Source organism: Burkholderia sp. Bp8994 (assembly GCF_003853805.1).
Classification (GTDB): domain Bacteria; phylum Pseudomonadota; class Gammaproteobacteria; order Burkholderiales; family Burkholderiaceae; genus Burkholderia.
On sequence record NZ_QTQH01000007.1, the window covers coordinates 1 to 55334 of the forward strand.

Here is a 55334-nt window from a genome sequence, read left to right on the forward strand (position 1 = left end):
GGAGGCCACGGCGACGGAGGTCACGGCGGTGGCGGCTCCGGCGGTGGCGGAGGCCACGGCGACGGGGGTCACGGTGGTGGCGGCTCCGGCGGTGGCGGAGGCCACGGCGACGGGGGTCATGGTGGTGGCGGCTCCGGCGGTGGCGGAGGCCACGGCGACGGGGGTCATGGTGGTGGCGGCTCCGGCGATGGCGGAGGCCACGGCGACGGAGGTCACGGTGGTGGCGGCTCCGGCGGTGGCGGAGGCCACGGCGACGGAGGTCACGGTGGCGGCGGCTCCGGCGGTAGCGGAGGCTCCGGTGGCGGAGGTCACGGTGGTGGCGACTCCGGCGGTGGCGGAGGCCACGGTGGCGGTGGTTCCGGCGGTGGTTCCGGCGGTGGTTCCGGCGGCGGTTCCGGCGGTGGTTCCGGCGGTGGTTCCGGCGGTGGTTCCGGTGGCGGTTCCGGCGGTGGTTCCGGCGGTGGTTCCGGCGGCGGCGGCCATGGCACCGGCGGTCACGGCAACGGCGGTGGCAACGGTAATGGCAACGGTAGCGGCGGCGCTGGCAACGGTGGCGCCAACGGCGTCGGCAATGGCAATGGAAGCGGCAGTGCCGGCGGCAATGGCGGCAACGGCGGATCGTCCAGTGGTCATGGCCACTGACCGACGCGTCGCCTGCCCCCGACGCGGTCAGAGCATTTCGAGCGCGCGCTTGCTGCGCGGCGGACGGAAGTACCCGTCGAGTTGCGCGCGCTCGTCATCGCTCAACACGAGATCGAGCGCGGCGCGATTGTCGCGCACGTGCTCGATCCGCGACGTCTTCGGAATCGCGAACACGCCCGGCTGCGCAAGCACCCAGGCGAGTGCGACGCGCGTGACCGACACACCGCGCTGCCGCGCGATTTCATCGAGCGGAGAACGCTTCGGCAGCCGTCCGTGATCGACCGGACTGTAGGCCATCGCCGGCATCCGATGATCGGCGAGCCACGGCAGCAGGTCGAATTCCGGGCCGCGCCGCGCGATGTTGTAGAGAATCTGGTTGGTCGCGCACGCGCCCCCGCCCGCCTCGTCGACGAGCTCGGCCATGTCGGCCGTATCGAAGTTGCTGACGCCCCAGTGGCGGATCTTGCCCGCGCGTCGCAGCGCCTCGAACCCCTCGACGGTCTCCTCGAGCGGCACCGAACCACGCCAGTGGAGCAGGTACAGGTCGAGACGATCGGTACGCAGACGCTTGAGGCTCGCGTCGCACGCGGCGACGACGCCGCGCCGGCTCGCATGATGCGGATACACCTTGCTGACCAGGAACACGTCGTCGCGCAGGCCGGCGAGCGCCTCGCCGACGAGTGCCTCGGTCGCACCGTCACCGTACATCTCGGCGGTATCGACCAGCGTCATCCCGAGATCGATCCCCTCGCGCAATGCGGCGATCTCGTCCGCCCGGCGCGCGGGCCGCTCGCCCATTTCCCAGGTGCCCAGGCCGAGTTTCGGAATCGTCTCACCGTCCGGCAGGACGACCGTGGCGATCGTGTCTGTCATGTGCTCCTCGCTGCGGATTCGTGGCCGCGCACCCGCGGCCGAAGCATCAAATACGACGCATCAGTGTAGTCAATCGGTGCGGCGTCCACCTGTTACACGGCAAAAACCGGCTATAACGGCACCGCATGATGACTTAGAATGGCCGGCACCCTGATCGATACCCATTCCATGAAGGCACCCACGGACGACCGCTGGCAGGACCTGCGCCCCGACCCCGACAACGACACGCCGCTCTACCTGCAGCTCGCCCGCAAGCTCGGCGACGCGATCCACGACAATCGCTGGGCGGCCGGCGAGGCGCTGCCGTCCGAACGCGTGCTGTCCGAAGCGCTCGGCGTGTCGCGCATTACCGCGCGCAAGGCGATCGCGCTGCTCGTCGAGCAGGGCCTGATCCGCCGCACGCAAGGGGCCGGCAACTTCATCCGGCCGCGCTACGAGGATCCGCTGTCGCGGCTGTCGAGCTTCAGCGAGATGCTCGAGCGCCGCGGCTTCAAGCCGAGTTCGCAATGGCTCGAGCGCGAAATCCAGCCCGCGAATCGCGACGAAGTGATCCAGCTCGGCCTGTCGCCGGCCGCCTCCGTTACACGGCTGAAACGCCTGCGCCTCGCCGACGGCATCGTGATGGCCGTCGAGAACTCGACGTTCCCCGCCACGCTGATTCCCGATCCGCAGGCGATCGGCGGTTCGCTGTACAGCTATCTCGAAGCGCGCGGCACGCCGATCGTGCGCGCACTGCAGCATTTCCGCGCGGTCAACGCGACCGACGAGATCGCGCAACAGATGGGCATCGCGCCGCACGACGCGCTGCTGCTGATCACGCGGATCGGTTATACGGCCGACCAGCGCGCGATCGAACTCACCGATACCTACTGCCGCAACGACTACTACGACTTCGTCGTCGAACTGCGCAAGTAACGCCGGCAATACTCACGGCGTACGGCGCCGCCGGCGCTCACAACCAGCATGCTTCGTCCGTGCCGAGCGGCACGGGCGGCCTCGAGAAGCGCGGCGGTGTCGCCGACAGGCGTTCGGCCGGACGCACGGCATCGATCGTGCCGAACGGCGACGCGCTCCGGTCGATCCGGTCGCGCACGTCGTCGAACGTGAAATCCGGCGCCCGCAGGCCGTCCGGCACCGTGCCGAACGATTGCAGCCAGCGCCCCGTCTGCGCGAGCGAGAGCCGCACGTGCCAGCTCCCCCCTTGGGTCGCACGGCGCGCGAGCGCGATCATCGCGCCGAACGCCGCGAGATAACCCGTCGCATGATCGAGCGCCTGGCATGGCAGATGGCGCGGGCCGTCCGCGTGCGCGGCGTGCTGCTCGTGCCACGCGATACCGCTCGCCGACTGCACGAGACTGTCGAAGCCACGCCGCATCGACCACGGCCCCGCGTGCCCGTATGCGGACACCGACACGCAGACGATGCCGGGCCGCAGCTCCGCCAGCGCCTGCGGCGAAAACCCGCGCGCCGCGAGCGCGCCGGGGCGATAGGCCTGCAGGAATACGTCGGCGTCGCGTGCGAGCGCGCGCAACGTGGCGACACCGCCCGCCTCGCGCAGGTCGATCCACGTCGAGCGCTTGCCGCGCCCGTTGTCGATCACGAGCGACGCGATGTTCGGCAGGTGCGGGCCGTTGACGAGCAGCGTCTGTGCCCCGTGCGATGCCAGCGTGCGGCCCGCGACCGGCCCCGCGATGATGCGCGTGAGATCGAGCACGCGCACGCCCGCGAGCGGCTGGTCGGGCGCGCCGTGGCCGATCGCCTCGACGGGCGCGTCACCGATCCGCTCGATCTCGAACAGCGGCAGCGACGCGAGTGCCCGTGCCTGGTCGTGCGCCGCCCATTCGTCAGGGATTCTGATCAATGCCGCGCACAGGCCGGCCTCGGCGAGCGCGGTATCGAGTGCCGCGCCGTCCCACGTGCGGATCGCCGCGGCCACGTCATCGCGCTGCGGGCCGCTGCCGAGCACGTCGAGAATCCCGTGCAGGTGATGCGGAAAGTTCGCATGCAGCTGGATCCAGCGCCCGTCGCGCGTTTCGTAGAAGCCCGTCACCGGATGGCGCGGCTCGGGCGGCAGGCCGTCGTCCACGCGCAGGTAGCGTTCGCTGCGAAACGCGACGAGCGCGTCGCGCATCGACACGTCGACGCGCTGCGCGACGCCCGTGCGCAGCCGGTGGCATTCGGCCGCCGCGAGCCCGGCCGCCGCGATCGTCGCCGCGGCGAGCGTGCCGACGTGGAATGCCGACGGCAGCGTCGGGTCCTGCCCCGCCACGGCCGCGCGGGCCAGTGCGCGCGGTTCGCCGTGCGCCAGTTGCCACAAGTGGGTCAATGCGAGTTCGGGGGTCATGGTGGAAGCGCGCCGTGGAGGAGACGCATTCGAGTCTAGAATTCGCGACAGGCGCGATCAATCTTGATTGCGCGAATCAACGCATAACGAATAGTTGTAGCCGGGCCGCGCTTCATGCGCCCCGACAGGAGCGATCGGCATGACGTCCCTCAGCGCGCCGGAAGCCGCCGGCATCCTCGGTGTCAGCGTGAGCACCCTTTACGCGTATGTGAGCCGCGGCCTGCTGCGCTCGCTGCCCGACGGCGCGAGCAAGCGCCGCCGCTACGACGCGGACGAGGTGCGCCTGCTCGCGCGCCGCCGCGCCGATGCAAAGCGCGCGGGCGGCGTCGCCGAACGCTCGCTCGACTGGGGCGTGCCCGTGCTCGAATCGCGGATCACGCAAATCGCCGACGGGCGCCTGCACTATCGCGGCGCCGATGCGATCGCGCTCGCGAACGACGCGACGCTCGAGGAAACGGCGGCCCGCCTGTGGGATTGTCCGCCCGCGCGGCTCGCTGCGGCAGCGCTTGCATCGACCGGTTTCGACGCCGCCCAGTGGGAAGACTGGGCCCGCCGCTGGGCCCATCTCGCGCCGCTCGAGCGCACGCTGGTGCTGCTCCCCGCCGCGGCCGCCTCGCTGCCGCGCCTGTGGGCGCAGGGGCGCGACGCGCAGTTCGACGCGGCCACGCTGCTGCTGCGCGTGACGACGGCCGCGCTGGCCGGCATCGCACCGGGCGACGCGCCCGTGCATCGACAGCTCGCCGCCGCGTGGCGGATCCGGCGGCGCGACGAAGCCGACCTGCTGCGCCGCGCACTCGTGCTGTGCGCCGATCACGAACTGAACCCGTCGACCTTTGCGGTGCGCTGCATCGCGTCGACCGGCACCCATCTGTTCGGTGCGATCGCGGGCGGGCTCGCGGCGCTGTCGGGCCCACGCCACGGCGGCGAGACGTTCCGCGCGGGCGCCCTGCTCGACGAAGCCGCGCGGGCCGCCGACCTCGACCGCTACCTCGCGCTGCGCGTCGCACACGACGAACGCGCGGACGGCGCACGCACGGCACTGTCCGGTTTCGCGCATCCGCTCTATCCCGACGGCGATCCGCGCGCACGCGCGTTGCTCGACGCACTACACGCGACGCTGCCCGCCCGGGCACCGCTGCGCATGGCCCGCGCGCTCGCCGCGCGCGTCGAGGCGGCGACCGGCCTGCATCCGTCGATCGATTTCGCGCTCGCGGTGCTGGAGCGCACGCTTGCGCTGCCCGACGGCGCCGCGTTCACGCTGTTCGCGGCCGGCCGCACCGCGGGCTGGATCGCGCACGCACTCGAGCAGTACGCTGACGGCAAGCTCATCCGGCCCCGCGCGCGCTACGTCGGCAGCGACGCGGCTGCCTGAGCGCGGCCGCCGCGCCATGCGGCGAGCCGCCGCCACGCGCTCGGCGCGGCCTGCACGGCCGGCGCCGCCTGCGGGCCGAACGCGAACACCGCGCCGCCCGCCGCCGCGCTGATCCACACGCGCATGCCGGGCAGCAGCGCCAAGGTCTCGCCGGCATGCAACCAGTGATCGTCGGGCCGGCCCTCGATCGTCAGCCACAGACCGCCGTCCGCGACCTGCAACGCGGTGCGATCGACGATCCGCCACCGCCCGGCCGGTTCGTTGCCGTCCATCTCGTAGAGTCGCAGTTCGCGCATGGCCGCCTCCGGGTCGCGTGGGTTCGATGACGCCAGTATTTCGGACCGTGGCGACACACGGACAGATACGCCTGCAGACACTTTCGACTGAACTGTATCGGTCCGCCGCCGGACAGGCGTCCGGACCGATCCTGCGTGGCACGGCGGCTTTGCCTACAATGGCGGCTGTCCCGCGCCACCGGTCCGTCCCCATGTTCCAACGTCCGCCCGCCGCCGCTCCCGGCGAAAAGAACCTCACCATAATGCTCTGGCTCGTTGCGACGGGCTTCTTCATGCAGACGCTCGATGCGACGATCGTCAACACGGCGCTGCCGTCGATGGCAGTGAGTCTCGGCGAATCGCCGCTGCGGATGCAGTCGGTCGTGATCGCCTACTCGCTGACGATGGCGGTGATGATTCCCGTCTCGGGCTGGCTCGCGGACACGTTCGGCACGCGGCGCGTGTTCTTCAGCGCGATCCTGGTGTTCTCGCTCGGTTCGCTGCTGTGCGCGAATGCGCATACGCTGTCACAGCTCGTCGTGTTCCGCGTCGTGCAGGGGGTGGGCGGCGCGATGCTGCTGCCGGTCGGGCGGCTGGCCGTGCTGCGCACCTTCCCGGCCGAACGCTACCTGCCCGCACTGTCGTTCGTCGCGGTTCCCGGGCTGATCGGGCCGCTGATCGGGCCGACGCTCGGCGGCTGGCTCGTGAAGATCGCGTCGTGGCACTGGATCTTCCTGATCAACGTGCCGGTGGGCGTCGCCGGCTGCGTCGCGACCTTCTACTCGATGCCCGACGCGCGCAACCCGGCCGTCGGCCGCTTCGACCTGAAGGGCTATCTGCTGCTGACGATCGGGATGGTCGCTATCTCGCTGTCGCTCGACGGGCTCGCCGATCTCGGGATGCAGCATGCAGCCGTGCTCGTGCTGCTGATCCTGAGCCTCGCGTGCTTCGTCGCGTACGGGCTGTACGCGGTGCGCGCGCCGCAGCCGATCTTCTCGCTCGAGCTGTTCAAGATCCATACGTTCAGCGTCGGCCTGCTCGGCAACCTGTTCGCACGGATCGGCAGCGGCGCGATGCCGTACCTGATCCCGCTGCTGCTGCAGGTGAGCCTGGGCTATTCGGCATTCGAGGCCGGGCTGATGATGCTGCCGGTCGCGGCGGCCGGGATGTTCTCGAAACGGATCATCACGCGCCTGATCACGCAGCACGGCTACCGCAAGGTGCTGCTCGCGAACACGATCATGGTCGGGGTGATGATGGCGAGCTTCGCGCTGATGCGCGACACGGTGCCGGTGTGGGTGAAGGTCGTCCATCTCGCGCTGTTCGGCGGCTTCAACTCGATGCAGTTCACCGCGATGAACACGCTGACGCTGAAGGATCTCGGCACCGGCGGCGCGAGCAGCGGCAACAGCCTGTTCTCGCTCGTGCAGATGCTGTCGATGAGCCTCGGCGTCACGGTCGCGGGCGCGCTGCTGGCCACCTTCACCGGGATGCTGCGCACGGTGACGCCGAGCAACACGCTGCCCGCGTTCCATGCGACCTTCATCTGTGTCGGGATCATCACGGCCGCGTCCGCGTGGATCTTCGCGCAACTCGCGCCCGACATCCGCGGCGGCACGCAGCACAAGACCGATCCGTCCGAACGCGCGTGACGCACGGCGCGCGCCGCCACAATCGCCACGGCGGCGCGCCGCGCACCATGTCGGTGCAGCACGGCTGCACCGCGCGCGCCCTGCCGGCCGCGACGGCCCGCCGCACGGGGCACGATGCCGTGCATGCTTCTTGCTCGCCTATTCTGTAGGTAAACTGGCAGTCTTCCTTCGGCCGACATCATGAGCATGATCGACATCGATCCACCCGGCTTCCAGCCGCCCCGCCCCGTCGCCGGCGACGACGGGAAGCGGCGCACCGTGCTGTACGGCGCATACACCGTGTTCAGCGTGTTCCAGCCCGTTTTCTCGGTGTCACACCGCCGCGCGATCGGCTATCACGCGTCGCTGCGCGCGCACGACGAGGACAGCCGCCAGGTCGCGTCGCACGAGGTGTTCACGCAGGCGGCGCGGCGCGGCGACCTGCTCGAGCTCGGCCGGCTCGCCGAATCGCTGCATCTCGGCAACTTCCACGCGTTCGACAGTCACGACGAATGGCTCTTCCTGAGCCTGCACCCGGCGGCGCTGATGGACACCGTCTACGGCGACGCCCTGCTCGCGAACCTGAAGGCGCTCGGCCTGCCGCCGCATCGCGTGGTGCTCGAGGTGCCCGAGCAGGCGGGCGGCGAGACGCCGCGCTATGCGGCGATCGTCGACGGGCTGCGCAAGGCCGGCTTCCTGATCGCGCTCGGCGGCTTCGGCGCGAAACATTCGAACATCGACCGCGTGTGGCACCTGCACCCCGACATCGTCACGCTCGACCGCGGGATCCTCGCGCAGGCGAGCGAACACTCGCATCTCGAGCGCGTACTGCCCGGGCTCGTGTCGCTGCTGCACGAATCCGGCCAGCTCGTGCTGATGGGCGGGCTCTCGACCGAGCGCGACGCGATGATCGCGCTCGAATGCGACGTCGATTTCGTGCAGGGACAGTACTTCGCGGGGCCGAGCGTCGACCCCGTGCAACCGCAGGCCGCCGCAGGCTGCATGGATACGCTGTCGGCCGCGTTGCGGCTGCGCGTCGCGCAACGCGAGCGCACGCAGGCCGAACGCCTCGCGCCGTATGTCGCCGCGCTGGAGGAAGCCAGCCGGAAGCTCGTCGCGGGCGAATCGCTGATCGACGCGGCCGGCGCCGTGCTCGGGTTGCCGGAAACCGCGCGCTGCTTCCTGCTCGATGCATCGGGCCGCCAGATCGGCGACAACGTGCTCGCGCGCGGCAGCGTCTCGCAGCGGGCGAAGCGCTTCCGGCCGCTGCTGCATTCGGAAGGCGCGAGCTGGGAGCGCCGCCCCTACTTCATCCACGCGATGCGCGCGCCCGGCCGCGTGCATCTGACGCCGCCGTACCTGTCGATCAACGAAGCGCACCTGTGCGTGACCGCATCGATCGCCGCGCCGGCCGCGACCGGCATGCAGGTGCTGTGCGTCGACATCAACTGGGAAGCGGCACTCAGCCGCGAATGAGTTCGCGCGGCCGCGCTCACGCGGCGCCGTCGAGGGCGTTGGCGCGGCGCGCGATCAGCCGGTGCACGCGCTTGCCGGACGACGCGCTGACCACCTCGTGCTCGTCGATCACGTGCATGCCGGCGCCGAGCGCCGCATGCATGCGCGCCGAATCGAGCGGCGTATACAAGCGGCCGCGCTCGTCGCGCAGCGCGCCGTTGCCGGCCACCCGCCAGCTCAGGTACAACGTGCCGCCGGGCATCAGCAACCCGGCCAGCCGCGCGGCCGCCGCTGCAGCATCCGCCTGTTCGAGGTGCATGACGACCGTCTCGCACAACACGTTTCGAAACGCGCCGGCCGGCACGCCGGCGAGCGCCGGCAGCGCAGCCAGCTCGAAGGTCAGCGACGGGTGGCGCAAGCGCGCCTCGGCGAGCAGCGCGGCGCTCGCATCGTAGCCGCGCACGTCGAATCCGCGCGAAGCGAGCCACGCGGCGTCGCGTCCCGCACCGCAGCCGACGTCGGCCGTCGGCCCGGGCGAGAAATACTGCTCGAGCAGTGCATACATGTCGTCGGGGGCGGCCTGGTCGAGCCAGTCCTGCGCGTATTGCGCGGCATGGGCTTCGTAGGCATCGAGAGTCGGGCGATCCACCATGGCGATTGCTCCGCGTACGCGTCCTGTCGTGCGACGCACCCCGCATCTTAGCCGTTGCGCGTCGCGCGTGGGATGGCGGGCGACGCGCGGCCCCGCGCCGCTCGCAGGTCGCCGGCGCGGTCAGTTCGGCCCACGGCGCATCGCCGCGCCAGGGCCGGCCGCGATGCCGCCGCGAACCGGCCGCCGAGGGCGCAGCCGACCGCGTCCGCGCCGAACCCGCAGGCCGGCGCGGCCGACGCGTCAGATATGCGAATGCGCGCCGCCGTGCACGGGCCCCGCGCGCCGCTCGACCTCGCGGCGCACGTCGCCGCGCAGGCCCGCGAAAAACGCGACTTCGGCGACGACGAACAGCGGCCCGACCATCAGCCCGACCAGATCGTCGACGAACGCGGGCTTGCGCCCCTCGAACCAGTGCCCGACGAACTGTACGATCCAGCCGACCACGAACGCGCCGATGCCGATCCCGAGCCATTGCGCGGTCGGCAGCAGCGCGAGCGTCTGCGCGGCCCACAGGCCGAGGGCGAACAGCGCGGTCATGACCGCCCCGAAGCGCAGGTCGAGGCGCAGGTAGAACACCGCGAACGCCACGGCGAGCAGCAGCGCCGGCGACAGCGCGACACCGGCCAGCGTGCCGAGCGCCGGCCGCGACAGCAGCACCTCGACCGCGAACACGATCATCGGAATGCCGACCAGATGCGTCGCGATGTTGCGCGCGTCGCGATGGTAGGCCGCATACTGGGAAAGGTGGTCTTCGAGCGTCTTCATGGCGTCTCCTGAACGATCATTGGGCGCTATGATGCGCGTCACGCCCAGGAACCTCTGTCAGCTACCCGACATCGCGTGCCCATGCCCTCGCCGCTCGCCCCGTACCTGCCGCAGATCGAAGCGCACCCGTGGTTCGCCGCGCTGCCGCGGGCGTTGCGCGACGACCTGCTCGCCCGCGCCGCGTTGCGGCACCTGCCGGCCGGCCACGCGCTGTTCCGCCGCGGCGACCCGCCATGCGGGCTGTATGCGGTGCTGGCCGGCGCCCTCACCATAGGCGCGGTCGATCCGCAGGGCAAGGAAGCGCTGCTGACGGTCGCCGAACCCGTCACGTGGTTCGGCGAGATCGCGCTGTTCGACGGCCAGCCGCGCACGCACGACGCGATCGCGCTCGACGACACGCTGCTGCTGCACGTCCCGCAGCGCGCGCTGCTCGCGATTCTCGACACGACGCCGCAATACTGGCGGCAGTTCGCGCTGCTGATGGCGCAAAAGCTCCGGCTGAGCTTCCTGACCGTCGAATCGATGAGCGTGATGCCGGCCGCGCAGCGGCTTGCCGCACGGCTGCTGATGATCGCCGACGGCTACGGCGGGATCAGCGCCGGCCGCACGCGCATCCGGCTGTCGCAGGAAAAGCTCGCGGCGATGCTGTCGCTCACACGGCAGACCACCAACCAGCTGCTGAAGGCGCTGCAGGCCGACGGCGTCGTGCGGCTGCATGTCGGCGAGATCGAACTCGTCGATGTCGATGCGCTGCGCCGGGCGAGCGGGCTGCCTGACGGCACTCACTGACGGCACGCACTGACGACGCGCCGCCTCCGTCCTGACGCGCCCGTCGTGACGCCATCGAGCGATCGCCGCAACGCCGCATTCCCGCCGTCATCGCTTCGCGCTATCGTGGCGGCTCGTTCGTCCTTCTCCCCGCATACGCGCTTGAACACGTCCACCCTTACCGCCCCTTCCCGCCACGCGTGGCCTGTCTTCGTCGCGTTCCTGCGGCTCGGCCTCACGTCGTTCGGCGGGCCCGTCGCGCATCTCGGCTACTTCCGCGACGCGTTCGTCACGCGGCGCGGCTGGCTGACCGAACGCGCGTATGCCGATCTCGTCGGCCTGTGCCAGTTCCTGCCGGGGCCGGCGAGCAGCCAGGTCGGGATGGCGATCGGCCTGTCGCGCGCGGGTTATGCGGGAATGTTCGCCGCATGGCTCGGCTTCACGCTGCCGTCGGCGCTGCTGATGATGCTGTTCGCACTCGGCATGCACGCTGCGGGGATGCCGGTCGCGGCCGGCGCGCTGCACGGGCTGCGGATCGTGTCGGTCGCGGTGATCGCGCAGGCGGTGTGGGGCATGGCGCGCACGCTGTGCCCGGATACGCGCCGCGCCACGCTGATGGCGGTCGCAGCCTGCCTCGCGCTGCTCGTGCCGGCCGCATGGCTGCAGGTGGCCGTGATCGTCGCGGCCGGCGCGGCCGGGCTCGTACTGTTGCCGCAGCCCGAGCGCGGCGCGCACGATCCGCTGCCGCTGCACGTGTCGCATCGCGCGGGTGCGCTGTGGCTCGTGCTGTTCGCCGCATTGCTCGTCGCGTTGCCGTTCGCGGCGGGCGCGCTGCATTCGCATACCCTCGCGGTGGCCGACGCATTCTTTCGCACCGGCGCGCTGGTGTTCGGCGGCGGGCACGTCGTGCTGCCGCTGCTGCAGGCGGCCGTCGTCGCGCCGGGCTGGGTCGGCGATTCTGCGTTCCTCGCCGGCTACGGTGTCGCGCAGGCCGTGCCGGGGCCGCTCTTCACGTTCTCGGCGTTCCTCGGTGCGTCGCTGCGCGACGCGCCGAACGGCTGGCTCGGCGGGACGATCGCGCTCGTGTCGATCTTCGCGCCGTCGTTCCTGCTCGTCGCGGGCACCGCGCCGTTCTGGGAACGCCTGCGCCGCAGCACACGCATGCAGGCCGCGCTCGCGGGCGTAAACGCGGCTGTGGTCGGGCTGCTGCTCGCCGCGCTGTATCACCCGGTGTGGAGCGAGACGATCGTGTCGCCGCGCGACTTCGCGGCGGCGCTCGTCGCGTTCGTCGCGCTCGTGTTCTGGCGGGTGCCGCCGTGGGCCGTCGTGATCGCGAGCGCGGCGCTCGGCTGGTTGGCGACGGCGCTCGCCTGATCCGGCAAGTGCCACGCATCGATTCCCGCCCGACAAAAACAAAAAAGCCCTCGTGACGAGGGCTTTTCTTCGGGTGCCGCGCGCCGCAACGGCGCGCAGTACGCATGGACTTACGCGAAGTTCTTCGCTGCGAAGTCCCAGTTCACGATGTTCCAGAACGCTTCGACGAACTTCGGACGTGCGTTGCGGTAGTCGATGTAATACGCGTGTTCCCACACGTCGATCGTCAGCAGCGGCTTGTCGGCCGTCGTCAGCGGCGTGGCGGCGTTGCTCGTCGACACGATGTCGAGCGAACCGTCGGCCTTCTTCACGAGCCATGCCCAGCCCGAACCGAACGTGCCGACCGCGGCCTTCGAGAACGCTTCCTTGAACGCGTCGTACGAACCCCACTTCGCGTTGATCGCGTCGCCCAGCGCGCCCGACGGTGCGCCGCCGCCGTTCGGCGACAGGCTGTTCCAGAAGAACGTGTGGTTCCAGATTTGCGCGGCGTTGTTGAAGATGCCGCCCGACGACTTCTTCACGATCTCTTCCAGCGACAGGTTTTCGAATTCCGTGCCCGGGATCAGATTGTTCAGGTTCGTCACATAAGCCTGATGATGCTTGCCGTAGTGGTACTCGATCGTCTCTTTCGAGATGGTCGGCGCGAGTGCGTCTTCAGCGTACGGGAGCGGCGGGAGCGTATGAGCCATGGCGATTCCTTCGTTGAGTATGTAGGGAGGCTGTGTTGAATGCTGCCGAGCGTCCGATTGTAGGCGAGTCCGAATATCCCCGCAAACTCACGGGCATTTATCCGCGGTATGCAGAAAATCGGCGTTCCCGCTTCATCCGGCAGGACCAGAAGACGGATGCGCAGCATCCGTTCCCGCGCCGGGCGCCGGACCATCCGGAGCGCAGGACGCGCGACCTTCGTTCCGCTTACGCCGCCGCCGTCAGATCGTGTCGGTCAGCCGCGGCTGCACGTCGGCGAGCGATACGTCGGCCGAGCCTTCGGCGAGATGCACGGTCAGGCGGCGCTGCGGTTTCAGCGCATTCGGCGCGCGCACCGCGCGGCCGGTCTGCGTGTCGATCAGCGCCGCGTAGCCGCGCTCGAGCGTGCGCTGCGGGCTCAGCACCTCGAGCCGCGCCGCGCAGGCCGACACGCGCGCCGTATCGCGCTCGTGACGGCGCTGCAGCGCCACCGCGAGACGTTGCGACAGCCCGGCGAGTGCCTGACGCGCCTGCGCCGGGTCGGGCCGCGCGCGCTGCCAGCGCAATTGCGCGAGCGCGAAACGCGCACGCGCGTCGCGCACCGGCCGCGACGCGGCCGAGGCGAGCCGCACCGCCAGTTGCTCGACGTGGGTGCGCTGCCGCTGCAGCCGCTCGGCCGGGCTGACGAGCCGGCGCGCGAGCCAGTCGAGCTGCTGCGCGCGCTGCTCGAGCCCGCGTTCCAGGCAGCGCGCAAGCGCGCGCTGCCGGTCGGCCACCTCGCGCAACAGCAACGCGCGCTGCGGACTCGCGAGCTCGGCCGCGCCGGTCGGCGTCGGCGCGCGCAGGTCGGCCGCGAAGTCCGCGATCGTGAAATCGGTTTCGTGGCCGACGCCGCTGACGACCGGCAGTTCGCTCGCCGCGATCGCACGCGCGAGCGCTTCGTCGTTGAACGACCACAGATCCTCGATCGACCCGCCGCCGCGACAGACCAGCAGCACGTCGACCTCGCGCCGCGCGTTCGCCGCCTGCACGGCCGCGACGAGCTTCTCGGCCGAGCCCGCACCCTGCACGGGCGCCGGATAGACGATCACCGGGATGTGCGGCGCGCGGCGCGCGAGCGTGGTCAGCACGTCGCGCAGCGCGGCGGCCTGCAGCGACGTGACGATGCCGATCGCGCGCGGGTGCGCCGGCAGCGGCCGCTTGCGCTCGGGCGCGAACAGGCCTTCGGCCTCGAGTTGCGCCTTCAGCCGCAGGAACGCCTCGTACAGGCGCCCCTGGCCGGTACGCCGCACGGCCTCGACGTTGAGCTGCACTTCGCCGCGCGGCTCGTACATCGTGACGACCGCGCGCACCTCGATCCGGTCGCCTTCGCGCGGCGTGAATTCCGCGTACTGCGCGCGACCGCGGAACATCACGCAGCGCATCTGCGCCTGCTGGTCCTTGATCGAGAAATACCAGTGGCCGCTCGCGGCGCGCGTGAAATTCGACACTTCGCCCGAAATCCACAGCAGCGGAAACGAGCGCTCGAGCATCGTCGAAATCGCGCGATTGAGCGCCGAAACGGGAATCACTTCGTCGCCGCCGCGGGTCGCGCCGGGAGCGGAAAAAGGAGAGTCGGAAAGCATGGGCGGTCGGATGAATGCTGGCGGCGACACGATAGTCCGACACGCGCGCGACGTCCAGCGCCGGCCGCCCGCGCTGCACCATTTGAAAGGTGTCCACACTCTGGCAATCGTCCATCAAAAACGCTTCAAAACCGCGGAAAAACCCAGACGATTCCTCACAACACATTGATTTTTATAGTTTTTTAAACCTTGCAGTTTGATTTGCCGCCGATTCGATGTCCGCCCGGCGGGCGTTTCACGCGGACAGGCCGGGAGTTTTTCACAGAGTTATCCACAGCCCGTTCCGTTCCGGCCCCATCGGGTGCGTCGCCCGGCCGCGCTTGCCGCGCCCGCGTGCGGCGCGCTAGAGTGCCGCCTTCCGAACCCCTTGCGGCATGCGCCGCCCCACGGAGAATCCGTCTTGACGAATCCGTACCACGCCGCGGCGCAAGACGCGCCGCGCCCGGCCCGATGAGCGCGCCCGGCGGCCCGCTCGCGCGGCTCGAAGCGCGCCTCACGCGCGAATGGCAGCGACGCGGCGCCCTCGCATGGGCGCTCACGCCGTTCGCGTGCGTGTTCGGCCTGTGCGCGGCGCTGCGCCGCACGGCCTACGCGCAGGGCTGGAAACAACCGGTCGACGTCGGCGTGCCCGTCGTCGTGGTCGGCAACGTGACCGTCGGCGGCACCGGCAAGACGCCGACCGTGATCGCGCTCGTCGACGCACTGCGCGCTGCCGGCTTCACGCCGGGCGTCGTGTCGCGCGGCTACGGCGCGAACGTGAAGGCGCCCACCGCGGTCACGCCCGCGTCGCGCGCGAGCGCGGCCGGCGACGAACCGCTGCTGATCGCGCGCCGCACCGGCGCGCCCGTGTGGGTGTGCCCCGACCGCGTCGCGGCCGCGCAGGCGTTGCGCGCCGCGCACCCGGACGTCGACGTGATCGTCAGCGACGACGGCCTCCAGCACTACCGCCTCGCGCGCACGGTCGAGCTCGTCGTGTTCGACCACCGGCTCGGCGGCAACGGCTTCCTGCTGCCGGCCGGGCCGCTGCGCGAGCCGCTGTCGCGCCACCGCGACGCAACGCTCGTCAACGATCCGTACAGCGGCGCGCTGCCGCCGTGGCCCGACACCTATGCGCTCGCGCTCACGCCGGGCGCCGCGTGGCACCTCGACCAGCCGGCGCTGCGCCGCCCGCTGTCGCAGTTCGCGCACGAGCGCGTGCTCGCCGCGGCCGGCATCGGCGCGCCGGAACGCTTCTTCGCGACGCTGCGTGCGGCCGGCCTCGCGCCGGCGACGCGCCCGCTGCCCGACCATTACGCGTTCGCCGACAATCCGTTCGTCGACGACGCGGTCGATGCGATCCTGATCACCGAGAAGGATGCAGTAAAATTGGGCGCTTCCTGGCGCGACGCTCGGCTGTGGGTCGTCCCCGTCGAAGCCGCGCTCGATCCTCGCCTCATTGCCCTCGTTGTGGAGAAACTCCGTGGACGCTCGCCTGCTTGAAATCCTTGTGTGCCCTATCTGCAAAGGCCCGCTCCACTATGACCGCGCCGCGCAGGAGCTGATCTGCAACGCGGACAAGCTCGCCTACCCGATCCGCGACGGCATCCCCGTGATGCTCGTCGACGAAGCACGCCAGACCGTCGAAGGCACGCCGGTCGACCCCGCCGGCCCGGCCGGCAGCTAAACGCCGCACCGCTGCACCGGCGCCCGGCCGCGCTTCTTCGCGGCCGCGTGCCGGCCCTGCCGGGCGGCCCGCCTTCGACGCGCCGCCCGCCCCGCTCTTCTCACCGCTCAGCCCCGATGACTCATCCGCAGCCCTTCATCGCCGTCATTCCTGCCCGGCTCGCGTCGACGCGCCTGCCGAACAAGCCGCTCGCCGATCTCGGCGGCAAGCCGATGGTCGTGCGCGTCGCCGAGCGCGCGCGCGAAGCGGGCGCGCAGCAGGTGCTCGTCGCGTCCGACGCGCAGAGCGTGCTCGATGCGGCCCGCGAGCACGGTTTCGAAGCGGTGCTGACGCGTGCCGACCATCCGTCCGGCACCGACCGGCTCGCGGAAGTCGCCGCGACGTTCGGGTGGAGCGACGACACCGTCGTCGTCAACGTGCAGGGCGACGAGCCGCTGATCGACCCGGCGCTCGTCCGCGACGTAGCGTCGCACCTCGCCGCGCACCCGGACTGCGCGATCGCGACCGCCGCGCACCCGATCCACGACGCGGCCGACGTGTTCAATCCGAACATCGTGAAGGTCGCGCTCGACGCGCGCAACGTCGCGATGTACTTCTCGCGCGCGCCGATTCCGTGGAGCCGCGATGCGTACCAACCGCACTGGCCCGACGTCGCGGCCATGCCCGCACCGGCCTTTCCGGTCTATCGCCACATCGGACTCTACGCCTATCGCGCGCGTTTCCTGCGCACCTATCCGTCGCTCGCGCAGGCGCCGATCGAGCAGGCCGAGCAGCTCGAACAGCTGCGCGCGATGTGGCACGGCGAGCGCATCGCGGTGCTGATCACCGAGCATGCACCCGAAGCCGGCATCGATACGCCGGCCGATCTCGCACGCGTGCAGGCCCTTTTTCGGCCGGGTTCAAAATAACCCGTGGCATAATCAGGCGATTGTGCGAGCCGTCCGCGACCCGCGCGTCCTAGCTTGACCCTGCCACGGCCCGTCCCGGCAGCCGCGCGTCGCCTTTCGCCGACGCGCCGCATCAGACCGGTCCGCCGCGCGCAAGACAAGCCCCGCGCACGCTGTCGCCGACGCTTTTGCGTCTCGCCACACGAATCTACATACCGGAGATATCACCATGCGTTTGATCCTGTTGGGTGCGCCCGGCGCGGGCAAGGGTACCCAGGCAAACTTCATCAAGGAAAAGTTCGGCATCCCGCAAATCTCGACGGGCGACATGCTGCGCGCGGCCGTCAAGGCCGGCTCGCCGCTCGGCGTCGAGGCGAAGGGCTACATGGACGCCGGCAAGCTCGTGCCGGACGCGCTGATCATCGGCCTCGTGAAGGAGCGCCTGAAGGAAGCCGACTGCGCGAACGGCTACCTGTTCGACGGCTTCCCGCGCACGATCGCGCAGGCTGACGCGATGAAGGAAGCCGGCGTCGCGATCGACTACGTGCTCGAAATCGACGTCCCGTTCTCGGAGATCGTCGAGCGCATGAGCGGCCGCCGCACGCACCCGGCATCGGGCCGCACGTACCACGTGAAGTTCAACCCGCCGAAGGTCGAGGGCAAGGACGACGTGACGGGCGAACCGCTGATCCAGCGCGACGACGACAAGGAAGAAACCGTCCTGAAGCGTCTCGAAGTGTACGAAGCGCAGACCAAGCCGCTGATCACGTACTACGGCGACTGGGCGCAGCGCGGCGAGGAAAACGGCCTGAAGGCCCCGCAGTATCGCAAGATCTCGGGCCTCGGCAGCGTGGACGAAATCCGCGAGCGTGCGTTCGACGCACTGAAGTAAGCACCGCGTCATGCACCGCAAGCCGCCCTTTCGGGGCGGCTTTTTTTTGGTTCATCGTGGAATTGCGTGAACCGGCGACGATGCATGTGCCTCTGGCCGCGCAAATCCCAACGCTGTCGCCGCGATGAACGTGGTCACCCGTTGTGCGCGAACGCCAGCACGATCGCGTTGCCCAGTTCATCGACAACCCTGGCCGACGCGCCCGGCACCGCGAACATCGTGAACTCGACATCGGGCAGGGCCGGCAGGCCGGCATCCGGCGGAATCGCACGCAAGCCGTGCGCAAGTTGTGTGTGCACGATTGGCGTCACCGCAAGGCCCGCGTGCGCGGCGGCGCACAGGCCGGCGCCGCTCGGGCACACGAGCACGATCCGGTAATCCACGCCCGCTCGGGCCAGTGCTGCCAGCGAGGCCTCGCGATACGGGCAGGGTTCCGGCAGCAGCGCAATCGGCACCGGTACGCCGGGCGTGAGCGACGCCCAATCCGCACCGGCCCACACGAGCGGCTCGCGCCAGAGCACGCGTCCGGCGGGCCCGCCGTGGCAGCGCCCGCCCATCACCACATCCAGTTCACCGTGATCCAGCGCCTGGAGCAGATCGCCCGGGATACCCACTCTGATGCTGAATGCGATGCGCGGGTACCGCCCGGCAAACGCCTTCATCACATGCATCAGCCTGACGTTGGCGAGGTCTTCCGACAGACCCACGCGGATCGTGCCCGCGCTCGGTTCGCGCAGCAGTTGCGCCCGCGCGTCCTGATTGAGCGCGAGGATGGCGCGCGCGTAACCCAGCAGCAGCTCGCCGTCCACCGTGAGCGCGACCGAGCGCGTGGTGCGCACGAGCAGGTCACGGCCGACCTGTTTTTCCAGGCGGCGCAGATGCGCGCTGACCGCGGACTGCGTCAGATTCAGACGGGCCGCGGCATGCGTGAACCCGCCTTCCTGGACGACGGCCACGAAGGAGCGCAGCAAAACGGTATCGAACATGAGATGTCCCGCAATACAGTGCGAATGCTACTGAGTAGCGTGATGATACTTCGTTTATATTTCGAATCGAACTATGTTCTGATGAGGGCCGTCAACCCGTCAGGAGTCGTTCCATGTCGACCTTGCTTCATATCGAATCGTCCCCGCGCAAGTCGCGGTCCGCATCACTCGACGTTGCGCACGCGTATCTGGAAGCCTGGCGCGACGCGCATCCGGAGCATCGGGTCGACGTGCTCGACCTGTGGGCGACGCAATTGCCGGAACTCGACGGCGATGCGCTCGATGCCAAATACGCGGACTTGAGCGGTACGCCGCTCAGCGAAGGCCAGCAGCAAGCGTGGGCGGATTTCCGCCAGCTGGCGCAGCGGATGCACGACGCGGATACGCTGCTGTTCTCCGTGCCGCTGTGGAATTTTTCCATCCCGTACAAACTCAAGCATTTCATCGACGCCGTGTCCCACCGCGGCCTCCTCTTCTCATTCGACGAGCGTGGGTTGGCGGGATTGCTGAACGGCAAGAAAGCCGTCGTGATCTATGCGAGAGGCCTCGACTATTCAAGGCAATCGAGCACGCCCGCCGAGTCGTTCGACTATCAGCGGCCGTTTCTTGAGGCGTGGCTGCGCTTCATCGGTATCACCGACATCGAATCGATCGTCGTCGAGAAAACGCTGTTTGGACCCGAAATCGATCACGCGGGCAGGGAGGCTGCGCGCGAACAGGCAGTGACGCTGGTACACGCGGCTTCAGCATCAGCTTCGGTTGACGGCTGAACTGGCCAACGGCTGGAGACCGCCGAGCGCCGACGGTCTTCCACGTGTTCGCCGGCAATCTTCGATGAACCTTTTTTTCGCCTGCGCCATCCGTTTCGTCCGACCTCGCACGACCTCGCACGACCGCGCCGGTCTCGCCGGCATCCGGCGGCGCCCCGTACAATCGATCGAATACGTGCGCCGCACGAACCGGCGCGGCGGCCGTGCCTCCGATCGACCGGCATCGGACCCAACCAAGGAGACAGTGATGGAGATTCGCGACAACGTCTTTCTGATCACGGGCGGCGCATCGGGCCTCGGCGCCGGAACGGCCCGCATGCTCGCTCAGGCCGGCGGCAAGGTCGTGCTCGCCGACCTCAACGAAGCAGCCGGCGCGGCGCTCGCGGGCGAACTCGGCGGCGTATTCGTGCGCTGCGACGTATCGAGCGAGGTCGATGCGCAGGCGGCCGTCGACGCCGCGACGCGCGCGGGCACGCTGCGCGGCCTCGTGAATTGCGCGGGCATCGCGCCCGCCGCGAAAACCGTCGGCAAGGACGGCGCGCATCCGCTCGACGTGTTCGCGAAGACGATCAACGTCAACTTGGTCGGCACCTTCAACATGATCCGGCTCGCGGCCGCCGCGATGGCCGCGACCGCGCCGAACGCCGGCGGCGAACGCGGCGTGATCGTCAGCACCGCGTCGGTCGCCGCCTACGACGGGCAGATCGGCCAGGCCGCGTATGCGGCGTCGAAGGCCGGTGTCGCTGGCATGACGCTGCCGATCGCGCGCGACCTGTCGCGCCACGGCATCCGCGTGATGACGATCGCGCCCGGGCTGTTCGAGACGCCGATGCTGCTCGGCATGCCGAAGGACGTGCAGGACGCGCTCGGCGCGATGGTGCCGTTCCCGCCGCGGCTCGGCAAACCGGACGAATACGCGATGCTGGTGCGCCAGATCGTCGAGAATCCGATGCTCAACGGCGAAGTGATCCGCCTCGACGGTGCGATCCGGATGCAGCCGAAGTAAGTGCAAGCAAGCAGCTGCAAAAAAACGCCCGCGATGCGGGCGTGTCGACGTTCGGGGCGCCGGTGAGACTGCGACGGCTCAGTCCTCGCCGTCGCGCTGCATCCGCTGCCGCAACTCGGTCACCTGCGACTCGACGACGGTCGCGTCCTCCGCATCGGGCCGCTCGCCGAGATACTGCTCGAGATCCTCGAGCGCGGGGCGCAGGTAGTCGAGCCGCGCATACGCGAAGCCGCGGTCGCGCACTTCGTCGAGCTGTTCCGGCAGCAGGATCACGAGCCGCTGCTGCACCGCGAGCAGCCGCTGCCAGCGTTCCGTCTGCAGATAGATCGTCTTCAGGTTGCGCAGCATCCGCGCGATGATCTCGCGGCTGGTGGCCGGCTGCAGCAGCGCGCGCAACGCGCTGTCGACCGCGCCCGCCGCACGCGCGACGTAGGGCTCGAGCATCTCGACCATCTCGGCCTCGGACAGCGAATGGCCGTTGGTCGGATCGATGATTAGGTCGCCGTCCGGCAGCGTCACGCGCAGCAGGAAGTGGCCGGGGAACGACACGCCGCGCGCCGGCACGCCGATCTGCTCGGCGAGCTCCAGGTACAACACCGACAGCGAGATCGGAATCCCGCGCCGCCGCTTCAGCACCGCGTTCAGGTGGCTGTTATCGGGGTCGTAGTAATCGTTGTGATTGCATGCGAAGCCGAGTTCGCGGAAGAAGAACGCGTTGAGCGCGGCGACGCGGTCCTTCAGGTCCGCATCGTCGCCGAGCCGGCGGCTCAGCCGCGCGGCCAGGATGTCGATTTCGGCCAGCGTACCCTGCAGGTCGAGGTCGGGATACGCGTCCTGCGCAAGCGACAGCGCGGTTTCCGTGACGGGCAGACTGTCGTCGTCCGCCACGAGCGTGCTGAAGTAGTCGAGGACGCGGGTCATTGCGGTCGTCACTTGGCGCGCCTTCTGAAGTAAGCGTATTTGAAGCCCATCACCCACAACATACCGAAATATAGTGCAGCGAACAGCACGAGGCACGCGGCCATCAGTGCAATGCGATCGAGCGGCTGCGCACGCATGCCGGCCCAGTCGAAGTTGATCGCGCACCAGTGCATCAGGCCGGCGAGCACGAGCGCCGCGCCGATCAGCTGCACGAAGAAGCGCAGCCAGCCGGGCGACGGCTGGTAGATGCCGCGCTTGCGCAGCCCGAGGAACAGCAGCAGCGAGTTCAGGCAGGCACCGACGCCGATGCTCAGCGTGAGGCCCGCATGGCCGATCAGCGGCACGAACACGTAGTTCGAGATCTGCGTGACGATCAGCACGCCGATCGCGATCTTCACCGGCGTCTTGATGTCCTGCTTCGCGTAGAAGCCCGGCGCGAGGATCTTGATCAGGATGATGCCGACGAGACCGATCCCGTAGGTCGCGAGCGCGCGCGCGACCATCGTGACCGTATGCGCGTCGAACTTGCCGTAGTTGAACAGCGTCGCGGTGAGCGGCGTCGCGAAGAAGAACAGCGCGAGCGCGCTCGGCGCCGCGAGCAGGAACGTGACGCGCAGCCCCCAGTCGAGCAGCGCCGAATATTCATGCGAATCGGCGTCGACGTGCGCCTTCGACAGGCTCGGCAACAGGATCGTGCCGAGCGCGACGCCGAGCAGCGCGGTCGGGAACTCCATCAGGCGGTCGGCGTAGTTGATCCACGAGACCGCGCCCTGCCCGAGCCGCGACGCGATGTTGGTGTTGATGATCAGCGACAGCTGCGCGACCGACACCGCGAACGTCGCGGGCACCATCTTGGCGAGCACCCGCTTCACGCCGGGATGACGCAGCGCGCGCACCGGGTTGAGGCCGATCAGCGGCACCATGTCGATCTTCTTCAGCCCCGGCAGCTGCACGATGAACTGCAGCACGCCGCCCACGATGACGGCCCACGCGAGCGCGTAGACCGGCACCTTCAGGTGCGGCGCGACGAACACGGCCGCGGCGATGAACGCGACGTTGAGCAGCACCGGCGCGAACGCCGGCAGCGAGAAGCTCTTGTAGGTATTGAGCACGCCTGACGCGAGCGTCGTCAGCGAGATGAACACGATGTACGGGAACATGATCCGCGTCATCGTGACCGCGAGCGGGAACGCCTGCCCGTCGGTATGCAGGCCGGACGCGACCGCGAACACGACCCACGACGCGCCGGCGATCCCGACGACCGACAACACGGCGAGCGCCCACGCGAGCACGGTCGACATCGCGTCGACGAGCGCCTTGGTCGCATCGTGCCCCTGCTGGTTCTTGAACTCGGCCAGGATCGGCACGAACGCCTGCGAGAACGCGCCTTCGGCAGACAGGCGGCGCAGCAGGTTCGGAATGCGGAAAGCGACGTAGAACGCGTCGGTGTATTGACTGGCGCCGAACGCACGGGCGATCAGCGTCTCGCGGGCCAGTCCGGTCACGCGCGACAGCAGCGTGAAGCCGCTGACCGTCAGCAGGGCTCGGAATAGATTCATGGGGCGCTTATTATACGGACGTTGCGTGGCCCGGCACGGACGGATGGCGAAAAGGGCGCGCGTCGCCGGCGGCCCCCGTCGGGCCGACGTCACGTTGACCTTGCCACGCGCTTGATTTTGTTGCTATAATCGCCGGTTTCTGAGCCTGTTACATGCACGGCGCCTGTCGTTTTCATGTCTCGGCCTCGGTTAAAATCACCGTTTTTTATGCGCCCCTGGGCAATCGCTCTCAGGGGACGGATCGAAAAGCAGCGCTTGGCCGTCAGGCTCCAAGCTCTGGAAACAGGACAGGATAAGGAACCGTCATGGCTAACTCCGCACAAGCACGCAAGCGCGCCCGCCAAGCCGCGAAGGCAAATTCGCACAACTCGGCGCTGCGCTCGAAATTCCGTACCGCGATCAAGTCGGTTCGCAAGGCTGTTGAAGCCGGCGACCAGGCAAAGGCTGCCGAGCTGTTCAAGGCTGCCGTGAAGACGATCGACACGATCGCCGACAAGAAGATCGTTCACAAGAACAAGGCCGCTCGCAGCAAGAGCCGCCTCGCCGCAGCCGTCAAGGGTCTGCAGGCAGCAGCGTAAATCCGGCGTGCCCGCTTCGGCGGGCGCTCCTGTTTCCTGCGATCGCAAAAAAGCCCGCCTAGGCGGGCTTTTTTGCTGTGCGTCGCCCGCGCATCGCGCCGGGCGACCGCCAGGCAGGGGCGCGGCACGCGCCCTCGCCCGTCGAACTCACTTCTTCTCGTGGTAGTCCGGCAGCTCGCACGCCTCGGTGACGACGAGGTTGTTGTCCTTCGCGAAATTCAGCACGAAATCGAACGCCATCGGCTCGACGTCGCGCAGCCGGGAATCGAGGATCACGCATTTGAGGTCGCCGAGCATCGTCGGGCGCACGTACAGCGAATATTTCAGGCGCGCGTTCGGCCCGCTCGCACCGGGCCCGAAGCAGGCCATCACGCCGGCCAGACGCTCCGACCAGTCGCTCGGGCGAAACTTTTTCCCGTCTTTCGTAATGCCCTGGATGAAGAATTCGGTCGGAGGGGTTTCAGCCATGTGGTTACCCAAGTGACGGCCCGGCGATGTCCAGGCGACAGCGCCCGGATACGCGAACACAAAGCTCGAGCGGACAGCGGCACTCGCGCTCCGATATCCCGAAAAAACAGGCTGTCGAGGCGTGCCGCCGACGCGCCGCACCGGATTTGTGCAGCGCATGGCTTGTGTCCGGCAGAGCGCGAAGAGGCTTGCCTGCCGGGCTGGAGAAAACTTTTGGATTATACCGCAGCGCGGCATCGCGCGTCGTCTCGCCGCCCCTCTTCCGGCGCCTTCCAGCGTGCGCCACGATCCCAACCCGGTTTTCGTCGCGGCTCGTCAAAGCACAGAAAATCCTTTATGCTGCTTTGAGTTATCCACACCCGACGGCGGCGCCGTCCGGCCGCGCGGCCGGTTCAGACCCGCCGTATTTCGTTTCATGACCGCCAAAACCATTCGTCACTACCTGCAGTTCAAGGATTTCTCGCTGGAAGACTACGAGTACGTGCTCGAACGCACGGGTATCCTGAAGCGCAAGTTCAAGAACTACGAGACCTATCACCCGCTGCACGACCGCACGCTCGCGATGATCTTCGAGAAGAGCTCGACGCGCACGCGCCTGTCGTTCGAAGCCGGCATCTTCCAGCTCGGCGGCCACGCGGTCTTCATGAGCACGCGCGACACGCAGCTCGGCCGCGGCGAGCCGGTCGAGGATTCCGCGCAGGTCATCTCGCGGATGGTCGACATCATCATGATCCGCACGTTCGAGCAGGACGTGATCACGCGCTTCGCGGAAAACTCCCGCGTGCCGGTGATCAACGGCCTGACCAACGAATACCACCCGTGCCAGGTGCTCGCCGACATCTTCACGTACTACGAGCACCGCGGCCCGATCGCCGGCAAGACGGTCGCGTGGGTCGGCGATGCGAACAACATGCTGTACACGTGGATCGAAGCCGCGCAGATCCTCGGCTTCAAGCTGCGCCTGTCGACGCCGCCGGGCTATGCGCTCGACATGAAGCTGGTGGCGCCGGACAGCGCGCCGTTCTACGAGGTGTTCGACGATCCGAACGAAGCGTGCAAGGGCGCCGATCTCGTGACGACCGACGTGTGGACGAGCATGGGCTTCGAAGCCGAGAACGAAGCGCGCAAGCAGGCGTTTGCCGACTGGTGCGTCGACGAGGAAATGATGGGGCACGCGAATCCCGACGCGCTCTTCATGCACTGCCTGCCCGCGCACCGCGGCGAGGAAGTGACAGCCGGCGTGATCGACGGCCCGCAGAGCGTCGTGTGGGACGAGGCGGAAAACCGCCTGCACGTGCAGAAGGCGCTGATGGAGTTCCTGCTGCTCGGCCGCCTCAAGCACTGACCGCCGCGCGCATTACGTGCGCATTACGCGCGCATGCCGCCATCCGCGCGACATGCGGAAAAAAGCGCCGATCGTCGTCGATCGGCGCTTTTTTGTTGGGTCGGACGAACGCGAATGAACCGCGCGGCGCAACACCGCGTTACAGGCACACGGGCTCGGGTTCGAGCTCGACGCCGAAGCGCTCGCGCACGTCGTCCTGGATCGCGCGCGCCAGCGCGAGCACGTCGGCGCCCGTCGCGCCGCCGCGATTGACCAGCACGAGCGCCTGCCGGTCGTGCACGGCCGCCGCGCCGAGCGCGCGCCCTTTCCAGCCGCAGCGGTCGATCAGCCAGCCGGCCGCGAGCTTCACCTGCCCGTCCGGCTGCGGATACGACACGACTTCGGGTGCGCGCGCGCGCAGCGCGTCGAACTGCGCGACGTCGATCACCGGATTCTTGAAGAAACTGCCCGCGTTGCCGAGCACGAGCGGATCGGGCAGCTTCGCGCGGCGAATCGCGACAACGGCGTCGAACACGTCGCGCGGGGTCGCGGCGTCCGGCGCGATGCCGCGTGCGTCGAGCTCGCGCGTGACGTCCGCGTAGCCGAGCCGCGGCGTCCAGCGCTTGGGCAGCCGGAACGTCACGGCGACGATTGCGAAGCGGCCGCGCCCTTCCCGCTTGAAGAAGCTGTCGCGATAGCCGAACCCGCAGCGCGCGGCGTCGAAGCGCTCGCTGCGCCCCGTCGCGAGCTCGACGGCGACCAGCGAGTCGAAATAGGTCTTCATCTCGAGGCCGTATGCGCCGATGTTCTGGATCGGCGCGGCGCCGACGGTGCCCGGAATCAGTGCAAGGTTCTCGAGGCCCGGCATCCCGTGCTCGAGCGTCCACGCGACGAACGCGTGCCAGGTCTCGCCGCCGCCGGCCTCGACGTACCATGCGTCGTCGTCCTCGCGCACGACGCGACGGCCGGCGATCTCGTCGAGCAGCACGACGCCGTCGAAATCGCGCGTGAACACGACGTTGCTGCCGCCGCCGAGCACGAGCTGCGGCAGCGATGCGACGCGCGGGTCGCGGTGCAGCGCCTCGAACTGCGCCGCATGCGTGACGCGCGCGGCAAAGCGCGCCTTCGCGGCAATGCCGAACGTGTTATGCGCGGCGAGCGGATGGTCGGGGAGCAGCGACAGGGCGGAATCGTCAGGAGGCATCGGCATTCGCGGTCACGTCCGCCGGGCGGGCATACGGCCGGCCTTGGGCAAACGGAGGGGCATCGGTAAAATGGCAAACAGTCCGCAATTATAGCGAGTGCCCGCGCGCGAGCCGGGCGCCCGCATCTCAAGGGAGAATGCCATGCCATCGTTCGACGTCGTTTCCGAAGCGAACATGATCGAAGTGAAGAACGCCATCGAGCAGTCGAACAAGGAAATCTCGACGCGCTTCGACTTCAAGGGCTCCGACGCGCGCGTCGAGCAGAAGGAGCGCGAGCTGACGCTGTTCGCCGACGACGATTTCAAGCTCGGCCAGGTCAAGGACGTGCTGATCAACAAGCTCGCGAAGCGCAACGTCGACGTGCGCTTCCTCGACTACGGCAAGGTCGAGAAGATCGGCGGCGACAAGGTCAAGCAGGTCGTCACCGTGAAGAAGGGCGTGACGGGCGACCTCGCGAAGAAGATCGTCAGGCTCGTGAAAGACAGCAAGATCAAGGTGCAGGCGAGCATCCAGGGCGACGCGGTGCGCGTGGCCGGCACGAAGCGCGACGACCTGCAGAGCGTGATCGCGATGCTGCGCAAGGACGTGACCGACACCCCGCTCGACTTCAACAACTTCCGCGACTGATCGACGCGGTCGGCCGCGCCGTCAAGCGCGCCGTCGACCACGCCGTCGAACAGTCACGCCGCGCCGCCGGGCCCCGCATGCGGGGCGCCCCGGCGGGCGGCGGCAATCCCCTTCATCAGGCCTTCCCGCCGTCCTGCGCGCCGCCGTCGGATGCCGCCTTCTTCTTGTCGCCGATCCGGCTTTCCTGCCCCGCCAGCAGCTTCGAGATATTGCCGCGGTGACGCCACACGAGCAGCACGCTCATCGCGAGCACGGCCCACGCGACCGGGTTGTGGCCGGTGCCGAACAGGAACACGTCGAACACCGGTGCGAACACGGCCGCCACCAGCGCCGCGAGCGACGAGTAACGGAAGAAGAACGCGACGATCAGCCAGGTCAGCGCGGTCGCGAGGCCGAGCACCGGGTGCACGGCGAGCAGCACGCCGGCCGCTGTCGCGACGCCCTTGCCGCCCTGGAAGCGGAAGAACACCGGATAGAGGTGGCCGAGGAACACGGCGATCGCGACCCACGCGACGGCGACGTCGGACAACCCGAAGTGCCGCGCGAGCCAGACGGCGAACCAACCCTTGAACGCGTCGCCGACGAGCGTCAGGATCGCGGCCTTCTTGTTGCCGCTGCGCAGCACGTTGGTCGCGCCGGGATTCTTCGACCCGTACGAACGGGGATCGGCCAGGCCCATCGCGGCGCTGACGACGACGGCAAACGACACCGAACCGATCAGGTAGGCAACAAGTGCGGCGAGCAGGATCTGCATGCGGAAAACTCTTCTTTCAACGTATCGGTAAAGGGACGGCCGGGCGCGGCGGGCCGGCCCGTCGGGGCAGGCGCCGCCGCGGCGAACCGCCGGCAGGCCGCGGCAGCCGGCCGTGCGGGCCGACCGGCCGAAACGGCGCCCATTCTACCGAACGAGCGCGGCCTGCCACGAAGGTGAAACCCTCAGTCGACGCTCGCGCACTGCACGGGCGTCGCGCCGAGCAGCGTCGTGAGTACCGCCGGCGCGAGGCTGACGAGGTAGCCGCGGCGGCCGCCGTTCAGGTAGATCGTCGGCAATTCGAGGATGGTCGACTCGACGTACACGGGCATCGTCTTGCGCGTGCCGAACGGCGACGTGCCGCCGACCAGATAGCCGGAATGGCGGTTCGCGACGTCGGGCTTGCACGGCTCGACGCGCTTCGCGCCGATCTGCCGCGCGAGGTTCTTGGTCGACACCGTGCGGTCGCCGTGCATCAGCACGATCAGCGGCTTCGCGTGCTCGTCCTCCATCACGAGCGTCTTCACGACGCTATGCTCGTCGACGCCGAGCTGGCGCGCCGACTCGCCGGTGCCGCCGTGCTCGACGTAATCGTACGGATGCTCGCCGAACGCGACGCCGTGGCGGCGCAGCAGCTGGGTCGCGGGTGTCTCGGACACGTGTCTGGATTTGCTCATGGCGGCATTTTAATGGCGAACGACCGGCGGGCGGGCGGCGTTGCGGCCATCGCATGCATCGCCCGCCATTGCGCACGAGCGCATCACGCCTTCGCCTTCGCCTTCGCCTTCGCCTTCGCCTTCGCCTTCGCCTTCGCCTTCGCCTTCGCCTTCGCCTTCGCCTTCGCGACAGCGTACCGGGCGCCGGCGGTATACTCGCGGCCCTTTTGTCCCGGGCGAGCGCAGCCGCAGCCGCGTCGAGCCGATCCGCGCCGCGCCGCACCGCACCGCACCGCACCACACCACACCACACCACACCACACCGGCATCATTGCGGACATCGCGAAGTGCTATTGCCCGATTGACCGATTGTGGCGCGCCCGCCGCCATGGCACGATCGCTCGCAAAACTCGCCGCGCCACTGCACGGCCTTCTTCTGGAGACGCCATGTCCTCGCCTGTCCGCTCATCCGCGCCGCTCGACGTCGCGGCACTGCTCGCCGCGCTGCCCGGCCGCATCGCCGACGTGCCCGCCCGCTGGGCCGCGCAAGCGCCCGCGCACCCGGCGCTGATCGAGGACGCGCGCCGCCTGTCGTACGGCGAGCTGTCGCGGGCCGTCGATGCGGCCGCCGAGCGGCTCGCGCGCCTCGGCGTGCGCGGCGGCGATCGCGTGATGATCGTCGCGGAAAACAGCGTCGCGCAGATCGTGCTGCTGTTCGCAGCCGCGCGCGTCGACGCTTGGGCGCTCGTGTCGAACGCGCGGCTGTCGGCCGGCGAGCTCGATGCGATCGCCGCGCACGCGCGGCCGAAGCTGATCGCGTTCGCGACGGAAGCATCGCCCGATGCGCGCACGCACGCGGCGCGCCACGGCGCGACGCCCGCCGACGCGCTGCCGGTCGACATCGGCACGTGGTCGTACCGCGTCGACGCGAGCGCGCCCGACGAGCCGGTGTCACCCGACGGCGCCGCGCAGTGCGCGGCGCTGATCTACACGACCGGCACGACGGGTACGCCGAAAGGCGTGATGCTGTCGCACCGCAACCTGCTGTTCATCGCGGCGACGTCGAGCGCGCTGCGCGGCGTGTCGCCCGACGACGTCGTCTATACGGTGCTGCCCGTGTCGCACGTGTACGGGCTCGCATCGGTCTGCCTCGGCAGCCTGTACGCGGGGGCGACGCTGCGGCTCGCGCCGCGCTTCGCGCCCGAGGCCGTGCGCGTCGCGCTCGCCGACGAAGGCGTGACGATCTTCCAGGGCGTGCCCGCGATGCACGCGAAACTGCTCGAGCACCTGCACACGCACGCGCACGCATGGCATGCGCCGCGGCTGCGCTTCGCGTATTCGGGCGGCTCGCCGCTCGACGCCGACCTGAAGGCGCGCGTCGAGCGCGTGTACGGCGTGCCGCTGCACAACGGCTACGGCATGACCGAGAGCAGCCCGACGATCACGCAGACGCCGCTCGACGCGCCGCGTACCGACTGCTCGGTCGGCGTGCCGATCCCGGGCGTCGAGATGCGGATCGTCGCACCGGACGGCACCGACGTGCCGCCGGGCGAAGTAGGCGAAATCCGCGTGCGCGGGCCGAACGTGATGCTCGGCTACTACCGCAACGCGGACGCGACGCGCGCGGCCGTGTCGCCGGACGGCTGGCTCAGCACCGGCGATCTCGCGCGCCAGGCAGCGGACGGCTCGGTGACGATCGCGGGCCGCAGCAAGGAGCTGATCATCCGCTCGGGCTTCAACGTGTATCCGGTCGAGGTCGAACAGGTGCTGAACGCGCACCCGGACGTCGTGCAGGCGGCCGTCGTCGGCCGTGCGGTCGAGGGCAACGAGGAAGTGCTCGCGTTCGTCGAGCTGGTGCCGGGCGCGGCCGCGACCGAGGCCGCGCTGCAGGCGTGGTGCGCGCAACGGCTCGCGCCGTACAAGCGCCCTGCGCACATCCGCGTGCTCGATGCGCTGCCCGCCGCATCGACGGGCAAGGTGCTGAAGCACAAGCTGCGCGAACTTGCGTGACGTGCGGCGCCGGCCGCATCCCGCGCGTGGGCCGGCGCGCGCCGCGCTAGCCGCGCGGGTGGTGTTGCGCGTGCAGCGTCTTCAGCCGCTCGCGCGCGACGTGCGTGTAGATCTGCGTGGTCGAGATGTCGCTGTGGCCGAGCAGCAGCTGCACGACCCGCAGGTCGGCGCCGTGGTTCAGCAGGTGCGTCGCGAACGCGTGGCGCAGCGTATGCGGCGACAGGTGCGCGCGCACGTCGGCCTGCTGCGCGTGGCGCTTGATGATGTTCCAGAACTGCTGGCGCGTCATCCCGTCGCCGCGCGCGGTCACGAACAGCGCGTCGGCCGCGCGCGCGCCGAGCAACGCGGGCCGCGCGTCGCGCAGATAGCGTTCGATCCAGCCGTGCGCGACTTCGCCGAACGGCACGAGCCGCTCCTTCGAACCCTTGCCCATCACACGCACGACACCCTCGTTGAGCCCGACCTCGACGGTCTTCAGCGTCACGAGCTCGCTCACGCGCAGCCCGCTCGCATACATCAGCTCGAGCATCGTGCGATCGCGCAGGCCGAGCGGCGTGCCGATGTCGGGCGCGCCGAGCAGCGCTTCGACCTGCGCCTCGGACAGCGTCGACGGAAACCGCGCGGCCTGCTTCGCCGACGTGATCCGCAGCGTCGGGTCCGCGCTCGCGTGACGCTCGCGCACGGCCCAGCCGTAATAGCGCCGGAACACCGACAGCCGCCGGTTCGACGACGTCGCCTTGCCGTCGCTGCGCGCGGCGATGTAGCCCGTCAACATCGCTTCGTCGGCCGAGTCGAGCGACGTGTCGTGCGTCGCGGCCAGCCATTGCGAAAACAGCGCCAGGTCGCGCCGGTACGCATCGAGCGTGTTTCGCGCGAGCCCATGCTCGAGCCACAGCGCATCGCAGAACACGTCGATCGACGCGCGGCTCGCGAGCAGCGCGGGCGATGCGGCGGCCGCGGCATCGCTGGCGTCGGATGCGGAATCGGAATCGGGGGAAAGCAACGGTTCGCTCATCAGTACGGCACGCCTTCATGCGCCAGCAGCCAGCGCTTCACTTTCTGGTAATAGCCATTGTCGTCGTGATTCGCGAAACCGCCGAGGCCGCCGGCCGCGACGACACGATGACACGGGATCACGAGCGGGAAATAGTTCGCGCCACACGCCTGGCCGACCGCGCGCGGCGCGCTGCCGATCCGCTTCGCGACCTGCCCGTAGGTCAGCACCGTGCCCGGCGGAATGTCGCTGATCACGTTCCACACGCGGTGCTGGAATGCACTGCCGACGTCGGCGAGCGGCAGGTCGAAGCGCGCCGACGCACGCTCGAAATAACGTTCGATCTGCTCGACCGCGCGCTTCGCGAGCGGCGAATCCGGATCGACCGACTTGACCGACTCGGGTAGATAGACGATCTCGCGCACCACCGCGGCATCGGTGCGGATGCCGACCTTGCCGAACGGCGCGTCGATGACTGCGTTGAACATGAACTTCTCCTGACCGGTGAAACACGCGGCGCCGCCGCGCGCCGACGACACTTTACGCCGCCTTCATGCGGCACGCAGCGCCCATTCGACATGCTCGCGCACGACCGGCGACGGATCGTCGGCCCGCGCGCGCAACGCGGCGACGATCGCGGTGCGCGCTTCGGGTGCGAGCCGATCGGCCGGCGCGCGCAACGCATTGCCGAGCCCGACCGCGAGATTGCGCAGCCAGCTTTCGTAACCGATGCGCCGGATCGCGCTGCCCTGCATCCGCGTGTCGAACGCGTCGGCGTCCCACGCGAACAGCTCGACGAGCGTCGCGCGGTCGAGCCCGTGCCGCACGTCGAAATCGGCGACGGGCGCGGCCTGCGCGAACTTGTTCCACGGACACACGAGCTGGCAGTCGTCGCAACCGTACACGCGGTTGCCGATCATCGGCCGCAGCGGCTCCGGAATGCTGCCTTTCAGTTCGATCGTCAGGTACGAGATGCAGCGGCGCGCGTCGACGCGATACGGTTCGACGATCGCGCCCGTCGGGCACGCGCCGATGCAGCGCGTGCAGCTGCCGCAGTGCGCGCCGGGCGTCTCGGGCGCGCGCTCGGGCGCCGTTTGCGCGTCGGTCGGCAGCGGCACGTCGACGTAGATTTCGCCGAGGAAGAACAGCGAACCCGCGTCGCGCTGCAGCAACAGCGTGTGCTTGCCGCGCCAGCCGACCCCGGCCTTCTGCGCGAGCTCGACCTCGAGCACCGGCGCCGAATCGGTGAACACGCGGTAGCCGAATGCGCCGATCTCGCGCTCGATGCGCTCCGCGAGCGTCTGCAGCCGGTTGCGCAGCACCTTGTGATAGTCGCGGCCGCGTGCGTAGATCGACACGACGGCCGCCTGCGGATCGTCGAGACGCGCGCGCTCGCGTGCGCGCCAGTCGTGCGGCGCGAGCGCGCCGGATGACGCATCGGGTGGGTCGGCGGCGAGCGTTTCGGCCGGCAGATAGGCGAGCCGCGCGGAAATCACGCGTCGCGTACCGGCCACAAGTTCGGCCGGCCGCGCGCGTTTCATCCCGTGTTTCGCCATATAATCCATTTCGCCGTGGTACCCGGCTTCCAGCCAGGCGGCGAGGCCTGCTTCGGCATCCGAGAGATCGGTATCGCTGATGCCTATCGCCCCGAAACCCAATTCGCGCCCCCACGCCCTGATGCGCGCGGCGAGCGCAGCCAACGTCGCATCATCGAGCGCGCACGGCGCCGCGCCTTCGGCACGAGTCGAAGGCCTGTCGGATGCGGCGAGTTCCGGTAATCGGTTCATCGCACTATTTTACGAGAATGCCAGCCACGTCCCATACGCCTCATGCCGACACGCTGCCCGCCCCGCTCGCGGAGCGCGTGATCGCACTCGCCGACGAAGCGGCGACCGAGGCCTTCGGCACCCGCTTCGCGCACGCGCTCGACGCGGCGCGCAGCGAACTCGCCCATGCACACGCGTTCAACGGGCTGCAGATCCAGCTGATCGGCGACCTCGGCGCGGGCAAGACGACCCTCGTGCGCGCGATCCTGCGCGGCCTCGGCCACCCGGGGCGCGTGCGCAGCCCGACCTACACGCTCGTCGAACCGTACGCGTTCGCGCGCGACGACGGGGAACTTGAGGTCTATCACTTCGATCTGTATCGATTCAACGATCCGGCCGAATGGTCCGATGCAGGCTTTCGCGAGTATTTCAATTCCAGCGCGATCTGCCTCGTCGAATGGCCGCAGCAGGCGGGCCCCCTGCTCGGCGTGCCCGATCTGGTTTTCTCGCTCGACGTGGATGGCGACGGCCGCGCCCTCACCGTCCGTGCGTACAGCGCTTCAGGAAAGGCATGTCTCGAAAGATGTTGATCAAACCGTTCCGCTCGATCGAATCGGCGGCCACCGCCACGCACAACTGGCGGCGGCGCCAGATCCTGTGCGCGGGCGCGTCGACGCTGGTGCTCGGCCTCGTCGCGCCGCGGCTCGCGCACGCGTCGTCGGTGCTCGGCGTGCGTGTATGGCCCGCGCGCGATTACACGCGCGTCACGATCGAATCCGACCAGCCGCTGCAGAATAGCCAACAGCTGCTGCAGGGTCCCGACCGGCTCGTCGTCGACCTGAACGGGCTCGACCTCGACCAGGCGCTGCGCGACCTCGTGTCGAAGATCGCGCCGAACGATCCGCAGATCCAGTCGGTGCGCGTCGGCCAGTATCAGCCGCACGTGGTGCGGATGGTGTTCGACCTGAAAGGCTCGGTGAAGCCGCAGGTGTTCACGCTGCCGCCGGTCGGCACCTACAAGTACCGGCTCGTGTTCGACCTGTATCCGGCCGTCGCGCCCGATCCGCTGACCGACCTGATCGCGCAGACGGAACGCAAGGAACAGGCGCTCAACGACACCGCGCGCGCGCAGCAGGTGCAGCCGCCGGGCGCGCTGAACGGGCCGGCGACGCCGCCCGTCGCGGGCAACGACAACAGCGACGCGTTCTTCCAGCGCTTCGCGCAGAACACGCCGGCCGCGCCGCGCACGCCGCCGGCCGCCGCGACGCCGTCTTCGCCTGCCACGCCCGCGAAGCCGGCCGTCAAGCCGCCGCCCGTCATCGCGCGCCGCGACGACAGCGAGGACGACGGCGACACCTACAAGTTCACCGCGCCGAAATCCGGCAAGGGCGGCACCGTGCGCCTGCTGACGGTCGCGATCGACCCGGGCCACGGCGGCGAGGATCCGGGCGCGATCGGCGGCGGCGGCACGTACGAGAAACACGTCGCGCTCGACATCGCGAAGAAGCTGCGCGCGAAGATCGACGGCGCGCCGAACATGCGCGCGATGATGACGCGCGACGCCGACTTCTTCGTGCCGCTGAACGTGCGCGTGCAGAAGGCGCGCCGCGTCGGCGCGGACCTGTTCGTGTCGATCCACGCCGATGCGTTCACGACGCCGTCCGCGCGCGGCTCGTCGGTGTTCGCGCTGTCCGACCACGGCGCGTCGAGCGCCGCGGCGCGCTGGCTCGCGAACAAGGAGAACTCGTCCGACCTGATCGGCGGCATCAACATCAAGACCCAGGACGCGGCAGTCAGCCGCGCGCTGTTCGACATGTCGACGACCGCGCAGATCCGCGATTCGCTGCGCTACGGCAACTACGTGCTGAAGGAAGTCGGCGGCATCAACAAGCTGCACAAGGGCTCGGTCGAGCAGGCCGGGTTCGCGGTGCTGAAGGCGCCCGACATTCCGTCGATCCTCGTCGAGACGGCGTTCATCAGCAATCCGGAAGAGGAAAGCCGGCTGAACGACGACAGCTACCGCGACCAGATGGCCGACGCGATCTTCCGCGGCATCAAGCGTTACTTCGCCGCGAATCCGCCGCTCGCGAAGAGCCGGATGGCCTGACCGGCCACCCTGCCCCGCCGCCGGCACGCGCTGCGTGCCGGCGCGTCACAACGCCGCGAAGCGGCGCGCGAGCTTCCCGCCGAACACGTTCACCGCGAGCCCGCCCATCACGAGCGCGGCGCCGATCAGCTGCGCGTCCGTCAGATGCTCGTCGAGCAGCAGCGCCGACGACGCGAGCCCGACGATCGGCACCAGCAGCGAGAACTGCGCGACCTGGGCGGCCGGATAACGCGACATCAGGCGGCTCCACAAGCCGTAGCCGAGCAGCGTCGCGACGAACGCGAGATAGACGACCGCGAAGATCGACGCGCCGTTCAGCCCGAGCAGCGCGGCCTCGATCCGCTGCGGCCCCTCGAACCACAGCGACAGCAGGAAGAACGGCACCGGCGGCACGAGGCTCGCCCACACGACGAGCGACACCAGGTTGGCCTTGCCCAGCTTCTTCGTGACGATATTGCCGAACGCCCACATCGCGGCCGAGCAGAGGGTCAGCAGGAAGCCCGCGAGCGTCATCGCGCGGCCGCCCTGCGCAGCGATCACGACGAGTCCGGCCGCGGCGACCGCGAGCCCGACCAGGCTCTGCACGCGCAGCCGCTCGCCGAGGAACAGCATCGCGAACACCAGCGTGAAGAATGCCTGCGACTGCAACACGAGCGACGCGAGGCCGGCCGGCATGCCGACGTACATGCCGGTAAACAGGAGCACGAACTGGCCGAGCTGGATCGTCGCGCCATACAGGATCAGCATGCGCCACGGAATCTGCGGCCGGCGCACGAAGAACACCGCGGGCACCGCGGCGAGCGTGAAGCGCAGCGCGCCGAGCAGCATCGGCGGCATGCCGTGCAGGCCGACCTTGATCACGACGAAGTTCACGCCCCACGCCAGGATCACGACCAGCGCGAGCAGCAAGTCCTTCGGGGCCATCATCGGCGTCTCCTCGATTTTGTCGGATGGTTTCCTGAACGCCGCTCAGTCTACCGAATTTCGCCGCGCGACCCGATACCCGCGCGGTGCACATGGAATCGGCGCCAGGCACGGCGCCGTGGCCGCGCCGCACGACGCGTGCCTGCCCCGCGGCCGCATCGCGCGGCGGACATCCGGCTGCCCGTTGCACGCGTGGCCGCCGTGCCGCCAGTACAATGACCGGCATTCCTGCCGTTCCCCACGAGGCCCGCCATGACCGATCCGATCAAAGCCCTGCTGAAGCCGCACATCCGCGACATCGGCAACCTGCAGGTGCGCCGCACGCTGCCCGCGCTCGCCGCACGCCTCGTCGGCCCGTTCATCTTCTTCGATCACATGGGGCCCGCGACGCTGCCGGCCGGCACCGGGCTCGACGTGCGCCCGCATCCGCATATCGGGCTCGCCACCGTCACCTACCTGTTCGACGGCGCGATCCTGCACCGCGACAGCCTCGGCTCGCTGCAGGAGATCGTGCCGGGCGACGTGAACTGGATGACGGCCGGCCGCGGCATCGTCCACTCGGAGCGCACGCCCGACGCGCAGCGCGCGAGCGGCCACACGGTGCACGGGATCCAGACCTGGGTCGCGCTGCCGGTTGCCCACGAGACCACCGAGCCGTCGTTCGAGCACCATGCGGCCGACACGCTGCCCAAGCGCGACGAGAACGGCGTGTCGCTGACGGTGATCGCCGGCGACGCGTTCGGCCTGCGCTCGCCCGTCACGACGTTCTCGCGCACGCTGTACGTCGCCGCCGAATTCGCGGCCGGCGGCCGCCTCGAACTCGACGCGTCGCACGAGGAACGCGCGGTCTACGTGGTCGACGGTGACCTGTCGATCGACGGCACGCCGGTGCCGGCCGAGCAGATGGCCGTGCTCGCACCGGGCGCCACCGTCACGCTCGCGAGCGGCAACGGCGCGCGCGCGATGCTGCTGGGCGGCGACAAGATCGACGGCGAGCGCTTCATCGAATGGAACTTCGTCGCCAGCAGCCGCGACGCGATCGAGCGCGCGAAACGGGCGTGGACGAACCAGGAAATGGGCAAGGTGCCCGGCGAAACCGAGTGGATTCCGCTGCCCGAGTCGAAGCCGCGTTGAAAAAGGGGCGCGCCGCCCCCATCCTGACGACATTCGAACCGAAGAGAACGACATGGACACCACGCTTGCCACTTTCGAGAAAGACGTCATCGAGGCGTCGCTGGACACGCCCGTGCTGGTCGACTTCTGGGCGCCGTGGTGCGGCCCCTGCAAGACGCTCGGTCCGCTGCTCGAAAAGCTCGAAGCCGACTACGAAGGCCGCTGGAAGCTCGTGAAGGTGAACGTGGACGAGAACCAGGAGCTCGCCGCGCACTTCCAGACGCGCAGCATCCCGCACGTGATCGCGTTCGCCGACGGGCGCCCGGTCGACCAGTTCATCGGCGTGCTGCCGGAAGGCCAGTTGCGTGCGTTCCTCGACCGGCTGCTGCCCGCGCCCGACGAAGCCGAGCGCCGCGCCGCACAATACGCGATCGCCGAATCGCGCTACGACGATGCGATCACCCACCTCGAAGCGGCGCTCGCGCTGAACCCCGGCTTCGACGACGCGCGGCTCGACCTGATCGAACTGCTGCTCGCGAACAACCAGGTGGACGCCGCACGCGCCGAGGCCGAACGCCTGTCGCCGCAGACCGTGCAGGGCACCGATCCGCGCTACCAGGCGATCAAGACCCGTTTCGATGCGCTCGACGCGACGGCCGACCTGCCGCCGACCGACGCGCTCGAGGCGCGCATCGCGGCGAACCCCGCCGATCTCGACGCACGCTTCGACCTCGCGCAGAGCCTGATCGCGCGCCGCGCGTACGAAGGCGCGCTCGAGCAGTTGCTCGAAATCGTGCTGCGCGACCGCGCGTATGGCGACGACCTCGGCCGCCGTACGATGATCTCGGTGTTCGAGCTAGCGGGCGATCGCCCGGAACTCGTCGCCGCGTGGCGGCGCAAGCTGAGCATGGCGCTCAACTGACGAACGAACGGCCGGGCCGCGATGGCCTGGCCGACTCGCCTCGTCGCGCGCGGCGGGTCCGCCGCGCCGCAACATTCCCTGGCGCGTCGCTCGACGCCCCGATCAACCCGCGGCCCGCGCCGCGATCGCCCGCAACGCATGCGCGGCGGCCGCGAAACCGAAGCTCGCGGTCACGCACACGCTCGAACCGAACCCCGCGCAGTTGAGCCCCGCGACATGCGCGGCGGTGGACGGTTCCGCGCCATCCTCGATGTCGCACGCGGCCGCTTCCGGATAGATCAGCGGCTCGTCCGAATACACGGCGCTGACCTTGAAGCGCGCCTTCGGCCCGCGCGGAAAGCCGTGCTGCTTGCGCAGCTGCGCACGCACCTTCGAGAGCAGCGGATCCTGGATCGTCAGCGCGAGATCGTCGATGCGGATGCGCGTCGGGTCGAGCTGCCCGCCTGCGCCGCCGACCGTGACGAGCGGCTGCCCTTTCGCGACGCACCACGCGATCAGCGCGACCTTCGTGCGCACGCTGTCGATCGCGTCGATCACGTAGTCGAAGCCGCCGCCGAGCAGCGCGTCGAAGTTGTCGGGTTCCGCGAAATCCTCGATCCGGTTCACGCGGCACGCGGGATCGATCAGCGCGATCCGCTCGGCCATCGCGTCGACCTTCGGCTTGCCGTAATTGCCGTCGAGCGCGTGGATCTGCCGGTTCGTATTGCTTTCGGCGACGTTGTCGAGATCGATCAGCGTCAGCGTGCCGATCGCGCTGCGCGCGAGCGCCTCGGCCGTCCACGACCCGACGCCGCCGATGCCGATCACGGCCACGTGCGCGCCCTCGAACGCGGCGAGCGCCGGGGCGCCGTACAGCCGCGCGATGCCGCCGAAGCGGCGCTCGCGATCCACGTCAAGCTGGATTGTCGGGGTCGGGGTAAGATCAGAGGAACTGAGCGGGGCGGTGTCGGCAGCGGACATGGCAGCAAGGAAAACGTAAGTCGAGCAGCCCTCTATTTTGCCTGAACTCCCCGCCGGCACGCGCCACTGTGCACGCACGATTCTCGCGCGTTAGCTATACTGGCCCCAGATTGAAGCGTTCGCATAACATGACGACTCTCGCCGATCTCCGCATCAACTATTCGCGTGCTTCGCTCGACGAAGCCGATGCCGCCCCCGACCCCTTCGCCCAGTTCGATCGCTGGTTCAAGGAGGCGCTCGCCGCCAAGCTCCCCGAGCCCAACACGATGACGCTCGCCACCGTCGGCGACGACGGCCGGCCGTCGGCACGCATCGTGCTCATCAAGGCTGTCGACGAACGCGGGTTCGTCTTCTTTACCAATTACGGAAGCCGCAAGGGGCGCGACCTCGCCGCCCATCCGTACGCGGCACTGCTGTTCTACTGGATCGAACTCGAGCGCCAGGTGCGCATCGAGGGCCGGATCGAAAAGACCAGCGCCGACGAAAGCGACCGCTATTTCGCGTCGCGCCCGCTCGGCTCGCGCATCGGTGCGTGGGCGTCCGAGCAGAGCGCCGTGATCGACAGCCGCGCGACGCTCGAAGCGCGCGAGAAGGACGTGGCCGAACGCTACGGCGAGAACCCGCCGCGCCCGCCGCACTGGGGCGGCTATCGCGTCGTGCCCGACGCGATCGAGTTCTGGCAGGGCCGCCCGTCGCGGCTGCACGACCGCCTGCTCTATACGCGCGACGCCGCTGCGGCGTCGGGCTGGACGATCTCGCGCCTGTCGCCGTAAGCCGAACCGCGGCCGCGGTGCCGCTTGCCGGTCGTGTCTCGTGTTGCATCCGGGCGCCCGCCTCGCAGGAGGCGGGCGCCGGTCAAGATACTTGGCTGTATTCGATCCAACGAACAAACGGAGAATCCAAATGTTCTGGGAAAAGAAGCTGGCACAGTGGGCGGACGAAGTACGGGCGAAAGCGAACATACCGGCGCGCCTCGTGCTGTGGAACGGCGATCAACTCGATTTCGGCACCTTCAGCGCACCGCAGGTCACGCTGAAGGTCAACAGCGCGTCGGCGCTGCCGCTCTTGCTCGAACCGAGCCTCGACAATCTCGGCGAGGCGTACGTGAAGGGCAAGATCGACATCGAAGGCCGGCTGTCGGACATCATCAACATCAGCTATTCGCTCGCGCGCAGCACGGTCACCAGCGCGAGCAAGCTCGCGCGCGTGAAGCGCTACTTCAATCACACGAAGAACACCGACCGGAAGGCGATCCAGTATCACTACGACGTCTCGAACGAGTTCTACCAGCTGTGGCTCGACGAGAACATGGTGTACTCGTGCGCGTACTTCGAGAACGGCGACGAGGATCTCGCGACCGCGCAGATCAAGAAGATCGACCACATCCTGACCAAGATCCAGCTGGAGCCCGGCCAGCGCCTGCTCGACATCGGCTGCGGCTGGGGCGCGCTCGTGCTGCGCGCCGCGCAGAAGTTCGGCGCGACGTGCCTGGGCGTGACGCTGTCGCAGAACCAGTTCGATCTCGCGACCGCGCGCGTGAAGGCCGCCGGGCTCGAGGACAAGATCGAGATCCGCCTGCAGGACTACCGCGAGATCGACGGGCAGTTCGACCGCATCACGAGCGTCGGGATGTTCGAGCACGTCGGCCGCAAGAACCTGCCGCTCTATTTCTCACGCGTGCACGACCTGCTGACCGACGACGGCATCGCGATGAACCACGGGATCACGTCGACCGACGCGGAAAGCGGCGAAACGGCGCTCGGCGGCGGCGAATTCATCGACCGCTACGTGTTCCCGGACGGCGAGCTGCCGCACATCAGCCTCGCGCTCGAAGCGGCGCAGCGCGGCGGGCTCGAGGCGATTGACGTCGAAAGCCTGCGGCGGCACTATGCGCGCACGCTCGACATCTGGACCGAGAACTTCGAGGCGAAGGCGGACCAGGCGCGCGCGCTCGTCGACGACGAGAAATTCCGCATCTGGCGCGTGTACCTCGCCGGTTGCGCGTATGCGTTCGAACACGACGACGTGTCGATCTTCCAGATCGTGTGCCGCAAGGCCGGACGCAGCGCGAAAACGCTGCCGTGGTCGCGGCGCTACATGTACGAACACTCGCTGCCGCGCTAGGCGGCACTTCACGCTGGGCATGCATGGGTGACGGCAGGACGCGGCGCAACACGCCGCCGCAACGACAGCAGCGCGACGAACCGGACGGATCGCACGCCGACGGGCAGTTCGACCTGTTCGGCGGCGCGGCGCCCGACGACGCGCGCGCGGCCGCGCCCGCGGATGGCGACAGCGCTGCAGGTGCCGGCGCACGCGTGACGCCGGACGAACACGACACTGCGCGGCCGGCAAAGTCGCCTGCGCGCGCCGGCCGTGCATCGCCCCGTCCTTCCGCCGACCAGGAACCGGCGGAACCGCCCCCTGCCTCCGGCCTGCTGTGGGACGAACCGTCTCCACCGGCCGCGCCGCCGAAGAAAAGCCGGCGCCGGCGCGGCGTGCCGCCCGCCCCGGTTTCCGCGGAAGTCGCCGCCGCCGCGGCCGCGCTGCCGCCCAATGTGCGGCTCGGCACGTCGTCGTGGTATTTCCCCGGCTGGGACGGCATCGTCTACGACGGCGATTTCGCGCAGACGAAGCTGTCGCGCGAAGGGCTCGAGGCGTACGGCGCGCATCCGCTGCTGAAGAGCGTGAGCCTCGACCGCTCGTTCTACGGGCCGCTGTCGGTGGCCGATTATCTGCGCTACGCGCAACAGGTGCCGGACGACTTCCGCTTCGTCGTGAAGGCGCCGGCGTCCGTCACCGATGCGGTCGTGCGCGGCAGGCGCGGCGAGCCGTCGGGCCCGAACCCGACCTTCCTCGACGCGCAGCTCGCGACCCGGGAATTCGTGCAGCCGTGCCTCGAAGGGCTCGGCCGGAAGGCCGGCGTGCTGGTGTTCCAGTTCTCGCCGATGCCCGATCAACTGCTCGCCGAGCCGGCCGCGCTGATCGACCGGCTGTCGGCATTCTTCGCGGCATTGCCGCCGCTGCCGCCGGACGCCGACGGCACGCGCTACGCGATCGAGATCCGCGACGCGAGCCTGCTCACGCCGCGCTTCATCCGCGCGCTCGCGGCGCTCGGCGTGCGCTACTGCGTCGGCCTGCACGCGCGGATGCCCGACCCGCTGCGCCAGGCGGCCGCGCTCGCGCTGCTCGACGGCGATGCGCCGGGCCCGCTGATCGTGCGCTGGAGCCTGCACGGCGGCTTCAAGTACGAACAGGCGAAAGCGAAGTACGAGCCGTTCGACAAGCTCGTCGACGAGGACCCGGCCACGCGCGCGGCGCTCGCCGAGCTGGCCGCGCGCTACGCGCTGGCCGGACAGCCGGTGATCATCACGATCAACAACAAGGCGGAAGGCTCCGCGCCGCTGTCGTGCCTCGCGCTCGCGCGCGAGATCGCCGCCGCGTGCGCGCACTGGCGCAGCGAGGCGGCGTAGGGGTCGCGGCGCGGGTGCCCGCGCCGCTTGCGGCTGACGCGCCGATTACGCGCCGCGCTGCGACTTCAGCCGGTGCGAGAACTTCTGGCGGAATTTCGCGAGCTTCGGCCCGATCACGACCGAGCAGTAGCCCTGCCCCGGATTGCGTGCGTAATAGTTCTGATGATAGTCCTCGGCCGGCCAGTAGTTGCCGTCGAGCGGCACGACCTGCGTGACGATCGGCTGCCCGAACACCTGCTCGCGCTCCAGTTCGCGGATCACGTCGAGCGCGACGTCGCGCTGCGCGTCGGAATGCGTGAACACGACCGACCGGTATTGCGTGCCGACGTCGTTGCCCTGCCGGTTCAGCTGGGTCGGATCGTGCGTCGCGAAGAAGATCTCGAGGATCTCGCGATAACCGATGCGCGCCGGATCGAACGTCACGTTCACGACCTCGGCGTGACCGGTGTCGCCGTCGCAGACGTCGCGATAGCCGGGATTGCGCGTATGGCCGCCCGCATAGCCCGACTGGACGGCCGTCACGCCGTCGACGTCGAGAAACACGGCCTCCGTGCACCAGAAGCACCCGCCGCCCACAGTCGCGGTTTCAAGCATCTCGTTCACCATGAAATCAGTACCTCGTTGAAGACGGCGGCCGGCACGCAGGCACGCGCCGGCGCCGCCGGTCCTTATCGTCGCTGCCCGGTTGCCCGGCGCGCAGCGGCAGCGTTCAAGTATCTCACTCGCGCGCGAATCCGGCAGAACCGCATGCGCGCCGCGCGCCACCGGCTGCGCGTTTCTCGACTACACTTAGGCACGCTTCGCCGCGACGGCACACCGTCCGGCTGCACGCAGCGTCCGATGCATGCCCGCCCTGATGCCAACAACATCTGCCGGAACATCGATATGCACGCCTCAGCAGAAATCGCCCGCATGACGGGCCCGGCCGCCGGTGCCCCGCGCGCCGTCGCCTTCACCGCACCCTCGCGTCACCGTACGCCCGTTGCGCCGCCTGCGCGACGATCCGGCGCGCCGCGTTTCCCCGCTTTCCCGACCTGATGCACCGCACCGCGCGTCCTGCAATCGCGCGCCACCGCCTGTGCATTCCCGTCACGCAACCTGTTCGACCCGCACGCCCGCAGTGAACGGCCGTGCGCCCGTGATCCGATACAACCGAGAGAGGCACCACGATGAGCATGCGGCCTGACCCGACCTTTCACGCTTCGCCGGAACTTGCGATGCAGGCGCCGGCGGAGGAATTTGCCTATACGTTGTTGCTGAGCCCCGATTTTTCCAGGCCCGACGCGCTCGCCGTGATCGACGTGAAACCCGGCTCGGCGACCTACGGCAAGATCGTGCACACGGTGACGATGCCGAACACCGGCGACGAATTCCACCACTTCGGCTGGAATGCGTGCTCGTCGTCGCTGTCGCCGCTGACCGGTCACGCGTTTCTCGAGCGCCGCTTCCTGATCATCCCGGGCCTGCGCTCGTCGCGGATCTACGTGATCGACACGAAGCCGCACCCGACGCAGGCGCGTATCCACAAGATCATCGAGCCCGGCGAGGTGTTCGCGAAGACCGGCTATTCGCGGCCGCATACGGTTCATTGCGGCCCCGAGGGCATCTACGTGAGCACGCTCGGCGGCGCGGGCCCGGACGGCACCGACGGCGCGCCCGGCATCTTCATCATGGACTGCGAGACCTTCGACGTGCTCGGCCGCTGGGAAATCGACCGCGGCCCGCAGGACAAGCATTACGACTTCTGGTGGAACCTGCCGCGCGACTACATGGTGTCGAGCGAATGGGCGCTGCCGCCGCAATTCGAGAACGGCATCGTGCCGGAAGACCTGCTCGCGAACCGCTACGGCCACCGGCTGCATTTCTGGGACCTGCGCGCGCGGCGCAACGTGCAGACGATCGATCTCGGCGCGCAGCACCAGATGGCGCTCGAAGTGCGGCCCGCGCACGATCCGGTGCGCGAATACGGGTTCGTCGGCGTCGTGGTCGACACGACCAATCTCGAAGGATCGATCTGGACCTGGTGGCGCGAGGACGGCCAGTTCCATGTGGAGAAGACCGCGACGATTCCGCCCGAGCCGGCCGCCGCCGACGAACTGCCGCCGCTGCTCCAGGGATTCGGCGCGGTGCCGCCGCTCGTGACCGACATCGACCTGTCGCTCGACGACCGTTTCCTGTACGTATCGTGCTGGGGCACGGGCGAGATGCGTCAGTACGACGTGTCGGATCCGCGTCACCCGGTGCTCGCCGGGTCGGTGCGCATCGGCGGGATCGTGCGCCGCGCGCCGCACTCGAACGGCCGCGCGTTCGCCGGCGGCCCGCAGATGGTGGAAATCAGCCGCGACGGCCGGCGCGTGTACTGGACCAACTCGCTCTACTCGACGTGGGACGACCAGTTCTATCCGGACGGCGTGCCGGCCGCGCAGGTGCTCGCGCATGCGGGGCCGGACGGCGGGCTGACGCTCGCCGACGACTACTGGGTCGAGTTCCCCGACGGCTATCGCGCGCACCAGATCCGGCTGGAAGGCGGCGACTGCTCGACCGACTCGTTCTGCTATCCGTCGGTCAAGCGTTGAGCGCCGGCCTCTCCGCGCCGCTCGCGCTGTGGGCGGCCGTGCTCGCGAGCGGCGTCTATCACGGGCTCAATCCGGCGATGGGCTGGCCGCTCGCGGTGTCGAACGCGTTGATGACGCGCCGCGACGGCGCGCTCGTCGCGGCGCTCGGCTATCTCGCGCTCGGCCATGCGCTCGCGGTATTCATGGTGATGCTGCCGTTCGGGCTGCTCGCCGCGCTGCTTGCATGGCAGTCGGCGATCCGGATCGGCGCGAGCGCGCTCGTGATCGGCTTCGGCGCGGTGCTGCTGATCCGGCGGCGTCACCCGCGTGCGCTCGCGCGGATTCCGCCCGCGCGGCTCGGGCTGTGGTCGTTCGCGGTCGCGCTCGCGCACGGCGCCGGGCTGATGCTGGTGCCGATCTATCTGGGGCTTTGCGGGCTCGACACGGACGCCGGCGATCGCGCGGCGGCCACGCTCGTCGACGCGCATCTCGGGATGGCGCTCGTCGTCGCGGCCGTGCACGCGGCCGCGATGATCGGCACGGGCGGCGTGCTCGCGTGGCTCGTGTACCGCTATCTCGGGCTGAAGTTCGTCGCGCGGAGCTGGTTCAACCTCGATGCGGTGTGGGCGTCGAGCCTGATCCTGACGGGTGCGCTGTCGCTCGGGCTGGCGGCGGCGCGGTAGCGCACGCGCGATGGCTGCCGCGGCGGTCGCGCGTGATGCAGGGCGTGGCGGATGGCCTGCCGCATGGGCGGGCCACCGACCGCGCGCGATAAAACACGCCAGAAACGCCTCGGCGGGCCCGATCGCGGCGCCGCGCGACTGTGTTCGCTACCTCACGCTGGCCCCGCAATGCACCGTCCGCACGGGCCCGGCGGTCGCGATTCCGCTAAAATCGCGCCATGCGCACCACTTCCCGACCGACCGCCCTGGCCTTGCCGCCTTTCGTCCGCCGCGCCTCCCGCACCCGCCGCGCGCCGCGCCTGTCCGTTTCGATCCGGATGGCCGCCCGATGAAGCATGCCACCCCGCCCGATTTCGACTCGGCCGCCTTTCGCCAGGCGCTCGGCCAGTTCGCGACCGGCGTCACGGTCATCACGACGCGTGCGCCGTCCGGGCAGTTGATCGGCATCACCGCGAGTTCGTTCAACTCGGTGTCGCTCGATCCGCCGCTCGTGCTGTGGAGCCTCGCGCACAAATCGGCGTCGACGCCGGTGTTCCGCAGCAACAGCCATTACGTGGTGAACGTGCTCGCGGCGTCGCAGCTCGACCTGTGCAAGCGCTTCTCGACCTACAAGGGCGACCGCTTCGAAGGGATCGCGCACGCGGCCGGCAACTCGGGCATGCCGGTGCTCGACGGTGCGCTCGCGTGGTTCGAATGCCACAACCGCAGCCGCTACGACGAAGGCGACCATGTGATCTTCGTCGGCGAAGTGGAACGCTGCGGCGTGCGTGCCGTGTCGGATGCCGCTCCGCCGCTCGTGTTCCACGGCGGCGGCTTCCACGGCCTCACACCGCTTTGATCGCCCCCATGCGCGCCAGCCCGACCGGCGCGCCCGCTTCGTCCTTCAGCGTCTGCAGCACGATGTTCGAACGGATGTCCATCACGCCCGGCGCCTTGTAGAGCCGGTTCAGCACGAAATCCGAATAGTGCTTGAGGTTGTGCGCGAGCACGCGCAGCAGGTAGTGGCTCTCGCCCGTCACGACGAACGCGCCGACCACCTCCGGCCATTCGCGCAGCGCCTCCGCGAAGCGCTCGTGCCATTGATTCTCTTCGTTGCGCATCGACACCTGCACGAACGCCTCGAGCTCGAAGCCGAGCTTCTCGCGGCTCAGGCACGCGCGATAGTGCTCGATCACGCCCTGCTCCTCGAGCAGGCGCATCCGGCGCAGACAGGCGGATGGCGAAAGCGAGATGCGTTCCGCCAGATCGAGATTGCTGATTCTGCCCTCTTCCTGCAGGACCGCCAGAATCCGGCAGTCGGTGGCATCGAGCGTGATCGCGTGCATTTTTGGTCCCCGTTTTCCCTCTGAGTCGAATTATCTGCCAATCGGGCGGATTGTCCATGTTTATTTCGCAAGCACTTTCTGCGAGTGTCCACCTATCATTCGAAGCATCGATTCACCGACTCGTCATGCCATGGACACACTCTGGGACATCTCGCCGCCCGTCAGCCCCGCCACCCCCGTGTGGCCGGGCGACACGCCGGTTTCCGTCGAACGCGTATGGCGGATGGAGGCCGGCTCGCCGGTCAACGTCGCGCGCCTGACGCTGTCGCCGCATACCGGCGCGCACTGCGACGCGCCGCTTCACTACGACGCCGACGGCGCGCCGATCGGCGCGGTGCCGCTCGACACCTATCTCGGCCCGTGCCGCGTGATCCACTGCATCGGCGCATCGCCGGTCGTGCGTCCGGCCGACCTCGAGGCCGCGCTCGCCGGCGTGCCGCCGCGCGTGCTGCTGCGCACCTATGCGCGCGCCAGCGTCGCGCAATGGGACAGCAGCTTCTGCGCGGTCGCGCCCGAGACCGTCGACCTGCTCGCCGCGCACGGCGTCAAGCTGATCGGCATCGATACGCCGTCGCTCGACCCGCAGGACTCGAAGACCATGGATGCGCATCACCGCGTGCGCGCGCACCGGATGGCGATCCTCGAAGGGATCGTGCTCGACGACGTGCCGCCCGGCGACTACGAGCTGATCGCGCTGCCGCTGAAATTCGCGACGCTCGACGCGAGCCCCGTGCGTGCGGTGCTGCGCGCGCTGCCCGGCCGGTCCTCCTGATTCATCCAACCATCGACCCGCGAACCACTCGTCCGCGAACTACTGACCCGACATCATGATCATCAAGACCCGTGAAGACGCGCTCGCCCTCGACCGCGACGACCCGCTCGCCGCGCTGCGCGACCAGTTCGCGCTGCCCGACGGCGTGATCTATCTCGACGGCAACTCGCTCGGCGCGCAGCCGCGCGCATCGGCCGCCCGCGCGCAACAGGTGATCGGCGCCGAATGGGGCGAAGGCCTGATCCGCAGCTGGAACACCGCCGGCTGGTTCGCGCTGCCGCGCCGCCTCGGCGACAAGCTCGCGACGCTGATCGGCGGCGCGCCCGGCGAAACCGTCGTGACCGACACCATCTCGATCAACCTGTTCAAGCTGCTGTCGGCGATGCTGCGCCACCAGGCCGAACGCGCGCCGGAGCGCCGCGTGATCGTGTCGGAGCGCTCGAACTTCCCGACCGACCTGTACATCGCGCAAGGGCTGATCGAACAGCTCGGCGGCGACTACGAGCTGCGCCTGATCGACGATCCGGCGGACCTGCCCGACGCGCTCGGCGCGGACACGGCCGTCGCGATGATCACGCACGTGAACTACCGCACCGGCTACATGCACGACATGCCGGCCGTCACGCAGCTCGTGCACGATGCGGGCGCGCTGATGCTGTGGGATCTCGCGCATTCGGCCGGCGCGGTGCCGGTCGACCTGAACGGCGCGCACGCGGACGGCGCGGTCGGCTGCACGTACAAGTACCTGAACGGCGGCCCCGGTTCGCCGGCCTTCGTGTGGGTGCCGCGGCGTCATCTCGCTCACTTCTCGCAGCCGCTGTCGGGCTGGTGGGGCCACCGCGCACCGTTCGCGATGCAGCCGGGCTTCGCGCCCGATCCGGGCATCGCGCGCTTCCTGTGCGGCACGCAGCCGATCGTGTCGATGTCGATGGTCGAATGCGGGCTCGACGTGTTCCTGCAGACCGACATGCACGCGATCCGCCGCAAGTCGCTCGCGCTGACCGACGCGTTCATCGCGCTCGTCGAAACGCGCTGCGCGGGCCTGTCGCTGAAGCTCGTCACGCCGCGCGCGCATCACCAGCGCGGCTCGCAGGCGAGCTTCGAGCATCCGCACGGCTACGAGGTGATGCAGGCGCTGATCGCGCGCGGCGTGATCGGCGACTACCGCGAGCCTTACGTGCTGCGCTTCGGTTTCACGCCGCTCTATACGCGCTTCGTCGACGTGTGGGATGCCGTCGAGACGCTGCGCGACATCCTCGCCACCGACGCGTGGAAGGCGCCCGAGTTCGCCGAGCGCGGCGCGGTGACCTGACCGCTTCCAGCCCGGCGCGCGCCGCCGCGACGTGCGGATTGCGCGCCGCGCCCCGTCATTCAAATCTGGAGAAAGTCGTGAATTCTGGTCATATTCAGCCACCCGGCGACGACGCGCCGGCGGGCTGCCCGTTCTCGGGCGCACGCGCGGCCCAACCGGCTCATGAAGCGCCGCACGTGCCTGGCGAAGCCACCGCTCAAGCCGGCTGGCACGATGCGCAGCTCGATTTCTCGAAGTCGATGAGCTACGGCGACTACCTGTCGCTGAACGCGATCCTCGACGCGCAGCATCCGCTGTCGCCCGATCACAACGAGATGCTGTTCATCATCCAGCATCAGACGAGCGAGCTGTGGATGAAGCTCGCGCTGTTCGAGCTGCGCGGCGCGCTCGACGCGGTGCGCGGCGACGCGCTGCCGCCCGCGTTCAAGATGCTCGCGCGCGTGTCGCGGATCCTCGAGCAACTCGTGCAGGCGTGGAACGTGCTGTCGACGATGACGCCGTCCGAGTATTCGGCGATGCGGCCGTATCTCGGCCAGTCGTCGGGCTTCCAGTCGTACCAGTACCGGCAGCTCGAATTCCTGCTCGGCAACAAGAACGTGCAGATGCTGCAGCCGCATGCGCACCGGCCCGACATCCTCGAACAGGTGCGCGCGACGCTCGAGGCGCCGTCGTTCTACGACGAAGTCGTGCGCCTGCTCGCGCGGCGCGGTTTCCCGATCGCGCCCGAACGGCTCGAGCGCGACTGGACGCAGCCGATGCGTCACGACGAAACGGTCGAGGCCGCGTGGCTCGAGGTCTATCGTCACCCGCAGCAGCACTGGGAGCTCTACGAGATGGCCGAGGAACTCGTCGATCTCGAGGATGCGTTCCGCCAGTGGCGCTTCCGTCACGTGACGACCGTCGAGCGCATCATCGGCTTCAAGCAGGGCACCGGCGGCACGAGCGGCGCGCCGTATCTGCGCAAGATGCTCGACGTCGTGCTGTTCCCCGAGCTCTGGCACGTGCGCACCACGCTGTAACGCACGCCTCGCGCCCGCGCGTCACGACGACGTGCGGGCCGGCGCCTCCCCTTCGCGCGGCAACGCGCGTTCGTGTGCACGCCGCGGAATGTGCCGCCGCAGCCGGCGCCGCCGGCTCGCGCAAGGGCCGGGCACGCACGGGATCGGCCTCGCGCCGTCCGCGTGCGGGATCCGATGCCGACGCGGTCGCCGCGTTTCCGACGGGCCGACGGGCCGACATATCGACGTGCCGACGAGCCGACGAGCCGACGAGCCACCGGGACGATCGCCGGCATATCGCCATATCGTTGCGGCGCCGCACCATCCGCTACTCACGCTCACCGTGTTCCGACGCGTCACGGCACCCTGCCGGGGCGGCCAGCACGCTCGCTGCCCGACGAACTCGTCGCATCGATGCGCGACGGACGCTGACGCCTTCCGCCTTCCGCCTTCCGCCTTCCGCCTTCCGCCCCCGCTTCCGCCCCGCCCACGCGCCGCCGCAGCGCACCATCGAAATGCCGCGCCCGCGCCTTGACTTTCGCTCGCCCGAATACGATCATTCGCTCACATAAAGAGCAAATGATCGTATTCGACAGGAAAGACTGGCACGAACAGGAGACACCGGATGAGCGAATCGCCCTCCGCCCACGCGCCCGTGCTGCTGCACATCGGCGCAGGCTCGTTCCACCGCGCGCACCAGGCGTGGTATCTGCACCGCGTGAACGCGGCCGTGCCGGCCGACGAACGCTGGTCGCTGACCGTCGGCAACATCCGCGACGACATGCGCGCGACGATGGACGCGCTCGCCGCGCAGCACGGCGCCTACACGCTCGAAACCGTCACGCCGCAGGGCGAGCGCGCGTACGAGACGGTCCGCGCGATCTCGCGCGTGCTGCCGTGGTCGATCGATCTCGCCGCGCTGATCGACGCCGGCGCCGACCCGGCGTGCCGGATCGTGTCGTTCACCGTCACCGAAGGCGGCTACTACCTCAACGAACACAACCGGCTCGACCTCGCGAACGCCGATCTCGCGGCCGACCTGCAGGGCGCGCGCACGACGCTGTACGGCGCGCTCGCGGCGCTGCTCGCCGAACGCGCGAAACGCGGCGCGGGCCCGCTCACACTGCAGAGCTGCGACAACCTGCGCAACAACGGCGCGCGCTTTCGCGCGGGCATGCGTGAATTCCTCGAGCGGCGCGGCGAGACCGATCTGCTCGCGTGGTTCGATGCGAACGTCGCGACACCGAGCGCGATGGTCGACCGCATCACGCCGCGCCCGACCGCCGACGTGCGCGAACGGGTGCGCGCGGCAACCGGCGTCGACGACGCGTGTCCGGTGATGGGCGAGTCGTTCATCCAGTGGGTGATCGAGGACCGCTTCGCGGCGGGCCGGCCGCGCTGGGAGCTGGCCGGCGCGGAACTGGTCGACGACGTGCATCCGTACGAGGAAGCGAAGATCCGCATCCTCAACGCGACGCACAGCTGCATCGCGTGGGCCGGCACGCTCGCGGGCCACACGTACATCCACGAAGGCACGCACGACGCGGCGATCCGCCGCTTCGCGCACGACTACGTGACGCAGGACGTGATCCCGTGTCTCAGCCCGAGCCCGCTCGACCTCGAACGCTACCGCGACGTCGTGCTCGAACGGTTCGGCAATCCGTACGTGCTGGACACGAACCAGCGCGTCGCGGCCGACGGCTTCTCGAAGATTCCCGGCTTCATCGCGCCGACGCTCGCCGAATCGCTCGCTCGCGGCGCGGCGCCGGTCGCCACCGCGGTGCTGCCGGCGCTGTTCCTGCGCTTTCTCGAACGCTGGGCGCGCGGCTTGCTGCCGTATGCGTACCAGGACGGCGTGATGGACGACGGCGCCGCGCGGGCGATCGTCGAGGCCGACGACCCGGTCGTCGCGTTGTGCGCGAGCCGCGCGCTGTGGGGCTCGCTCGCCGGCAACGCGGCGTTGTTCGACGCGCTGCGCGCCGGGCTCGCACGCGTCGACGCATGGCTCGCGCAGCGCTGACGCATGGCGGCCCGCGGCCTCGCAGCCGGCCGCCCGCGAGCGGCCGCGCATCCGGGCGAACCTGCGTTGGCAGGCGCGCGCGCGTGCGGCTAAAGTAGCGGCTCCTCACTGACGGAACGGATCGCTCATGTATCTCGGCATCGACCTCGGCACCTCGGAAGTGAAGGTGCTGCTGCTTGCTCCGGACGGCACCGTGGTCGGCACCGCCGGCACGCCGTTCAGCGTGTCGCGGCCGCACCCGCGCTGGGCGGAACAGCATCCGGACGACTGGTGGCAAGGCACGCTCGCCGCGCTCGCGGCGCTGCGCGAACGGCATCCGCAGGCCTTCGCGCAGGTGCGCGGGATCGGCCTGTCGGGCCAGATGCACGGCGCGGTGCTGCTCGGCCGCGACGACCGCGTGCTGCGCCCCGCGATCCTGTGGAACGACATGCGCAGCGCCGACGAATGCGCGCTGCTCACCGAACGCGCGCCCGATCTCCACGCGCTGGCCGGCAACCTCGCGATGCCCGGCTTCACCGCGCCGAAACTGCTGTGGGTCGCGAAGCACGAACCCGACGTGTTTGCCGCAACGGCCTGCGTGCTGATGCCGAAGGACTACCTGCGCTTCCGGCTCACCGGCGCGAAGGTGTCCGATCCGTCCGACGCGGCCGGCACGTTGTGGCTCGACGTCGCGCGCCGCGACTGGTCCGACGCGCTGCTCGCCGCGTGCGACATGACGCGCGACCAGATGCCGCGCATCGTCGAAGGCAACGCGCCGTCCGGCACGCTGCGCGCCGACGTCGCGCGCGAACTCGGGCTGTCGGAGGCCGTCGTGGTGGCGGGCGGCGGCGGCGACAACGCGACGAGCGCGCTCGGCATCGGCGCGATCCACGCGGGCGACGGCTTCGTGTCGCTCGGCACGTCGGGCGTGCTGAGCGTGGTCGGCGACCGCTTCATGCCGAATCCGGCGTCGGCCGTGCATGCGTTCTGCCACGCGATTCCCGATCGCTGGCAACTGATGAGCGTCGTGCTGTCGGCCGCGAGTTGCCTGCGCTGGGTCTGCAAGCTGACGGGCACCGACGAGCCGGCGCTGCTCGCCGAAATCGCGGCGCTCGACGCGGACGCACTCGCGACGGCGCCGCTGTTCCTGCCCTACCTGTCCGGCGAACGCACGCCGCACAACGATCCGTATGCGCAGGGCGTGTTCTTCGGGATGACGCATGCGACCGAGCGCGCGCATCTCGGCTACGCGGTGCTCGAAGGCGTGACGCTCGGCCTCGCGGACGGCCTCGACGCGCTGCACGCGGCCGGCGTCGAAACCGACCGGCTGTCGCTGATCGGCGGCGGCGCGCGCAGCGCGTTCTGGGCGCAGCTGATCGCCGACGCGCTGGACGTGCGCACCTGCCAGCACGGCGGCGGCGAAACGGGTGCGGCACTCGGCGCCGCGCGGCTGGGCTGGCTCGCCGTCGGCGGCGATCCGCAAGTCGTGCTGACCAAGCCGCCGGTGCGCGCCGAATACGTGCCCGACGCCGCGCGTCATGCGCTGCTGCGCGAGCGCCTCGACGCGTTCCGCGCGCTGTATCGCCACGTGCGCCCGCTTTACGAACCGTCGCGCGCGCGGCTCGCGTAGGCGGCGACGCAGGGCGGCCGTCGGCCGCACGCCGCGCATGCGTTACAGTGGATGCCATTGCGCCGCCCGACGGCCGGTCCGCGGGCGGCCCCCCCAGATCCGAACCGAACCGCTATCTTGTCCAAGTCCTCAGAAAAACTCGATCTCGCCACGCGTGCCGCGTGGCTCTACTACGTCGCGGGCGACACGCAGAACGAAATCGCCGAGAAGCTGCAGGTGTCGCGCCCGGTCGCGCAGCGCCTCGTCGCGTTCGCGGTCGAGAAGAACCTGATCCGCGTGCGCGTCGATCACCAGCTCGCCGACTGCCTCGAGCTCGGCGCGCAGCTGTCGAAACGCTACGGGCTCACGATGTGCGAAGTCGTGCCCGTCGATGCCGATGCGGCCGAAGCGATCGACCGCAAGCTCGCGGTCGCCGGCGCGCAGGTGATGGAGCGCTACCTGAACGAGACGCGCCCGATGGTGATCGCCGTCAGCAGCGGCCGGACGCTGAAGGCGGCGGTCGCGCAGATCGCGCAGATCGAGCGGCCGCAGCACCGGCTCGTGTCGATGGTCGGCGCGATCGCGGCCGACGGCTCGTCGAACCGCTACGACGTCGCGCAGTACATCTCCGAGAAGACCGGCGGCAAGCACTTCCTGCTGCCCGCGCCGCTGTTCGCCGACAGCGACGCCGAGCGCGCGCAATGGTGCAATCACCGGCTGTACCGGATCGTCGACGCGCTGTCGGCGCAGGCCGACGTCGCGTTCGTCGGGATCGGCAACATCGGCCCGCACTGCCCGCTCTACGAGGACGGCTTCATCACCGAACAGGAACGCGACGAGATGACCGCGCTCGGCGCGGTGGCCGAACTGCTCGGCGTGCCGATCGATGCGCAGGGCCGGCTCGTCGACGTGTCGACGAGCGCGCGCGTGACGAGCGTCGCGCTCGACGCGCCGCCGAAGCGCCCGACGATCGCGTTCGCGGGCGGCCCGAAGAAGCGCGACGCGGTGATCGCCGCGCTGCGCGGCGGCTGGCTGTCGGGGCTCGTCACCGACGAA

General features: G+C 69.4%; 55 protein-coding genes (1 of these 55 running past the window's edge). 32 read left to right on the forward strand and 23 right to left on the reverse strand.

Translation table 11 applies throughout. The features are described from left to right. Together DIE04_RS29705 and DIE04_RS08685 are read right to left on the reverse strand one after the other, a co-directional pair. Positions 1–633 (reverse strand): hypothetical protein (locus tag DIE04_RS29705; protein WP_185500330.1); only part of this gene is annotated, 633 nt, incomplete at its 3' end. A gap of 36 nt (positions 634–669) precedes the next feature. Further along, positions 670–1515, reverse strand: coding sequence for an aldo/keto reductase (locus tag DIE04_RS08685; RefSeq protein WP_124523007.1), 846 nt, complete (start codon positions 1513–1515; stop codon positions 670–672). 168 nt (positions 1516–1683) lie between these two features. On the opposite strand from DIE04_RS08685, the gene DIE04_RS08690 reads away from it, so the two are divergent. Beyond that, on the forward strand, positions 1684–2430 hold the full coding sequence (locus DIE04_RS08690; protein ID WP_044845577.1) for a GntR family transcriptional regulator: 747 nt from the start codon (positions 1684–1686) through the stop codon (positions 2428–2430). A 37-nt stretch (positions 2431–2467) separates the two neighbouring features. Here DIE04_RS08690 and DIE04_RS08695 read toward each other — a convergent pair whose 3' ends face one another. Further along, on the reverse strand, positions 2468–3859 hold the full coding sequence (locus DIE04_RS08695) for a CoA transferase (protein ID WP_124523005.1): 1392 nt from the start codon (positions 3857–3859) through the stop codon (positions 2468–2470). 139 nt (positions 3860–3998) lie between these two features. Here DIE04_RS08695 and DIE04_RS08700 point away from each other — a divergent pair, with 139 nt between their 5' ends. After that, positions 3999–5231, forward strand: coding sequence for a citrate/2-methylcitrate synthase (locus DIE04_RS08700; protein ID WP_124523003.1), 1233 nt, complete (start codon positions 3999–4001; stop codon positions 5229–5231). Here the strand turns inward: DIE04_RS08700 and DIE04_RS08705 are convergent. Next, on the reverse strand, positions 5204–5527 hold the full coding sequence (locus tag DIE04_RS08705; protein WP_124523001.1) for a DUF2917 domain-containing protein: 324 nt from the start codon (positions 5525–5527) through the stop codon (positions 5204–5206). The two genes, DIE04_RS08700 and DIE04_RS08705, sit on opposite strands and share 28 nt — an antisense overlap. A 191-nt stretch (positions 5528–5718) precedes the next feature. Here DIE04_RS08705 and mdtD point away from each other — a divergent pair, with 191 nt between their 5' ends. Further along, entirely contained in the window at positions 5719–7158 is a 1440-nt protein-coding gene (gene mdtD, locus DIE04_RS08715; RefSeq protein ID WP_044845573.1) for a multidrug transporter subunit MdtD, read from the forward strand. A 180-nt stretch (positions 7159–7338) separates the two neighbouring features. Continuing rightward, positions 7339–8613 carry an EAL domain-containing protein gene (locus DIE04_RS08720; protein WP_044845572.1) on the forward strand — a complete coding sequence of 425 codons (1275 nt, stop codon included), beginning with the start codon at positions 7339–7341 and terminating at the stop codon, positions 8611–8613. A 16-nt stretch (positions 8614–8629) separates the two neighbouring features. On the opposite strand, the gene DIE04_RS08725 is transcribed toward DIE04_RS08720, so the two are convergent. Then, positions 8630–9244, reverse strand: a complete 615-nt coding sequence (locus DIE04_RS08725) for a bifunctional 2-polyprenyl-6-hydroxyphenol methylase/3-demethylubiquinol 3-O-methyltransferase UbiG (RefSeq protein WP_124486980.1) — start codon at positions 9242–9244, stop codon at positions 8630–8632. Positions 9245–9484: 240 nt separating this feature from the next. Further along, positions 9485–10009 carry a DUF962 domain-containing protein gene (locus tag DIE04_RS08730; protein WP_124523000.1) on the reverse strand — a complete coding sequence of 175 codons (525 nt, stop codon included), beginning with the start codon at positions 10007–10009 and terminating at the stop codon, positions 9485–9487. A gap of 81 nt (positions 10010–10090) precedes the next feature. Between DIE04_RS08730 and DIE04_RS08735 the strand changes: the two genes are divergently transcribed. After that, positions 10091–10798 (forward strand): Crp/Fnr family transcriptional regulator, encoded by a 708-nt coding sequence (locus DIE04_RS08735; RefSeq protein ID WP_044848581.1) that lies wholly within the window; start codon positions 10091–10093, stop codon positions 10796–10798. Between the two features lie 141 nt (positions 10799–10939). Beyond that, positions 10940–12151: a chromate efflux transporter gene (gene chrA, locus DIE04_RS08740; protein WP_124522999.1), complete on the forward strand. Its 1212-nt coding sequence runs from the start codon at positions 10940–10942 to the stop codon at positions 12149–12151. A 110-nt stretch (positions 12152–12261) separates the two neighbouring features. Here the strand turns inward: chrA and sodB are convergent, their stop codons facing one another. Together sodB and xseA are read right to left on the reverse strand one after the other, a co-directional pair. Continuing rightward, positions 12262–12840: a superoxide dismutase [Fe] gene (gene sodB, locus DIE04_RS08745; RefSeq protein ID WP_124486975.1), complete on the reverse strand. Its 579-nt coding sequence runs from the start codon at positions 12838–12840 to the stop codon at positions 12262–12264. A 240-nt stretch (positions 12841–13080) separates the two neighbouring features. Next, positions 13081–14463 (reverse strand): exodeoxyribonuclease VII large subunit, encoded by a 1383-nt coding sequence (xseA, locus tag DIE04_RS08750; protein ID WP_124522998.1) that lies wholly within the window; start codon positions 14461–14463, stop codon positions 13081–13083. A 450-nt stretch (positions 14464–14913) separates the two neighbouring features. Here xseA and lpxK point away from each other — a divergent pair, with 450 nt between their 5' ends. The 4 genes from lpxK (at position 14914) to adk (ending at position 17905) form a co-directional block, all read left to right on the forward strand. Beyond that, entirely contained in the window at positions 14914–15942 is a 1029-nt protein-coding gene (gene lpxK, locus DIE04_RS08755; protein WP_124522997.1) for a tetraacyldisaccharide 4'-kinase, read from the forward strand. Next, on the forward strand, positions 15923–16126 hold the full coding sequence (locus DIE04_RS08760; protein WP_006750935.1) for a Trm112 family protein: 204 nt from the start codon (positions 15923–15925) through the stop codon (positions 16124–16126). Before lpxK ends, DIE04_RS08760 begins: the two co-directional genes overlap by 20 nt. A 116-nt stretch (positions 16127–16242) precedes the next feature. Continuing rightward, the gene (gene kdsB, locus DIE04_RS08765) at positions 16243–17034 is read left to right on the forward strand and encodes a 3-deoxy-manno-octulosonate cytidylyltransferase (protein ID WP_044848576.1); all 792 of its coding nucleotides are present in this window, start codon (positions 16243–16245) and stop codon (positions 17032–17034) included. A 208-nt stretch (positions 17035–17242) separates the two neighbouring features. Further along, the gene (adk, locus tag DIE04_RS08770) at positions 17243–17905 is read left to right on the forward strand and encodes an adenylate kinase (RefSeq protein ID WP_044848575.1); all 663 of its coding nucleotides are present in this window, start codon (positions 17243–17245) and stop codon (positions 17903–17905) included. Between the two features lie 134 nt (positions 17906–18039). Here adk and DIE04_RS08775 read toward each other — a convergent pair whose 3' ends face one another. Beyond that, a complete protein-coding gene (locus tag DIE04_RS08775; protein ID WP_124522995.1) occupies positions 18040–18891 on the reverse strand; it encodes a LysR substrate-binding domain-containing protein in 852 nt (283 codons plus the stop codon). Between the two features lie 113 nt (positions 18892–19004). Between DIE04_RS08775 and DIE04_RS08780 the strand changes: the two genes are divergently transcribed. Further along, positions 19005–19661 (forward strand): FMN-dependent NADH-azoreductase, encoded by a 657-nt coding sequence (locus DIE04_RS08780; protein WP_124522994.1) that lies wholly within the window; start codon positions 19005–19007, stop codon positions 19659–19661. 247 nt (positions 19662–19908) lie between these two features. Further along, the gene (locus tag DIE04_RS08785; RefSeq protein WP_124486970.1) at positions 19909–20667 is read left to right on the forward strand and encodes an SDR family NAD(P)-dependent oxidoreductase; all 759 of its coding nucleotides are present in this window, start codon (positions 19909–19911) and stop codon (positions 20665–20667) included. Between the two features lie 78 nt (positions 20668–20745). On the opposite strand, the gene DIE04_RS08790 is transcribed toward DIE04_RS08785, so the two are convergent. Beyond that, complete coding sequence (locus DIE04_RS08790) at positions 20746–21588, reverse strand: SirB1 family protein (RefSeq protein ID WP_124486969.1); 843 nt, start codon at positions 21586–21588, stop codon at positions 20746–20748. Between the two features lie 8 nt (positions 21589–21596). Then, positions 21597–23147 carry a murein biosynthesis integral membrane protein MurJ gene (gene murJ / locus DIE04_RS08795; RefSeq protein WP_044848571.1) on the reverse strand — a complete coding sequence of 517 codons (1551 nt, stop codon included), beginning with the start codon at positions 23145–23147 and terminating at the stop codon, positions 21597–21599. Positions 23148–23452: 305 nt separating this feature from the next. Between murJ and rpsT the strand changes: the two genes are divergently transcribed. After that, on the forward strand, positions 23453–23725 hold the full coding sequence (gene rpsT / locus DIE04_RS08800; RefSeq protein WP_006482211.1) for a 30S ribosomal protein S20: 273 nt from the start codon (positions 23453–23455) through the stop codon (positions 23723–23725). A gap of 147 nt (positions 23726–23872) precedes the next feature. On the opposite strand, the gene DIE04_RS08805 is transcribed toward rpsT, so the two are convergent. After that, positions 23873–24193 carry a DUF3579 domain-containing protein gene (locus DIE04_RS08805; protein ID WP_044848570.1) on the reverse strand — a complete coding sequence of 107 codons (321 nt, stop codon included), beginning with the start codon at positions 24191–24193 and terminating at the stop codon, positions 23873–23875. 415 nt (positions 24194–24608) lie between these two features. On the opposite strand from DIE04_RS08805, the gene argF reads away from it, so the two are divergent. Then, positions 24609–25538: an ornithine carbamoyltransferase gene (gene argF, locus DIE04_RS08815; RefSeq protein WP_124486968.1), complete on the forward strand. Its 930-nt coding sequence runs from the start codon at positions 24609–24611 to the stop codon at positions 25536–25538. 139 nt (positions 25539–25677) lie between these two features. On the opposite strand, the gene murB is transcribed toward argF, so the two are convergent. Further along, entirely contained in the window at positions 25678–26727 is a 1050-nt protein-coding gene (gene murB, locus DIE04_RS08820) for a UDP-N-acetylmuramate dehydrogenase (protein ID WP_124486967.1), read from the reverse strand. Positions 26728–26863: 136 nt separating this feature from the next. Between murB and DIE04_RS08825 the strand changes: the two genes are divergently transcribed. After that, complete coding sequence (locus DIE04_RS08825) at positions 26864–27349, forward strand: YajQ family cyclic di-GMP-binding protein (RefSeq protein WP_014896235.1); 486 nt, start codon at positions 26864–26866, stop codon at positions 27347–27349. A gap of 115 nt (positions 27350–27464) precedes the next feature. On the opposite strand, the gene plsY is transcribed toward DIE04_RS08825, so the two are convergent. The 3 genes from plsY to DIE04_RS29710 form a co-directional block, all read right to left on the reverse strand. After that, a complete protein-coding gene (gene plsY / locus DIE04_RS08830; RefSeq protein WP_044848567.1) occupies positions 27465–28103 on the reverse strand; it encodes a glycerol-3-phosphate 1-O-acyltransferase PlsY in 639 nt (212 codons plus the stop codon). A gap of 182 nt (positions 28104–28285) precedes the next feature. Next, positions 28286–28777, reverse strand: coding sequence for a Cys-tRNA(Pro) deacylase (ybaK, locus tag DIE04_RS08835; protein WP_044848566.1), 492 nt, complete (start codon positions 28775–28777; stop codon positions 28286–28288). 9 nt (positions 28778–28786) lie between these two features. Further along, positions 28787–29146 (reverse strand): hypothetical protein, encoded by a 360-nt coding sequence (locus DIE04_RS29710; protein ID WP_185500331.1) that lies wholly within the window; start codon positions 29144–29146, stop codon positions 28787–28789. Positions 29147–29203: 57 nt separating this feature from the next. Here DIE04_RS29710 and DIE04_RS08840 point away from each other — a divergent pair, with 57 nt between their 5' ends. Next, positions 29204–30766, forward strand: coding sequence for a class I adenylate-forming enzyme family protein (locus DIE04_RS08840; protein WP_124522991.1), 1563 nt, complete (start codon positions 29204–29206; stop codon positions 30764–30766). Between the two features lie 46 nt (positions 30767–30812). Here DIE04_RS08840 and xerD read toward each other — a convergent pair whose 3' ends face one another. The 3 genes from xerD to queG all read right to left on the reverse strand — a co-directional run bounded on the left by xerD (position 30813) and on the right by queG (position 33547). Then, positions 30813–31781, reverse strand: a complete 969-nt coding sequence (gene xerD, locus DIE04_RS08845; RefSeq protein ID WP_185500332.1) for a site-specific tyrosine recombinase XerD — start codon at positions 31779–31781, stop codon at positions 30813–30815. Continuing rightward, positions 31781–32248 carry a methylated-DNA--[protein]-cysteine S-methyltransferase gene (locus tag DIE04_RS08850; RefSeq protein ID WP_124486964.1) on the reverse strand — a complete coding sequence of 156 codons (468 nt, stop codon included), beginning with the start codon at positions 32246–32248 and terminating at the stop codon, positions 31781–31783. The genes xerD and DIE04_RS08850 overlap by 1 nt, the downstream gene beginning before the upstream one ends. Positions 32249–32311: 63 nt before the next feature. Further along, on the reverse strand, positions 32312–33547 hold the full coding sequence (queG, locus tag DIE04_RS08855) for a tRNA epoxyqueuosine(34) reductase QueG (protein WP_124486963.1): 1236 nt from the start codon (positions 33545–33547) through the stop codon (positions 32312–32314). Between the two features lie 17 nt (positions 33548–33564). Here queG and tsaE point away from each other — a divergent pair, with 17 nt between their 5' ends. Together tsaE and DIE04_RS08865 are read left to right on the forward strand one after the other, a co-directional pair. Continuing rightward, on the forward strand, positions 33565–34116 hold the full coding sequence (gene tsaE, locus DIE04_RS08860; RefSeq protein WP_044848561.1) for a tRNA (adenosine(37)-N6)-threonylcarbamoyltransferase complex ATPase subunit type 1 TsaE: 552 nt from the start codon (positions 33565–33567) through the stop codon (positions 34114–34116). Further along, positions 34098–35633 carry an N-acetylmuramoyl-L-alanine amidase gene (locus DIE04_RS08865; RefSeq protein WP_124522990.1) on the forward strand — a complete coding sequence of 512 codons (1536 nt, stop codon included), beginning with the start codon at positions 34098–34100 and terminating at the stop codon, positions 35631–35633. Before tsaE ends, DIE04_RS08865 begins: the two co-directional genes overlap by 19 nt. A gap of 45 nt (positions 35634–35678) precedes the next feature. On the opposite strand, the gene DIE04_RS08870 is transcribed toward DIE04_RS08865, so the two are convergent. After that, the gene (locus DIE04_RS08870) at positions 35679–36557 is read right to left on the reverse strand and encodes an EamA family transporter (protein WP_185500337.1); all 879 of its coding nucleotides are present in this window, start codon (positions 36555–36557) and stop codon (positions 35679–35681) included. Positions 36558–36809: 252 nt separating this feature from the next. Here DIE04_RS08870 and DIE04_RS08875 point away from each other — a divergent pair, with 252 nt between their 5' ends. Both DIE04_RS08875 and trxA read left to right on the forward strand, forming a co-directional pair. Continuing rightward, entirely contained in the window at positions 36810–37691 is an 882-nt protein-coding gene (locus DIE04_RS08875; protein ID WP_044848558.1) for a pirin family protein, read from the forward strand. Positions 37692–37743: 52 nt separating this feature from the next. Then, complete coding sequence (gene trxA / locus DIE04_RS08880; protein ID WP_044848557.1) at positions 37744–38592, forward strand: thioredoxin; 849 nt, start codon at positions 37744–37746, stop codon at positions 38590–38592. 102 nt (positions 38593–38694) lie between these two features. Here the strand turns inward: trxA and tcdA are convergent, their stop codons facing one another. Further along, positions 38695–39552, reverse strand: coding sequence for a tRNA cyclic N6-threonylcarbamoyladenosine(37) synthase TcdA (tcdA, locus tag DIE04_RS08885; protein ID WP_044848556.1), 858 nt, complete (start codon positions 39550–39552; stop codon positions 38695–38697). Positions 39553–39680: 128 nt separating this feature from the next. Between tcdA and pdxH the strand changes: the two genes are divergently transcribed. The 3 genes from pdxH to DIE04_RS08900 all read left to right on the forward strand — a co-directional run bounded on the left by pdxH (position 39681) and on the right by DIE04_RS08900 (position 43025). Further along, positions 39681–40325 (forward strand): pyridoxamine 5'-phosphate oxidase, encoded by a 645-nt coding sequence (gene pdxH, locus DIE04_RS08890; RefSeq protein ID WP_124522989.1) that lies wholly within the window; start codon positions 39681–39683, stop codon positions 40323–40325. A 130-nt stretch (positions 40326–40455) separates the two neighbouring features. Then, entirely contained in the window at positions 40456–41676 is a 1221-nt protein-coding gene (locus tag DIE04_RS08895; protein ID WP_124522988.1) for a cyclopropane-fatty-acyl-phospholipid synthase family protein, read from the forward strand. 23 nt (positions 41677–41699) lie between these two features. Continuing rightward, positions 41700–43025, forward strand: coding sequence for a DUF72 domain-containing protein (locus tag DIE04_RS08900; protein WP_124522987.1), 1326 nt, complete (start codon positions 41700–41702; stop codon positions 43023–43025). Positions 43026–43070: 45 nt separating this feature from the next. Here the strand turns inward: DIE04_RS08900 and msrA are convergent, their stop codons facing one another. Continuing rightward, on the reverse strand, positions 43071–43631 hold the full coding sequence (gene msrA, locus DIE04_RS08905; protein WP_044844456.1) for a peptide-methionine (S)-S-oxide reductase MsrA: 561 nt from the start codon (positions 43629–43631) through the stop codon (positions 43071–43073). A gap of 563 nt (positions 43632–44194) precedes the next feature. Between msrA and DIE04_RS08910 the strand changes: the two genes are divergently transcribed. From DIE04_RS08910 to DIE04_RS08920, 3 genes are all read left to right on the forward strand, one after another. Continuing rightward, positions 44195–45601 (forward strand): selenium-binding protein SBP56-related protein, encoded by a 1407-nt coding sequence (locus DIE04_RS08910; protein ID WP_124486957.1) that lies wholly within the window; start codon positions 44195–44197, stop codon positions 45599–45601. Continuing rightward, positions 45598–46263: a hypothetical protein gene (locus tag DIE04_RS08915; RefSeq protein WP_124522986.1), complete on the forward strand. Its 666-nt coding sequence runs from the start codon at positions 45598–45600 to the stop codon at positions 46261–46263. The genes DIE04_RS08910 and DIE04_RS08915 overlap by 4 nt, the downstream gene beginning before the upstream one ends. A gap of 328 nt (positions 46264–46591) precedes the next feature. Further along, entirely contained in the window at positions 46592–47101 is a 510-nt protein-coding gene (locus tag DIE04_RS08920) for a flavin reductase family protein (protein WP_044844459.1), read from the forward strand. Here DIE04_RS08920 and DIE04_RS08925 read toward each other — a convergent pair. After that, positions 47088–47588, reverse strand: a complete 501-nt coding sequence (locus DIE04_RS08925; protein WP_044844460.1) for an Lrp/AsnC family transcriptional regulator — start codon at positions 47586–47588, stop codon at positions 47088–47090. The two genes, DIE04_RS08920 and DIE04_RS08925, sit on opposite strands and share 14 nt — an antisense overlap. A 130-nt stretch (positions 47589–47718) precedes the next feature. Between DIE04_RS08925 and kynB the strand changes: the two genes are divergently transcribed. The 6 genes from kynB to DIE04_RS08955 form a co-directional block, all read left to right on the forward strand. Further along, positions 47719–48360 (forward strand): arylformamidase, encoded by a 642-nt coding sequence (gene kynB, locus DIE04_RS08930; RefSeq protein ID WP_124522983.1) that lies wholly within the window; start codon positions 47719–47721, stop codon positions 48358–48360. 55 nt (positions 48361–48415) lie between these two features. Further along, entirely contained in the window at positions 48416–49672 is a 1257-nt protein-coding gene (gene kynU / locus DIE04_RS08935; RefSeq protein WP_409333442.1) for a kynureninase, read from the forward strand. Between the two features lie 92 nt (positions 49673–49764). Further along, positions 49765–50691 carry a tryptophan 2,3-dioxygenase gene (gene kynA / locus DIE04_RS08940; protein ID WP_044844544.1) on the forward strand — a complete coding sequence of 309 codons (927 nt, stop codon included), beginning with the start codon at positions 49765–49767 and terminating at the stop codon, positions 50689–50691. Positions 50692–51295: 604 nt separating this feature from the next. Then, the gene (dalD, locus tag DIE04_RS08945; RefSeq protein WP_124522981.1) at positions 51296–52690 is read left to right on the forward strand and encodes a D-arabinitol 4-dehydrogenase; all 1395 of its coding nucleotides are present in this window, start codon (positions 51296–51298) and stop codon (positions 52688–52690) included. Positions 52691–52817: 127 nt separating this feature from the next. Then, complete coding sequence (gene xylB, locus DIE04_RS08950; protein ID WP_124522979.1) at positions 52818–54299, forward strand: xylulokinase; 1482 nt, start codon at positions 52818–52820, stop codon at positions 54297–54299. A gap of 117 nt (positions 54300–54416) precedes the next feature. Further along, a protein-coding gene (locus tag DIE04_RS08955) for a sugar-binding transcriptional regulator (protein WP_044844466.1) crosses the window boundary here: on the forward strand, positions 54417–55334 show its 5' portion. The gene runs 39 nt beyond the window's last position; only the first 918 of its 957 coding nucleotides appear in the window; the start codon lies at positions 54417–54419; its stop codon lies off the right edge, out of view.

Excerpts from the sequence above, each read along its gene's own strand:
- trxA (WP_044848557.1), top strand. The coding sequence starts at position 37,744 with ATGGACACCACGCTTGCCACTTTCGAGAAAGACGTCATCGAGGCGTCG.
- DIE04_RS08870 (WP_185500337.1), bottom strand. The coding sequence starts at position 36,557 with ATGGCCCCGAAGGACTTGCTGCTCGCGCTGGTCGTGATCCTGGCGTGG.
- DIE04_RS08700 (WP_124523003.1), top strand. The coding sequence starts at position 3,999 with ATGACGTCCCTCAGCGCGCCGGAAGCCGCCGGCATCCTCGGTGTCAGC.
- DIE04_RS08705 (WP_124523001.1), bottom strand. The coding sequence starts at position 5,527 with ATGCGCGAACTGCGACTCTACGAGATGGACGGCAACGAACCGGCCGGG.
- lpxK (WP_124522997.1), top strand. The coding sequence starts at position 14,914 with ATGAGCGCGCCCGGCGGCCCGCTCGCGCGGCTCGAAGCGCGCCTCACG.
- plsY (WP_044848567.1), bottom strand. The coding sequence starts at position 28,103 with ATGCAGATCCTGCTCGCCGCACTTGTTGCCTACCTGATCGGTTCGGTG.
- DIE04_RS08825 (WP_014896235.1), top strand. The coding sequence starts at position 26,864 with ATGCCATCGTTCGACGTCGTTTCCGAAGCGAACATGATCGAAGTGAAG.
- DIE04_RS08790 (WP_124486969.1), bottom strand. The coding sequence starts at position 21,588 with ATGACCCGCGTCCTCGACTACTTCAGCACGCTCGTGGCGGACGACGAC.
- DIE04_RS08895 (WP_124522988.1), top strand. The coding sequence starts at position 40,456 with ATGTTCTGGGAAAAGAAGCTGGCACAGTGGGCGGACGAAGTACGGGCG.
- murB (WP_124486967.1), bottom strand. The coding sequence starts at position 26,727 with ATGCCGATGCCTCCTGACGATTCCGCCCTGTCGCTGCTCCCCGACCAT.
- DIE04_RS08775 (WP_124522995.1), bottom strand. The coding sequence starts at position 18,891 with ATGTTCGATACCGTTTTGCTGCGCTCCTTCGTGGCCGTCGTCCAGGAA.
- DIE04_RS08925 (WP_044844460.1), bottom strand. The coding sequence starts at position 47,588 with ATGCACGCGATCACGCTCGATGCCACCGACTGCCGGATTCTGGCGGTC.
- adk (WP_044848575.1), top strand. The coding sequence starts at position 17,243 with ATGCGTTTGATCCTGTTGGGTGCGCCCGGCGCGGGCAAGGGTACCCAG.
- DIE04_RS08695 (WP_124523005.1), bottom strand. The coding sequence starts at position 3,859 with ATGACCCCCGAACTCGCATTGACCCACTTGTGGCAACTGGCGCACGGC.
- kdsB (WP_044848576.1), top strand. The coding sequence starts at position 16,243 with ATGACTCATCCGCAGCCCTTCATCGCCGTCATTCCTGCCCGGCTCGCG.
- murJ (WP_044848571.1), bottom strand. The coding sequence starts at position 23,147 with ATGAATCTATTCCGAGCCCTGCTGACGGTCAGCGGCTTCACGCTGCTG.
- DIE04_RS29710 (WP_185500331.1), bottom strand. The coding sequence starts at position 29,146 with ATGGCGGCGGGCGCGCCACAATCGGTCAATCGGGCAATAGCACTTCGC.
- DIE04_RS08730 (WP_124523000.1), bottom strand. The coding sequence starts at position 10,009 with ATGAAGACGCTCGAAGACCACCTTTCCCAGTATGCGGCCTACCATCGC.
- DIE04_RS08805 (WP_044848570.1), bottom strand. The coding sequence starts at position 24,193 with ATGGCTGAAACCCCTCCGACCGAATTCTTCATCCAGGGCATTACGAAA.
- DIE04_RS08785 (WP_124486970.1), top strand. The coding sequence starts at position 19,909 with ATGGAGATTCGCGACAACGTCTTTCTGATCACGGGCGGCGCATCGGGC.
- argF (WP_124486968.1), top strand. The coding sequence starts at position 24,609 with ATGACCGCCAAAACCATTCGTCACTACCTGCAGTTCAAGGATTTCTCG.
- DIE04_RS08900 (WP_124522987.1), top strand. The coding sequence starts at position 41,700 with ATGGGTGACGGCAGGACGCGGCGCAACACGCCGCCGCAACGACAGCAG.
- pdxH (WP_124522989.1), top strand. The coding sequence starts at position 39,681 with ATGACGACTCTCGCCGATCTCCGCATCAACTATTCGCGTGCTTCGCTC.
- xylB (WP_124522979.1), top strand. The coding sequence starts at position 52,818 with ATGTATCTCGGCATCGACCTCGGCACCTCGGAAGTGAAGGTGCTGCTG.
- tsaE (WP_044848561.1), top strand. The coding sequence starts at position 33,565 with ATGCCAGCCACGTCCCATACGCCTCATGCCGACACGCTGCCCGCCCCG.
- DIE04_RS08735 (WP_044848581.1), top strand. The coding sequence starts at position 10,091 with ATGCCCTCGCCGCTCGCCCCGTACCTGCCGCAGATCGAAGCGCACCCG.
- xseA (WP_124522998.1), bottom strand. The coding sequence starts at position 14,463 with ATGCTTTCCGACTCTCCTTTTTCCGCTCCCGGCGCGACCCGCGGCGGC.
- mdtD (WP_044845573.1), top strand. The coding sequence starts at position 5,719 with ATGTTCCAACGTCCGCCCGCCGCCGCTCCCGGCGAAAAGAACCTCACC.
- DIE04_RS08725 (WP_124486980.1), bottom strand. The coding sequence starts at position 9,244 with ATGGTGGATCGCCCGACTCTCGATGCCTACGAAGCCCATGCCGCGCAA.
- dalD (WP_124522981.1), top strand. The coding sequence starts at position 51,296 with ATGAGCGAATCGCCCTCCGCCCACGCGCCCGTGCTGCTGCACATCGGC.
- xerD (WP_185500332.1), bottom strand. The coding sequence starts at position 31,781 with ATGAGCGAACCGTTGCTTTCCCCCGATTCCGATTCCGCATCCGACGCC.
- msrA (WP_044844456.1), bottom strand. The coding sequence starts at position 43,631 with ATGGTGAACGAGATGCTTGAAACCGCGACTGTGGGCGGCGGGTGCTTC.
- DIE04_RS08720 (WP_044845572.1), top strand. The coding sequence starts at position 7,339 with ATGAGCATGATCGACATCGATCCACCCGGCTTCCAGCCGCCCCGCCCC.
- DIE04_RS08690 (WP_044845577.1), top strand. The coding sequence starts at position 1,684 with ATGAAGGCACCCACGGACGACCGCTGGCAGGACCTGCGCCCCGACCCC.
- DIE04_RS08910 (WP_124486957.1), top strand. The coding sequence starts at position 44,195 with ATGAGCATGCGGCCTGACCCGACCTTTCACGCTTCGCCGGAACTTGCG.
- kynB (WP_124522983.1), top strand. The coding sequence starts at position 47,719 with ATGGACACACTCTGGGACATCTCGCCGCCCGTCAGCCCCGCCACCCCC.
- tcdA (WP_044848556.1), bottom strand. The coding sequence starts at position 39,552 with ATGTCCGCTGCCGACACCGCCCCGCTCAGTTCCTCTGATCTTACCCCG.
- DIE04_RS08875 (WP_044848558.1), top strand. The coding sequence starts at position 36,810 with ATGACCGATCCGATCAAAGCCCTGCTGAAGCCGCACATCCGCGACATC.
- DIE04_RS08850 (WP_124486964.1), bottom strand. The coding sequence starts at position 32,248 with ATGTTCAACGCAGTCATCGACGCGCCGTTCGGCAAGGTCGGCATCCGC.
- DIE04_RS08780 (WP_124522994.1), top strand. The coding sequence starts at position 19,005 with ATGTCGACCTTGCTTCATATCGAATCGTCCCCGCGCAAGTCGCGGTCC.
- DIE04_RS08685 (WP_124523007.1), bottom strand. The coding sequence starts at position 1,515 with ATGACAGACACGATCGCCACGGTCGTCCTGCCGGACGGTGAGACGATT.
- sodB (WP_124486975.1), bottom strand. The coding sequence starts at position 12,840 with ATGGCTCATACGCTCCCGCCGCTCCCGTACGCTGAAGACGCACTCGCG.
- DIE04_RS08920 (WP_044844459.1), top strand. The coding sequence starts at position 46,592 with ATGAAGCATGCCACCCCGCCCGATTTCGACTCGGCCGCCTTTCGCCAG.
- kynU (WP_409333442.1), top strand. The coding sequence starts at position 48,416 with ATGATCATCAAGACCCGTGAAGACGCGCTCGCCCTCGACCGCGACGAC.
- ybaK (WP_044848566.1), bottom strand. The coding sequence starts at position 28,777 with ATGAGCAAATCCAGACACGTGTCCGAGACACCCGCGACCCAGCTGCTG.
- rpsT (WP_006482211.1), top strand. The coding sequence starts at position 23,453 with ATGGCTAACTCCGCACAAGCACGCAAGCGCGCCCGCCAAGCCGCGAAG.
- DIE04_RS08840 (WP_124522991.1), top strand. The coding sequence starts at position 29,204 with ATGTCCTCGCCTGTCCGCTCATCCGCGCCGCTCGACGTCGCGGCACTG.
- queG (WP_124486963.1), bottom strand. The coding sequence starts at position 33,547 with ATGAACCGATTACCGGAACTCGCCGCATCCGACAGGCCTTCGACTCGT.
- DIE04_RS08865 (WP_124522990.1), top strand. The coding sequence starts at position 34,098 with ATGTCTCGAAAGATGTTGATCAAACCGTTCCGCTCGATCGAATCGGCG.